The 57,671-nt window shown below is 41.8% G+C and carries 55 protein-coding genes (2 of these 55 only partly in view); 22 read left to right on the top strand and 33 right to left on the bottom strand.

Annotation, left to right across the window (positions count from 1 at the left end):
• The 3 genes from IGJ01_RS07795 to IGJ01_RS07785 form a co-directional block, all read right to left on the bottom strand.
• Window positions 1-1,114: the 5' portion of an ATP-dependent DNA helicase gene (locus tag IGJ01_RS07795; protein WP_430601596.1), read on the bottom strand. 1,376 nt of this gene lie to the left of the window's left edge; 1,114 of the gene's 2,490 nt are visible here — the first part of the coding sequence; it begins with the start codon at window positions 1,112-1,114; its stop codon lies off the left edge, out of view.
• A 259-nt stretch (window positions 1,115-1,373) separates the two neighbouring features.
• Entirely contained in the window at window positions 1,374-1,910 is a 537-nt protein-coding gene (locus IGJ01_RS07790) for a hypothetical protein (protein ID WP_016613385.1), read from the bottom strand.
• Between the two features lie 279 nt (window positions 1,911-2,189).
• A complete protein-coding gene (locus IGJ01_RS07785; protein WP_008381348.1) occupies window positions 2,190-2,603 on the bottom strand; it encodes a GNAT family N-acetyltransferase in 414 nt (137 codons plus the stop codon).
• 98 nt (window positions 2,604-2,701) lie between these two features.
• Between IGJ01_RS07785 and IGJ01_RS07780 the strand changes: the two genes are divergently transcribed.
• The 3 genes from IGJ01_RS07780 (at window position 2,702) to IGJ01_RS07770 (ending at window position 5,043) form a co-directional block, all read left to right on the top strand.
• Window positions 2,702-3,322: an MBL fold metallo-hydrolase gene (locus tag IGJ01_RS07780; RefSeq protein ID WP_430601595.1), complete on the top strand. Its 621-nt coding sequence runs from the start codon at window positions 2,702-2,704 to the stop codon at window positions 3,320-3,322.
• Between the two features lie 34 nt (window positions 3,323-3,356).
• A complete protein-coding gene (locus tag IGJ01_RS07775) occupies window positions 3,357-4,061 on the top strand; it encodes a histidine phosphatase family protein (protein ID WP_430601594.1) in 705 nt (234 codons plus the stop codon).
• 148 nt (window positions 4,062-4,209) lie between these two features.
• The gene (locus tag IGJ01_RS07770; RefSeq protein ID WP_005236259.1) at window positions 4,210-5,043 is read left to right on the top strand and encodes an undecaprenyl-diphosphate phosphatase; all 834 of its coding nucleotides are present in this window, start codon (window positions 4,210-4,212) and stop codon (window positions 5,041-5,043) included.
• A gap of 74 nt (window positions 5,044-5,117) precedes the next feature.
• On the opposite strand, the gene IGJ01_RS07765 is transcribed toward IGJ01_RS07770, so the two are convergent.
• Both IGJ01_RS07765 and IGJ01_RS07760 read right to left on the bottom strand, forming a co-directional pair.
• Window positions 5,118-5,741 carry a DUF47 domain-containing protein gene (locus IGJ01_RS07765; RefSeq protein WP_008381351.1) on the bottom strand — a complete coding sequence of 208 codons (624 nt, stop codon included), beginning with the start codon at window positions 5,739-5,741 and terminating at the stop codon, window positions 5,118-5,120.
• A gap of 12 nt (window positions 5,742-5,753) precedes the next feature.
• Entirely contained in the window at window positions 5,754-6,809 is a 1,056-nt protein-coding gene (locus tag IGJ01_RS07760; protein WP_430601593.1) for an inorganic phosphate transporter, read from the bottom strand.
• A gap of 236 nt (window positions 6,810-7,045) precedes the next feature.
• Between IGJ01_RS07760 and rpsT the strand changes: the two genes are divergently transcribed.
• Window positions 7,046-7,300, top strand: a complete 255-nt coding sequence (gene rpsT, locus IGJ01_RS07755) for a 30S ribosomal protein S20 (RefSeq protein WP_005230162.1) — start codon at window positions 7,046-7,048, stop codon at window positions 7,298-7,300.
• Between the two features lie 52 nt (window positions 7,301-7,352).
• Here rpsT and holA read toward each other — a convergent pair whose 3' ends face one another.
• The 4 genes from holA to IGJ01_RS07735 all read right to left on the bottom strand — a co-directional run bounded on the left by holA (window position 7,353) and on the right by IGJ01_RS07735 (window position 11,851).
• A complete protein-coding gene (gene holA, locus IGJ01_RS07750; RefSeq protein ID WP_301389368.1) occupies window positions 7,353-8,372 on the bottom strand; it encodes a DNA polymerase III subunit delta in 1,020 nt (339 codons plus the stop codon).
• A gap of 31 nt (window positions 8,373-8,403) precedes the next feature.
• Window positions 8,404-10,647, bottom strand: coding sequence for a DNA internalization-related competence protein ComEC/Rec2 (locus IGJ01_RS07745; RefSeq protein WP_086317355.1), 2,244 nt, complete (start codon window positions 10,645-10,647; stop codon window positions 8,404-8,406).
• Window positions 10,619-11,116, bottom strand: coding sequence for a ComE operon protein 2 (locus IGJ01_RS07740; protein ID WP_005236270.1), 498 nt, complete (start codon window positions 11,114-11,116; stop codon window positions 10,619-10,621). The genes IGJ01_RS07745 and IGJ01_RS07740 overlap by 29 nt, the downstream gene beginning before the upstream one ends.
• A gap of 93 nt (window positions 11,117-11,209) precedes the next feature.
• Window positions 11,210-11,851 carry a helix-hairpin-helix domain-containing protein gene (locus IGJ01_RS07735; protein WP_008381358.1) on the bottom strand — a complete coding sequence of 214 codons (642 nt, stop codon included), beginning with the start codon at window positions 11,849-11,851 and terminating at the stop codon, window positions 11,210-11,212.
• Window positions 11,852-12,222: 371 nt separating this feature from the next.
• Between IGJ01_RS07735 and IGJ01_RS07730 the strand changes: the two genes are divergently transcribed.
• The 6 genes from IGJ01_RS07730 to IGJ01_RS07705 all read left to right on the top strand — a co-directional run bounded on the left by IGJ01_RS07730 (window position 12,223) and on the right by IGJ01_RS07705 (window position 18,704).
• Complete coding sequence (locus tag IGJ01_RS07730) at window positions 12,223-13,995, top strand: sensor histidine kinase (protein WP_139843939.1); 1,773 nt, start codon at window positions 12,223-12,225, stop codon at window positions 13,993-13,995.
• Window positions 13,985-14,593, top strand: coding sequence for a response regulator transcription factor (locus IGJ01_RS07725; protein WP_005236276.1), 609 nt, complete (start codon window positions 13,985-13,987; stop codon window positions 14,591-14,593). The genes IGJ01_RS07730 and IGJ01_RS07725 overlap by 11 nt, the downstream gene beginning before the upstream one ends.
• 97 nt (window positions 14,594-14,690) lie before the next feature.
• Entirely contained in the window at window positions 14,691-15,383 is a 693-nt protein-coding gene (locus IGJ01_RS07720) for an ABC transporter ATP-binding protein (protein ID WP_142424611.1), read from the top strand.
• A gap of 1 nt (window position 15,384) precedes the next feature.
• Entirely contained in the window at window positions 15,385-17,664 is a 2,280-nt protein-coding gene (locus IGJ01_RS07715) for an ABC transporter permease (protein WP_005236281.1), read from the top strand.
• Window positions 17,665-18,110: 446 nt separating this feature from the next.
• On the top strand, window positions 18,111-18,275 hold the full coding sequence (locus IGJ01_RS07710; RefSeq protein WP_005236285.1) for a hypothetical protein: 165 nt from the start codon (window positions 18,111-18,113) through the stop codon (window positions 18,273-18,275).
• A 54-nt stretch (window positions 18,276-18,329) separates the two neighbouring features.
• Window positions 18,330-18,704, top strand: coding sequence for a hypothetical protein (locus IGJ01_RS07705; protein WP_430601592.1), 375 nt, complete (start codon window positions 18,330-18,332; stop codon window positions 18,702-18,704).
• A gap of 124 nt (window positions 18,705-18,828) precedes the next feature.
• On the opposite strand, the gene IGJ01_RS07700 is transcribed toward IGJ01_RS07705, so the two are convergent.
• Complete coding sequence (locus IGJ01_RS07700) at window positions 18,829-21,420, bottom strand: family 78 glycoside hydrolase catalytic domain (RefSeq protein ID WP_430601591.1); 2,592 nt, start codon at window positions 21,418-21,420, stop codon at window positions 18,829-18,831.
• Window positions 21,421-21,439: 19 nt separating this feature from the next.
• The gene (locus IGJ01_RS07695; protein WP_430601590.1) at window positions 21,440-22,729 is read right to left on the bottom strand and encodes a PTS sugar transporter subunit IIC; all 1,290 of its coding nucleotides are present in this window, start codon (window positions 22,727-22,729) and stop codon (window positions 21,440-21,442) included.
• A 167-nt stretch (window positions 22,730-22,896) separates the two neighbouring features.
• Between IGJ01_RS07695 and IGJ01_RS07690 the strand changes: the two genes are divergently transcribed.
• Complete coding sequence (locus tag IGJ01_RS07690; protein WP_155115770.1) at window positions 22,897-23,922, top strand: AraC family transcriptional regulator; 1,026 nt, start codon at window positions 22,897-22,899, stop codon at window positions 23,920-23,922.
• 118 nt (window positions 23,923-24,040) lie between these two features.
• On the opposite strand, the gene IGJ01_RS07685 is transcribed toward IGJ01_RS07690, so the two are convergent.
• Together IGJ01_RS07685 and IGJ01_RS07680 are read right to left on the bottom strand one after the other, a co-directional pair.
• On the bottom strand, window positions 24,041-25,081 hold the full coding sequence (locus IGJ01_RS07685; RefSeq protein WP_087664190.1) for a CAP domain-containing protein: 1,041 nt from the start codon (window positions 25,079-25,081) through the stop codon (window positions 24,041-24,043).
• A gap of 196 nt (window positions 25,082-25,277) precedes the next feature.
• Window positions 25,278-27,077, bottom strand: a complete 1,800-nt coding sequence (locus IGJ01_RS07680) for a penicillin-binding transpeptidase domain-containing protein (protein ID WP_144330386.1) — start codon at window positions 27,075-27,077, stop codon at window positions 25,278-25,280.
• Between the two features lie 170 nt (window positions 27,078-27,247).
• Here IGJ01_RS07680 and IGJ01_RS07675 point away from each other — a divergent pair, with 170 nt between their 5' ends.
• Together IGJ01_RS07675 and IGJ01_RS07670 are read left to right on the top strand one after the other, a co-directional pair.
• A complete protein-coding gene (locus IGJ01_RS07675) occupies window positions 27,248-27,916 on the top strand; it encodes a response regulator transcription factor (protein WP_005236299.1) in 669 nt (222 codons plus the stop codon).
• Complete coding sequence (locus tag IGJ01_RS07670) at window positions 27,906-29,348, top strand: sensor histidine kinase (RefSeq protein WP_086317345.1); 1,443 nt, start codon at window positions 27,906-27,908, stop codon at window positions 29,346-29,348. The genes IGJ01_RS07675 and IGJ01_RS07670 overlap by 11 nt, the downstream gene beginning before the upstream one ends.
• 72 nt (window positions 29,349-29,420) lie before the next feature.
• On the opposite strand, the gene IGJ01_RS07665 is transcribed toward IGJ01_RS07670, so the two are convergent.
• The 5 genes from IGJ01_RS07665 to IGJ01_RS07645 all read right to left on the bottom strand — a co-directional run bounded on the left by IGJ01_RS07665 (window position 29,421) and on the right by IGJ01_RS07645 (window position 34,379).
• Entirely contained in the window at window positions 29,421-30,038 is a 618-nt protein-coding gene (locus IGJ01_RS07665) for an HAD-IA family hydrolase (RefSeq protein WP_016613374.1), read from the bottom strand.
• Between the two features lie 217 nt (window positions 30,039-30,255).
• The gene (locus IGJ01_RS07660) at window positions 30,256-31,848 is read right to left on the bottom strand and encodes a TPM domain-containing protein (protein WP_005236304.1); all 1,593 of its coding nucleotides are present in this window, start codon (window positions 31,846-31,848) and stop codon (window positions 30,256-30,258) included.
• Window positions 31,849-31,988: 140 nt separating this feature from the next.
• Complete coding sequence (locus IGJ01_RS07655) at window positions 31,989-33,338, bottom strand: PFL family protein (protein WP_008381372.1); 1,350 nt, start codon at window positions 33,336-33,338, stop codon at window positions 31,989-31,991.
• An 8-nt stretch (window positions 33,339-33,346) separates the two neighbouring features.
• Window positions 33,347-33,613, bottom strand: coding sequence for an ACT domain-containing protein (locus IGJ01_RS07650; RefSeq protein WP_005236306.1), 267 nt, complete (start codon window positions 33,611-33,613; stop codon window positions 33,347-33,349).
• Between the two features lie 103 nt (window positions 33,614-33,716).
• On the bottom strand, window positions 33,717-34,379 hold the full coding sequence (locus tag IGJ01_RS07645) for a 2,3-bisphosphoglycerate-dependent phosphoglycerate mutase (RefSeq protein WP_008381373.1): 663 nt from the start codon (window positions 34,377-34,379) through the stop codon (window positions 33,717-33,719).
• A 393-nt stretch (window positions 34,380-34,772) separates the two neighbouring features.
• Between IGJ01_RS07645 and IGJ01_RS07640 the strand changes: the two genes are divergently transcribed.
• The 3 genes from IGJ01_RS07640 to IGJ01_RS07630 are packed head-to-tail and all read left to right on the top strand — an operon-like array spanning window position 34,773 to window position 38,141.
• On the top strand, window positions 34,773-36,254 hold the full coding sequence (locus tag IGJ01_RS07640) for an ABC transporter permease subunit (protein WP_005236308.1): 1,482 nt from the start codon (window positions 34,773-34,775) through the stop codon (window positions 36,252-36,254).
• Window positions 36,247-36,969: an amino acid ABC transporter ATP-binding protein gene (locus tag IGJ01_RS07635; RefSeq protein ID WP_005230134.1), complete on the top strand. Its 723-nt coding sequence runs from the start codon at window positions 36,247-36,249 to the stop codon at window positions 36,967-36,969. Before IGJ01_RS07640 ends, IGJ01_RS07635 begins: the two co-directional genes overlap by 8 nt.
• 17 nt (window positions 36,970-36,986) lie before the next feature.
• On the top strand, window positions 36,987-38,141 hold the full coding sequence (locus tag IGJ01_RS07630; protein WP_008381374.1) for a pyridoxal phosphate-dependent aminotransferase: 1,155 nt from the start codon (window positions 36,987-36,989) through the stop codon (window positions 38,139-38,141).
• Between the two features lie 154 nt (window positions 38,142-38,295).
• On the opposite strand, the gene IGJ01_RS07625 is transcribed toward IGJ01_RS07630, so the two are convergent.
• Both IGJ01_RS07625 and IGJ01_RS07620 read right to left on the bottom strand, forming a co-directional pair.
• Window positions 38,296-39,003, bottom strand: coding sequence for a DUF4811 domain-containing protein (locus tag IGJ01_RS07625; RefSeq protein ID WP_008381376.1), 708 nt, complete (start codon window positions 39,001-39,003; stop codon window positions 38,296-38,298).
• On the bottom strand, window positions 39,000-40,478 hold the full coding sequence (locus tag IGJ01_RS07620) for an MDR family MFS transporter (RefSeq protein WP_034872230.1): 1,479 nt from the start codon (window positions 40,476-40,478) through the stop codon (window positions 39,000-39,002). The genes IGJ01_RS07625 and IGJ01_RS07620 overlap by 4 nt, the downstream gene beginning before the upstream one ends.
• Window positions 40,479-40,615: 137 nt before the next feature.
• On the opposite strand from IGJ01_RS07620, the gene IGJ01_RS07615 reads away from it, so the two are divergent.
• The 3 genes from IGJ01_RS07615 to spxB all read left to right on the top strand — a co-directional run bounded on the left by IGJ01_RS07615 (window position 40,616) and on the right by spxB (window position 43,830).
• Complete coding sequence (locus IGJ01_RS07615) at window positions 40,616-41,101, top strand: MerR family transcriptional regulator (protein ID WP_005236312.1); 486 nt, start codon at window positions 40,616-40,618, stop codon at window positions 41,099-41,101.
• A 175-nt stretch (window positions 41,102-41,276) separates the two neighbouring features.
• Window positions 41,277-41,969, top strand: a complete 693-nt coding sequence (locus IGJ01_RS07610) for an N-acetylmannosamine-6-phosphate 2-epimerase (RefSeq protein WP_430601589.1) — start codon at window positions 41,277-41,279, stop codon at window positions 41,967-41,969.
• Between the two features lie 127 nt (window positions 41,970-42,096).
• Window positions 42,097-43,830 carry a pyruvate oxidase gene (gene spxB / locus IGJ01_RS07605; RefSeq protein ID WP_016620850.1) on the top strand — a complete coding sequence of 578 codons (1,734 nt, stop codon included), beginning with the start codon at window positions 42,097-42,099 and terminating at the stop codon, window positions 43,828-43,830.
• A gap of 77 nt (window positions 43,831-43,907) precedes the next feature.
• Here the strand turns inward: spxB and IGJ01_RS07600 are convergent, their stop codons facing one another.
• On the bottom strand, window positions 43,908-44,036 hold the full coding sequence (locus tag IGJ01_RS07600) for a hypothetical protein (protein WP_005236316.1): 129 nt from the start codon (window positions 44,034-44,036) through the stop codon (window positions 43,908-43,910).
• Between the two features lie 411 nt (window positions 44,037-44,447).
• Between IGJ01_RS07600 and IGJ01_RS07595 the strand changes: the two genes are divergently transcribed.
• Both IGJ01_RS07595 and IGJ01_RS07590 read left to right on the top strand, forming a co-directional pair.
• A complete protein-coding gene (locus IGJ01_RS07595) occupies window positions 44,448-44,993 on the top strand; it encodes an NfeD family protein (RefSeq protein WP_016620851.1) in 546 nt (181 codons plus the stop codon).
• Window positions 44,994-45,018: 25 nt separating this feature from the next.
• The gene (locus tag IGJ01_RS07590) at window positions 45,019-46,473 is read left to right on the top strand and encodes a flotillin family protein (RefSeq protein WP_008381386.1); all 1,455 of its coding nucleotides are present in this window, start codon (window positions 45,019-45,021) and stop codon (window positions 46,471-46,473) included.
• Between the two features lie 78 nt (window positions 46,474-46,551).
• On the opposite strand, the gene IGJ01_RS07585 is transcribed toward IGJ01_RS07590, so the two are convergent.
• The 3 genes from IGJ01_RS07585 to IGJ01_RS07575 all read right to left on the bottom strand — a co-directional run bounded on the left by IGJ01_RS07585 (window position 46,552) and on the right by IGJ01_RS07575 (window position 48,875).
• On the bottom strand, window positions 46,552-47,121 hold the full coding sequence (locus IGJ01_RS07585; RefSeq protein ID WP_005236324.1) for a sugar O-acetyltransferase: 570 nt from the start codon (window positions 47,119-47,121) through the stop codon (window positions 46,552-46,554).
• A 22-nt stretch (window positions 47,122-47,143) separates the two neighbouring features.
• On the bottom strand, window positions 47,144-47,653 hold the full coding sequence (locus tag IGJ01_RS07580; RefSeq protein ID WP_008381393.1) for a cyclophilin-like fold protein: 510 nt from the start codon (window positions 47,651-47,653) through the stop codon (window positions 47,144-47,146).
• A 124-nt stretch (window positions 47,654-47,777) separates the two neighbouring features.
• Window positions 47,778-48,875 carry an alpha/beta hydrolase gene (locus IGJ01_RS07575; protein ID WP_008381394.1) on the bottom strand — a complete coding sequence of 366 codons (1,098 nt, stop codon included), beginning with the start codon at window positions 48,873-48,875 and terminating at the stop codon, window positions 47,778-47,780.
• 215 nt (window positions 48,876-49,090) lie between these two features.
• Here IGJ01_RS07575 and IGJ01_RS07570 point away from each other — a divergent pair, with 215 nt between their 5' ends.
• Window positions 49,091-49,969, top strand: a complete 879-nt coding sequence (locus tag IGJ01_RS07570) for a LysR family transcriptional regulator (RefSeq protein ID WP_016613358.1) — start codon at window positions 49,091-49,093, stop codon at window positions 49,967-49,969.
• A gap of 309 nt (window positions 49,970-50,278) precedes the next feature.
• Here the strand turns inward: IGJ01_RS07570 and IGJ01_RS07565 are convergent, their stop codons facing one another.
• The 9 genes from IGJ01_RS07565 to IGJ01_RS07525 all read right to left on the bottom strand — a co-directional run.
• The gene (locus tag IGJ01_RS07565; protein ID WP_430601588.1) at window positions 50,279-50,740 is read right to left on the bottom strand and encodes a DUF3788 domain-containing protein; all 462 of its coding nucleotides are present in this window, start codon (window positions 50,738-50,740) and stop codon (window positions 50,279-50,281) included.
• A gap of 43 nt (window positions 50,741-50,783) precedes the next feature.
• The gene (locus IGJ01_RS07560; protein WP_275626143.1) at window positions 50,784-51,197 is read right to left on the bottom strand and encodes a hypothetical protein; all 414 of its coding nucleotides are present in this window, start codon (window positions 51,195-51,197) and stop codon (window positions 50,784-50,786) included.
• Between the two features lie 282 nt (window positions 51,198-51,479).
• Window positions 51,480-51,611, bottom strand: a complete 132-nt coding sequence (locus IGJ01_RS07555; protein ID WP_275626144.1) for a hypothetical protein — start codon at window positions 51,609-51,611, stop codon at window positions 51,480-51,482.
• Window positions 51,612-51,782: 171 nt separating this feature from the next.
• The gene (locus IGJ01_RS07550; protein WP_005236340.1) at window positions 51,783-52,148 is read right to left on the bottom strand and encodes a hypothetical protein; all 366 of its coding nucleotides are present in this window, start codon (window positions 52,146-52,148) and stop codon (window positions 51,783-51,785) included.
• Between the two features lie 268 nt (window positions 52,149-52,416).
• Window positions 52,417-53,400 carry a serine hydrolase domain-containing protein gene (locus IGJ01_RS07545; RefSeq protein WP_275626145.1) on the bottom strand — a complete coding sequence of 328 codons (984 nt, stop codon included), beginning with the start codon at window positions 53,398-53,400 and terminating at the stop codon, window positions 52,417-52,419.
• A 140-nt stretch (window positions 53,401-53,540) separates the two neighbouring features.
• The gene (locus IGJ01_RS07540) at window positions 53,541-54,077 is read right to left on the bottom strand and encodes a CDP-alcohol phosphatidyltransferase family protein (RefSeq protein ID WP_430601587.1); all 537 of its coding nucleotides are present in this window, start codon (window positions 54,075-54,077) and stop codon (window positions 53,541-53,543) included.
• Between the two features lie 142 nt (window positions 54,078-54,219).
• Window positions 54,220-54,903, bottom strand: a complete 684-nt coding sequence (locus IGJ01_RS07535) for a M23 family metallopeptidase (RefSeq protein ID WP_275626146.1) — start codon at window positions 54,901-54,903, stop codon at window positions 54,220-54,222.
• A gap of 251 nt (window positions 54,904-55,154) precedes the next feature.
• Entirely contained in the window at window positions 55,155-57,179 is a 2,025-nt protein-coding gene (locus IGJ01_RS07530; protein ID WP_430601586.1) for an FtsX-like permease family protein, read from the bottom strand.
• 3 nt (window positions 57,180-57,182) lie between these two features.
• Window positions 57,183-57,671 carry the 3' portion of an ABC transporter ATP-binding protein gene (locus IGJ01_RS07525; protein WP_005236354.1) on the bottom strand. The gene runs 270 nt beyond the window's last position, so only the last 489 of its 759 coding nucleotides appear in the window; the start codon falls outside the window, past its right edge; it ends in the stop codon at window positions 57,183-57,185.

Here is a 57,671-nt window from a genome sequence, read left to right as displayed (position 1 = left end):
AGACACTGACATCCAGTGAAAGCTCGAAGGGACAGACCGTATGTTTCTTTCCGTAGGTCTCGATCACTTCTCGGGTTATTTGGTTCTCGTGATGCAACAGATCCCATAATGCTTCGTTGATTCGATTGTAATAGCCTTGCGCATACGCACAGTGTTCTGGCGTACAGTTTCGTTCATCTAAAAAACAGATTTTGTCTTTGGCGGTAATCGTGACACTTTTGGTTTCACTACCGTTGTCTGCTAACTTGCTCAGTGCATCTTCGGCCACTTGTCTGGTGATCGTCTTCGCCGTCAGATAAAAGACCCGATCAGCCCCTTCTTCCCCTAGCACTTTTAATGCGGGAAACAGCGTTGACATGGTTTTTCCAGTTCCAGTTGGCGCTTCCGCAAAAAGTCGCTTGCCATTTTTTAGTGTTTTATACGCCGCTGCTGCTAACTCTCGCTGCCCTTTGCGAAAGGTTTCAAAGGGAAAAGACAGCAGCTGCAAAGACGTATTGCGGACACGGCGCCAATTCTCTTGAAAAACTAACCATTTATGATATTCCTGAAGTAATTCTTCATAAAAAACAGCTAATTCTGAAAACTGAAATGTTCTTCTCGTACGGGTAGTCAGCTTTTCAGTCGTTTGATAATAAGTCAATTGTACGGCGATTCGATCGATGGGTCTCTTCGGATCATTACCTTCAGCAGTAGGTTCTGCTTCTGGTTTCTCTTGATTTTCACTGTCACTAAGCGCTGCTTGTTCATTTTCTTGTAGTAAAAACAAATAAGCATAAACCATTCCCTGGGCAAAAAACAAATCGATTTGATCTTCAGGGATATCTTCGAACGCTGGTTCTGAAGTTTTGATCTCATCGATCACCCAAGAATTAACAGTTGCATCAAAAAAGAGACCATCGGCACGTCCTTCGACAGTGATCGAATCTTTCTCAATTTGGCTTTCTCGTTTGAAAAAGACTTCTTTTTGATACCCATCCCCAGCCTCTTTTTGTAGTTGGCGATGGATACGGGCGCCTTCTTGCGCGGTATGATTACTGACTTTGCGGCTATCAATATCGCCTCGGCGCAAAATAAATTCTACGATTTTTCTAACCGCAACTTTTCCTTTATACACGTGTTCACCTTCTCGTTTGCCATTATAGCGGATAGATTACTTTTGGAAAAGCGAACAGAAACAGCTTTTCATCCTCTGCGGAGAGTATCCTATCTAAACAGGTTTTATCACCATGAAAAAACCACTTGCAACAAAACACCTACTCATCAGATAATTGACTTCATTTTTTCTTCCAGAAAATGGGTTTGGCGAAGGATTTACAAAAAAGCCTACTCTACTCACCTAAGCAAGTAAAGCAGGGCTATTTTTTGAGAGATATTTATTGATCGACTTGAATATCATAACTGACACCATTTTGGTCAAAAGCTTGTTGATTGTCTAGATCTAACGTGAACTCAAAGGTCCGTCCATCTGCTTTGATTGTCAAATGCTTCCCTTCAACCGTGTATGATGCATCTTGATAGGTGATCTCATAAATTTGATAAGGGTCGTTGGACAACTGTACCTCTGAATGGGAAAAATGACGCTGAAAATCACTTTCGATTTGTCCTTCATACAAGGCAACATCACTAGAGCTGGCTGAACTATCTTCTAAATCTGCCATCGGCAAATACTGCTTAACGATCGTCAACTCATTCTCATGAAAATCATAAACCCCTTGGCTTTGCGGAAAGATAACACTCTCATCTTGGATCAGCATCAAATCAAGGTCGCCATTTTCAACCGTTTTTGAGGCGGAAGTAACAGTTTCAGAAACTTCTTTCGAATCGTTGATGGTTAGCTCCTCTTGGCCACAGCTCACTAAAGCGAGCGCGGCGAAGCATAAAGTGAAAAAAAATTGCAGGGATTTTTTCATAAAAAACACCTTCTTACAAAAAGTTGAGGTATACCAATCAAAACTAACGCAAGATACAGATCACACACTTTCCTCGAAGTTGGTCACGAAGAATGTTCATGCTTTTGTCAAAAACTAGACCCGTTTCAAACGAATCAACGCTTTCTTATTTCAATTAGTATAACAGCAGTTTTTTGCTAATGCGGTTTCTTAGAAAAATTTTCGAATTCCCACAATAATTCTAAGCTTTTCTCTCATCAAACTATTGGTTATCCTTATCACCTGCCTGCCAAAGGTTGATCACAGCATCTTCACGAAGTAAAGCCTATCCGTGCCAAGCACAGGTGTATCCGTAAGCACAGCAAACGGTTCGAAGCCGACTGCTTGGTAGAATTGCGGCGCTTGGTAGTCTTGGGTGGTAACCGTCACGGAACGACACCCCGCTTTTTTACCGTGATCAAAAAGTGCTTTTATCAATTGTTTCCCGATCCCCTGATTCTGATGGCTTGGATCAACTGCTAACAATTGAATATGGATCGTATTGCCTGTCCGTTTTCCAATCACCCCACCAAGTTGATCCTGATTGTCAAAAAAAGCAAATGAAAGCTGCTCTTGATCGGAAAAGGCACTCACTGCCTCTGTTTTTTTCGTTGAATGATTTAGCCATTGACAGACTGCCTGACGATTGTCTTCTGCGTTTATCGTTTTTATCATTAATTTTTCACTCCTAAAAACCTTTCTTTGTTTCCTCTTATACTTTAAGCTATACTTATAGTCAGACACAAGTATTTGTGATCCTAGGAGGTTTTAGCATGAAAATCATTGGTTTAGTGACAGGACCCGTTCAAGAAAATTGTTACCTAATTTGGAAAGAAGATGTTTTGTTGATTATTGATCCTGGAGCAGAAGCAGCGAGATTGATCGCTGAGATCGAAAAAACAGGCGCAAAACCAGCAGCGATTTTATTGACCCACACTCATTATGACCATATCGGCGCAGTTGACCATTTGCGGGATTATTATCAGATCCCCGTTTACGTGAGTCCACTTGAGCAAGGATGGCTAAGTGATCCTATGAAAAACCTTTCTGGCCGTCATCCTGAATTAGGAACCATCATCGCACGTCCAGCTGAATTCGAGCTAGAGTTGAAAGAGTACGAGATAGCTGGCATGTCCTTTAAGGTTGTTGCAACCCCGGGTCATTCCATTGGCAGCGTCAGTTTTATTTTTGACAATTTTGTCGTTTCCGGAGACGCCTTATTTAAAGGTAGCATTGGTCGGACAGACCTGCCAACCGGAAATTTGGAACAATTGCTGACCAGCATCCAAACGCAACTCTTTGTTTTACCGAATCAAATGGCGGTCTATCCTGGCCACGGAGAACCAACAACGATCGAAATTGAGAAACGGACCAATCCGTTTTTTAACGCATAAACGTATGACGAATCAAAAGGAGGAATAACTAGTTATGGCAAAGACGGAATTGTATGTCGTGCGTCACGGAAAAACAATGTTTAACACATTGCAGCGGGTGCAAGGCTGGTGTGACACCCCATTGACTCGAACCGGTGAACAAGGCATCCACTATTTAGGCCTTGGGTTACGCGATGTGGATTTTGTAGAAGCAGTATCCAGTGACAGCGGTCGAGCGATTGAAACCATGCGTCTGATACTGGGTGAACATGTCAGAGGACCGGAGATCCCTTATCACATCGACAAACGGATTCGTGAATGGTGCTTTGGCTCCCTCGAAGGGGCCTATGATGCAGAAATGTGGGGCGTTCTGCCGCGGATTCTTGATTTTCCTGATTATGATGAGATGATTGCTAATCATGTCACGTTTGAGGCGATCGCCAATGCGATCTACCACGCCGATACAGCCAATTGGGCGGAAACCTTTGATGTGTTGACCGAACGTGTCAAAACAGGGTTTGAAGATATCGCCTATCGCGTTGAGAAAAAAGGCGGCGGCAATGCGTTAGTTGTGTCTCACGGCTTAACGATCGCTTTTCTTTTGCATCTGATCAATGATGAGAACAATATTCGTATGGATATTGAAAATGGTTCGGTCACTCGACTGATCTACGAAGACGGCAGCTTTACCATCGCCGAAGTTGGTAACACAGAATACATCAAAAAAGGCTTAGCGCTCTCTCAAGAGCTTTTGTCCTAAGAGAAACCTCTGACGGCTAATCAATTTCTTCAAGAAAGGAGCAGTTTTTGTTTTAAAAACTGCCCTCTTTTTTTAGGAAAAAGATTGGTATTCGAATCAGGAAACGGTATACTAAGAGTTGTATTTTGTCATAGAAAGGACTGGACCAATGTTTTTTACAAATTTTATAAAAGCGATTTTATTTGGGATCATTGAAGGGATCACGGAATGGCTGCCAATTAGCAGCACTGGTCACTTGATTCTTGCCGACGAATTTATCGGTTTGAATGTTACCCCCGAATTTATGACGATGTTCAATGTTGTCATTCAATTGGGCGCGATACTAGCGGTCGTCTACTTATATTTCCATAAACTGAACCCTTTTTCCCCACAAAAAAATGAAATAGAGAAAAAAGATACGTGGACGTTATGGTTTAAAGTTATTGTTGCGGTCTTGCCATCGGTTATTATCGGATTGCCGTTAGATGATTGGTTAGATGCGCACTTCTACAACTTTTTCTCCGTTTCGATCGTCTTGATCGTTTATGGGATCGGCTTTATCGTAGTTGAAAAACGAAACAAGAATAAAGCACCGAAATGTACCGATTTGAACAAATTCACCTACAAAGCGGCCTTGATTGTCGGCATGTTCCAGGTATTGGCATTGATCCCAGGAACTTCTCGTTCTGGTGCTACTATCTTAGGTGCTATCATGATCGGCGCTTCTCGTTATGTTGCTGCTGAATTTTCATTTTTCTTAGGTATTCCAACCATGTTTGGTGCCAGTGCCTTGAAAATCTTCAAGTTTTTGAAAGATGGCAATGCCTTTGATTTCCAAGGAACCGTCATCTTATTAACAGGAACCATCGTCTCATTCATCGTTTCGATCATCGCGATCCGTTTCTTGATGAACTACATCAAGCGTAACGATTTTACCGTATTTGGATGGTATCGTATCGTTTTAGGAATCATTTTGATCGGCTATTGGCTGATCCAATTATAAGCAAAAAGAGCAACTCTTGTGGCACTTACCTGCCCAAGAGTTGCTCTTTTTTTGTTTGAAAGGTCTCTAGTTCCTCACGTGTTTTTGATTACCATACCGTCAATAATATCCACCGCACTTTCGGTGTCGTTGATAATTGATTCAAAACGATCATAAACATCTTTCCATTTAATGATTTCAAGAACGTCCGTTTCGTCTGTGAATAACGCTTTTTTCATTTTTGAATACAAACGGTCTGCTTCTGATTCAATCGTATTCACATCATTAATCATTTGACGCAATGTTTTTGAATTTTTGAACTTAGGAAATTCTTTTAAGGCCGTTTCAACGCCTTGTGTCGCTTGAACGATCATTCCAGCAAATAAGTTGGTTTCAGGGCGGATCTTCGTAATGACCAAATTCTCAAATAAATAAGTCAGTCCCATAATGCCATCCAAAATATCATCTAGACGCTCTGAAATGACTAGGATGTCCTCGCGATCGATAGGGGTGATAAATGAATCATATAACTCATTGGTTAGCTCAGCGATCACTTTATCCCCTTCTTTTTCCAAAGCATGAATCTCAGCTGCTGCTTCGGTCAATGCTCGTTCAGAATAATCGTTGATCAAAAGCGAAAAACGTTTGGCAGCTAAATGGCCGTTCGTCGCCAACTGCTCCATTGCTGCAAAATAATCGAATCCTTTTTTTCGTGCCATTACTTTCTCTCCTCACAAAATTAGCAATAAAAATTTGACCATTAGAAACGCAATCAATCCACAGCCAGGAAAGGTTAAAATCCAAGCATAGATCATTTCTTTTACAATGCGCCAATCAACGCTAGAAAAATGCCGAGACGCTCCAACGCCCATGATAGCGGTCGTTTTCGTGTGCGTTGTTGAAACTGGGATACCAAATACGGAAGACAAGAACAAACAGATTGCTGCAGTAACATCTGCAGAAAAGCCTTGGTATTTTTCCAGTTTTACCATATCCATCCCCACTGATTTAATGATCTTCATCCCACCGACCGATGTACCGATCCCCATGGTCAAGGAACAAAGAACCATCACCCACAGTGGGATGGCAAAGCCATTGCCGGTCTTTTCAGCAAGATTGTTGTAAAAAAGGCCTAACATGAACACACCCATGAATTTTTGTCCATCTTGGGCACCATGCAAGAAGGCATTGGCACCAGCCGCGATGGCTTGACCAACTGTAAAAATTTTGTTGGCTTTTCGCCGTTGGGTATCGCGAAAGAGCCATACGATCAGTTTCGTGATCAAAAATCCACCAATAAACCCCATTAACGTAGACACAACGAGACCGATTAAGACTTTCATCCATTCTTCACCGTTGACTGCATGTAAACCACCCAGAGCCATGGCAGCCCCTGTCAATCCCGCAATCAATGCGTGAGATTCACTGGTTGGGATCCCAAAATACCAAGCTGCGACCGTCCAAACAACAATTGAAAACAAGGCAGCGGCTAATGCGATCTGTGAGACCCGAAAACTCCCGCCTGAGTCAAAAGTCACAATATTACTGATGGTTTCTGCAACTTGCGCATTAAAATACGTCATCACTAGCACACCTAAGAAATTCATGACGACAGCCATGCCAATGGCGATATTCGGGCGTAAGACTCTCGTGGAGACAGCGGTTGCAATAGCATTCGGCGCATCCGTCCACCCGTTGACGAAAATCACCCCTAATGACAAGACAATCGTTAGAAACAAAGCGATATTCACATAGATTCCCCCATTTAAAAATTCCGAAGTAATCATAGCATAGAAAGCTCTTTCTGTGTAAACTTTTTATAACTATTCAGTAAAAAATGTGTAAAGAAGCATTTTTCAAAACCATAAAGCAAAAAATAGCACGGCCAAAAAACAAATTTTTGTGTTAAGTAAAATTTCTTTACAACTTTTATTGCAATCACTCTTGGCATTAGGTATAATGACTAGTGTTGATTTATACGTTTTCTAAACGTAATTGAACTTTTTTTTCGGAGGTGAAATACATGCCAAACATTGAATCTGCAATCAAACGTGTTCGCACAAGCGAAGCGGCTAATGCTAAGAATTCATCTCAAGTAAGCACAATGCGTACAGCAATCAAAAAATTTGATCAAGCTGTTGAAGCTGGTGCTGATAACGTAGATGCGTTATATAAAGATGCTGTTAAAGCAATCGATATGGCTGAGACTAAAGGATTGATCCACAAGAACAAAGCTAGTCGCGACAAATCTCGTTTAAGTAAAAAAATTGCAAAATAAGCAAATTAAGAAAGGCGCAGCAATCATCGATTGCTGCGCCTTTCTTTTTGACTTACTGTTTGCCATGTTTTAAAACAAATAGCTGGAACAAATACTCTTTGTCCATCTGGCCACTTTTTACTAAGTAATCATTTTCGATCAATTCGTTATAGAGTGCCGCTAATTGCTTTTCTCCAAAGCCTCGCGCTTGCTGCATCGCTAACTTCACTCGGTACGGATGAATCCCCAACGTTTCTGCGATATTGGCTTGCTGGTAGCCAATTTTCATCAAAATCGCTGCCTGTAACAGTAGACGGACTTGGCTGATCAAAATAGCATTGATCTTGATCGTCTCTTCCCCTTGCAATAATAGATCGTCATACAAGCGCAACGCATCCGATACGTTCCCCTTTAAGACATCACTGGTTAATTCAAAGACATTATGTTCCAACGTCTTAGGGATCAACTGCAAGACGATCTCTTTCGTGATTTTATTGCCGTTTCCTGCATACAATCGTAGTTTCTGTAACTCCTGCATCGCTTTTGATAGTTGCAGATCCGTTAACCGTAAAAACAAATCAAACGCCTCTCGGCTCATCTCGATGCCATCATTGGCCAACGACTGTTGGAGATACTGACGCACGTCGGCTTCTTTCATAGGTGCGACATCAATCACAACTGCGGCTTTCTTCAGCTGCTTAGTAATTTTTTTCCGTTCATCTAATTTATCGACATCTGCAAAAATCACCATTACCGATGATTCCAATGGGTCTTTGATGTAATTCAAAAAATCATCTAGGTCATGCTCAGGTGCATTGCTCTTTTTTTCAGCCGTTAAGAAAAATGGCCGCTCAACGAAAAGTAATCGCTGATCGCCAAAAAAAGGCAACGATTGGGCTTCTTGGATCACCATATCAAGGGGATCTTTCTCCATGTCAAAGGAAGCAAAATTCAGATCATCTTTCCCAACGGAAAAACGCTCCAAAAAGGCCGTGCGAACTTGCTCTTGTAAAAACATTTCACTGCCGATGACTAGATAAATCGATTGCAACTCCTTGGTTCGAATTGCTTGCAACGCTTTTTGTAATTCCATCGTTCCCCCCGCTTTCATTCTTATCCTACCATTAGTCAATCGGATAGTCTAGCAGCGTTTTTATCAAAAATGATTGTTGTTTTTCAGACCAAATAAATTGGATCATGCCTTGCTGATCGGTTCGCAAAACGGTCTGATTTACCAACGTTTCAAGCACCTCTTCATGAGGATGCCCGTACCGATTGTTCCGTCCACTTGAAACGATCCCGAATTGGGGATCGATTGCCGCAACAAACTCAGGTGCCGTCGAGGTTCGACTGCCATGATGCCCTAGTTTCAATACATCAACTTTAAGATTCGGATAATCATGAATCAACTTTTTTTCCCCTGCTTGTTCGAGATCGCCAGTAAATAAAAATGTTTTATCCCCTACCTTGGTTTTAATCACCAGCGAATCTTCGTTTTGCCCTGCACCTGATTCTGGTGCCAATACTTGCAACTGAAGGAAATCACCCACTACTTGGCCAACCGTCGTCCAAACAACGCTTGTCTGCTTAGGCAGTTCGTTTAAAAGCTTGGCGATGCGGTGATCTTGTTCACTTCCTGGTACGAGATATAACGTTTCAACGGGGATCGCCTTCATCAATGCTAGCGCATCTCCCATATGGTCCGTGTCCCCATGAGTTAGAAACAACCCGGTGATTTTCCTGACTCCCTCCCCTTTCAAAAAAGGAATCAATGTAGATTCCGCGGCAGCTTGTCGTTTGCGCTCTTGCCAGTTTTCTTTCGGAAAAGACAGAGAACCTCCAGTATCGATCACATAAACTTCGCGATTTTTTTCTGCCTGTAAAACGATACTATCGCCTTGACCAACGTCGACATAACTAATGGTGGGTAAAACGCGATTCTTCTGAAAGACGATTGGTACAACAAGCGAAAAACAGATCACCAGCAGCCACCGTTTCTTTTGGTAACAGAGCAAGCTGAGCAAACAACAACTAGCAGCCAATCCTGCAGGAACGGCACCCACCGTTATCGACACGCCTCCTACAGCGCCCACGACAACTTCCATAAGCAGCAAAAGCCCTTCAAAAAGGGCAATCAGCCCACTGATGGTTGGGAAAAGTGTCCCAGCAATGAACATTACGAAACAGGCTGGTAGCAAAACCAATTGAAAAAACGGTAAAAAGACAAACGTCAAAAAGCCCCCAAATAATGGGAATTCATAAAAGAGCGAGACAATGACAGGCGCAGCCAGCACCGTGAGGAACTGACAGCGCCAAAACCACGTCAATCCGATTGGTCGCTGCATTACTATCAAGAAGGTCATCAAAAGACTTAGTTGCCCCGATGTTTGAAGCAATACTTTGGGATCAACGAATAAAAGAGCCGTTAAGACGATCCCATAATGATCACTTGCCGATAGCCGTTGTTGATAAAGAGTGGTCACTTGAGTAACCGACAATGCCAAGACAGCACGCCAGACACTAATGCCGCCGCCACAAATCCCAATTACGACCAAGAAAAAGACCCCCATTGGCAACAGCATTTCTTTTTGCGTAAACCCCAATCGGCAGAAGCATCCGCGAAACCATTTGAAAAATAAGACAACATGCATTCCTGAGATCGTAAAAAAATGCAATAAGCCACTCGCACGATACATTTGACGTACTTCTTGAAAGTCATGGTCTTTAAAACCAAAGAGCAACGCATTGATATAGGCTGCTGAGCGTTCAGGAAAGATTCGTTGCACAGAAGAAATAACCTCTGCTCGAACTTTTGCAAGCGAAAAGCCTGAGTCTGCTTCTTCCATTCCTACAATTTTCTCAATATGGACTGTGCCAATAATCGATCGACTGGCCAAATAGGCAGAATAGTCAAAGCTATGGCGATTTCGTGGTTTTTCAGGAAGAGAAAAAAATCCTTTCACCAGCAGCTTTCTTCCCCAAACGGATCGATCCTGCCATTGCTGTTTTTCAGTCTCTGAATAAACCGTGTAACGGCCAATCACTTTACCTGCAGAGGATTTTGCTTCAAATGTAAGTAGATCGCCATTGACTTTGATCGTGTCTGGCAGCACATTGACTACCCCTTGATACTCACCTTCTTGTATGTTCCCAGTCCGAGAAAGAGAAACGCGGACACTTAACAGCAACAGTCCGACAAAACAAATCATGCACAAAAATGCTTGTCGTTTTAAGACAAGCATCCCGAAATAATAAAGTGCAATGAGTCCCAGTAAGATGGACTGCCGATAGTAAGCAGTCACCGAACAAGCAAAAATAATACTAAGAAATAAAAATGAATCAGTTCTTTTTTGTTGGTTGTGCATCATTCAGCACACCAAACGAAAGTTTTTCAAAATACACCGGATCGAGTTCTACTTGGTGGACGGAAGCACCTACTTGTTGAATCAGTTCCATTGCATACTGATTGTTGCGATAGTCATTCAAATAATGGATCTTTTTGACCCCTGCTTGCAAAATTGCTTTCGTACAGGGAAGACAGGGAAAATGCGTCACATAGATTTCCGCATTGTCTGTTGACACCCCTAATTTTGCACATTGCAATAAGGCATTCATTTCTGCATGAATCGTCCGAATACAATGGTCATCGACAACATAACAGCCATCGTCAATGCAGTGTACATCGCCACTGACGGACCCGTTGTAGCCTCCAGCGATGATTCGGCGATCTTTGACTAATGTAGCGCCGACTTCAAGTCGGGAACACGTACTGCGTAAAGACAGTAATACAGCTTGTGCCATAAAATACTGGTCCCATGGGATTCTCGTATTGCTCATTCGTTTGCTCCTTTGTCATTGATTAGTTCTATTCTAATCGAATTTCTTGAATTTTCAACCGTCATTTCTTAGTATTTCTTACATTTATTTGGTTCAGTCCGCCACTGTAATCATCTCTTTCAAGGACTCAAAGGTCTTCTCTCCGATGCCTGTGATCTTTTTTAGGTCATCAATCTGTTTAAAAAAGCCATATTCTTCTCGGTAAGCGATGATTGCTTCTGCTTTTTTGGCACCCACACCTGGCAGTTCTTGCAGTTGCTGTGCATTGGCTTGATTCAGATTGATTTGTGTCACTGCTGTTTGGCTGCCACCTACTCCTGAAGCATTCATCTCCATAAACGCTTGATCCTCTTTATGAGGGACGATCACCATCTGTTGATCTTGTAGCACTTGTGCTAAGTTTATGGCTGTTTCTAACGCCTCTTCTGTCAGACCACCTGCTTGTTCGATCAATTCATACATCCGCGCACCTGATTTCAAGCGATAAATTCCCGGTTGGTGCACTTCCCCTTTGACATCGATAACGATCTCATACTCTTCATCGTGAAGACTATCTTCTTGAAGGGCTCCACCTTCCCCCATTTCAGACGATTGACCTGCTGCATCTGCCATTGAATGCCAGTTTGTTTCTTTTTTTTGCGAGAACGGTACAAACCAGATGATCAGCAACACCATCAAAACAGCACCACCAACTGCAAATCGCCAATAGTCTTTGAACAGCTTCCATCGATCCATTTTCACCACCTCATAGATGAAATACGCAGATAATTCAGTATTATTTGGAAAACGGAAAAATAAAGACGATCTTTTTGCAGCAAAAAAATGACGGAACCAATCATAGTGCCATTTTCATAGAATGCAAATTCTTAGACAAAATGACAATGTATTGCAGAATTAGGGTGCTGTTAAGGCAAATCTTCAAAAAGCGCTTGAATCAGATTGAAACTATTGATACACTATTTGATAAAAAATCACAGGGAAATGTTGGATGTCTAAAGTAACCCAGCGTCTCAAAGTCCATGGATAAGAATGCTGCCAATGATAATCACCCTTGTGATAAATTGAACATTTCATTTGAAATTTTTCACAAAAAAAAGGAGGCCGACTTGATTAAATCGTATAGATGGCAAATGATGCATATCTTACTGGGGAGTTTCTACCTAATCTTGATGATTTATTTCACTCACACTATTTATCAAACTACATATTTAGGCATTCGGGCTTACCAAATAAATGACGAATGGTTTATAAAACGTATTTATGATGGTGGTCTGGGAGCGGATACTTCGCTGCAAATCAATGATCAGCTAGTAGAGCTCGATGGAAATTTGCCAAAAGAGAATAAACAATTAACAAATTGGCTAGTTGTCGAGCAAATCAATTCACTCACGATCCAAAGAGAGCAGCAACGAATCACTTATCGCTTTGATTCGCCCAAAACATTTCTGCCGATATTTTTTACACTTTTAGCTTTTAGTGGATCGTTAGTTTTATTCTTGCTCTTTTTTTATCGAAAACAGCTTCTTTCAAAAAGATCACGGCTTTTTTATTTATGGCTCTTTGTATTTGCGTTTATTTTTTTAGCGGCGTTTCCTTCAAGTATTGGGAATACGTTAGGTAGAGTGATTTTGATTATCTCCTTATCCACTTTTCCATTTTTCTTGAATTCATTTTTGAAGATCAACAGCTCATATAAAATAAGCAATATAGGAATCTTTCCAGCACTGCTCCTCCTATTAAATCTAGCAGCAACCTGTTATGCCGCTTTTTTTCAGATTGGCTATGTACTCGCTGAATATTTAGCAGTCGGTTTTGTTTACAGCTTGATGCTACTGATGCTTGGCGAATATTGCTTCTCTTTTTTTAATAAAAGTCACAAAAAACATAGAACAGCTACCAAAGTCAACCTTCCAGTAATTCTATTTGTAAGTATTGCCCCTTTTCTTTATTTATATGCATTCCCTATTGGATGGAGTGCACCTTACTATATGCTGGTATTTTTTATCTTTCTGCCTTTTATAGGAATTTTCCATCGCTTAGCAATTGATCGCGTCTTGAAATTTCGGTACCGTATCACAACCAGATCGATCTATCTGATACTCTCACTATTTTTAACGGTAATCGTCATTTTTATCAGCCAACTTAACGCTTACGTTCCTAATCTACTAATTATTCTTTATCTCTTCCTTTTAATATATACTCTTTTGCCGCTTCTACAAGAATTATTCTATTTAGCAAGTCGCCATAATGAACCAATGAATTCACTAGATGTATTTTTAGCAGTTGAAAAAGAACGAGAGACAATTTCAAGCTATATTCACGATGGGATCATTCAAGAGATCATCCACTTGTTACGTCAAATTGAAAATGATAGACAAACAGTGCCAAAAGAAAAAATCATCCAGCAGCTTGATGAATTGATTTATGATTTAAGAGAACTTTGCTCAGATATATATCCTCTGCTTCTGCAAGAAATAGGATTAGAAAAAACATTGGCTTCTCTTTTCGTTCAAATACAGCAAAACCACCCTGTGCTCATACATTTTGCCTATGACCGAACCATCCATTCAGATTCACCTGAAATCAACAACTTCATCTTGCGCTCAGTCAAAGAATTGCTCAATAACAGTATTTTGCATGGACATGCAACAGAACTGATAATCACAAATGCAGTTGAGGATGATACAGTAGTATTCGAAATTAGTGATAACGGAACTTTTGGACAAGACTCTCTTAGTAAAGGTCCTCATTTCGGATTAAATGTAATTAAAGAAAAGCTTTCGTTATTGTCGGGTAGATTTGTCATTCACTACTCACCTACAACCATTCAGCTTAGAATTCCAAAAAATATTTTCGAAGGAGCAAACTATGCCGATTAAACTTGCATTGTTAGACGACCACGAACTCGTCCTTGAAGGAATCAAAAATACGCTGCAAAAAGAGCCCTCATTTTCGATTATAGGCGCATTTACAAAACCAACAGATTTTTTTCAAGCTATGGCAAACCAGTCAATTGATATTGTCCTCCTCGATATGATGCTAAAGGGCACGCATGCCTTTGAGCTGATTCCTCGTATTCATACCTTAACTGATGATACTTTGCCAAAAATAATTATGCTGTCGGGTTTTTATGAACCACTTCTTCATAAGCGTGCCTTTGAACTTGGTATATGGGCTTTTTTGAGAAAAGAAGCTTCGTATGATGAATTGATCACAACGATAAAAACGGTCTACCATGGCAATAAAGTTTCCCCTGAACACCTTTTTCTTGAAAAAGACATGCGTCTCTTAAGTGAGATAGAACGGCAAGTATTAGAATTGATTTCGCAGGAACAAACCAATGAAAAAATCGCAAAAAAACTATTTATCAGTCGCAGAACCGTCGAAAACCACGTTTCATCTATCTGCAATAAGTTGAACGTACAAACAAGGATCGGTGCTGTTCGAGAAGGAATCAAACTGAATTTAATCAAATGATGAACTCCGCAAAAAAACATTCGGATAATACGGATGTTTTTTTGTTTTTGCTTTATTAAGATAACAGTACATACAAGAAAACTTTAGGAGGATCAAAATGATCGAATTGAAACATATCAATAAATTTTATGGTGAAAATAATCGTAAAATCATTGCATTAAATGATGTGAGCCTCACGATCAATAAGGGTGAATTCACCATCATTTTAGGGCCATCAGGCTCAGGAAAAAGCACTCTTTTAAACCTATTAGGCGGTATGGATCGTCCAAGCCAAGGAGAGTTTCGCATGGGAGAAAAAGAAATCTCTCATCTTTCTGATGAACAGCTTTCAGATTATCGGCGTGACGTCGTCGGTTTTGTCTTCCAGTTCTACAACTTGATTCCTAGCTTAACCGCTTTAGAAAATGTCGGCATTGCACAACAACTGAGTACAAATAATGAACCAGCCTCTCACTACCTTGAATCTGTAGGGTTATCCCATAGAAAAAATAACTTCCCTAACCAATTATCTGGCGGAGAAATGCAGCGAGTATCGATTGCACGTGCTTTGGCAAAAGCCCCAAAACTCTTACTTTGCGACGAACCAACTGGCGCTTTAGATTCACATACAGGGAAAAAAATATTATTTTTATTAAAAAAAGCTGCGGTGAATGTGGATACTGCTGTGGTGATGGTCACACATAATGCAGAGTTCGCTCAATATGCGGATAAAATTATTCATTTGCATGACGGAAAAATCAAGTCGATTGAACAAAATAAGCCTCTGAAGGTAAAAACAAAGGAGTCTTGATATGAAATTTCTGTCTATAAAACTGGTTAGAGATCTTAAAAGAAATTGGACGCAATTCTTCTCCGTCTTCTTAATGGCGTTTCTAAGTGTCCTTGTATTTGTTGGGTTACAAGGTGTTTGGGGCGGTTTGGAAAAAAGCCTGGACAACTTTATTGATGCAAATGGTCTGGCAGATGCTTGGGTTTATGGTACTGGCTTTACTGAAAACGATATCCAATCAATCCAAGCACTAGATGGGATAGAAAAGACATTCTCTCAGTACGAATTTACAGTTTCTGATTTGACTAATCAAGCGCCTTCCTCATCATCAGAACGCACTTTGACTCTTAGTGCACCACTTGGAAAACCTATCGCAGAGCCTTATTTCGTTCAAGGTACTACATTCCATGAATCCCCTGGCTTTGTTTGGATCAATCACGACTACGCACAGGCGAATGATCTTACCTTAAATCAATCACTGAGGATTATGGTTGACGGTCGCGAAATTGAATTGACCATAGCAGGGATGATTTTAACAACTGATAAGCTTTTCTTCACTGGTACACAAGAGTATATTGCCCCCGACCCGAAACGCTATGGCTACGGGATTTTATCAGAAGCGACTTTAGAAATGATGCTGGAGACATCCGTTTTACCTAACGTCGTCGAAGTCTCTGGGACTAACTCTCGCTTAAGAACCGAAATTGAATCGATTATGGGGGAACGCCATATTGCGTACTATGATCAAGCAACCTTGACGGAAGTTTCTGAAGCCTTGGGCCGCGTCACTCAAATTCGAAATCTATCCTTTATGTTTTCGTTCTTGTTTATCTTACTAGCAATTCTTGCAATGTATACAACGATCAAACGGTTGATTGATACCCAAACAAAAGAAATCGCAGTCCTTCAAGCGTTGGGGTTTTCAAATAGAACAATCGGGTTTCATTTCACTAGCTTCGGCTTGATCATCGGCAGCTTTGGCATCGCCGCTGGCTTGGCAGCAGCGCCCTTGCTTTCGCATTTTGTTTTAGAAACGCAAAAGAATATTCTATCTCTCCCACACTGGACAGTTTCCTACAATTCCCTTTCATTAATCGTTTGTCTGCTCGTGTTAATCATTTGTATGGCTTCTGCTTATTTTGCTTCTGATCAAGCATGTACTGGCCTGCCAGCGGACTTCCTTAGAGGGAATACAAAAGGCAAGAGTGCCCATTTGTTACTAGAAAAGCTTTCGTTCTTCTGGAACCCGTTAAGTTATGAAGCCAAATGGGGGTTTCGCGATGCTGCTTCTAACAAAATGAGAGTTTTAATGGGGATCATCGGAGTTGCTGGTGGTATGATGCTGATCACAGCCGGACTAGGCATGCCCCAATCCATCAACCACTTAGTTAACAAAGCTTATACAGAGGATTTTACTTATCATCAACGAATAAATACTAGTGATTCAGCATTTTTGGAAGAATCCTTTGGACAAGAGGTGCAAATTTTGCCTACCCGTTTTGCACCTGATGACGGCTACAATCGCTTACTGATGATCATTGATCAAGGGGATTTTGTTCATATGAAAACAACTGACAATGAGTTGATCACTCCTGGCGGTATTTATCTAACAGAAGGTTTTGCTAACAGAGCGGGCATTCAAAAAGGCGATCAAATAGAAGTCTTTCCTGCATTTCATGAAAGCTCATTTCGCTTTGAAGTATCTGGGATCATAACTAGTGAAACGAACCAAGGTGCTTATTTGTTAAAAAAAACTTGGCTGGAAGCTGGTGGGACTTTTCTGCCTCAGACGCTTTTAGTAGACGAGGAAACTGCTGAAGCATTGTCCGGCAATCCTGCAATCACATCAACGATTGCGCGACAAGATCAAATGGACAATGCGTATGAATTTGTTGATAGTCTAGGAGGGATCTTTACAATGATCATTGCTTTTGCAGTTTTGTTAGTCATCGTTGTCCTATACAATTTAGGGACGCTAAATTTTGTTGAACGAACTCGTGACTATACGACATTAAGCGTCCTTGGCTTTAGAAAAAAAGAACTTCGCCGAATCACCATGATTGAAAATGCTGCAACAACGATGGTTGGCTGGCTGATTGGAATTCCTGCAGGAAGTTGGTTCCTTTCACAGTATGTAAGCACCTTTTCAACCATTACGATTGAATACACCGCCCACTTCACCTGGATTAATGTCGCAATCGCCTCTATGATTGTTTGGCTTAGTTCGTTAAGTACAACATTTCTTGTCAGCCAACGGCTTAAAAAACTAGACTTGGTTTCTGCATTGAAAAATGTTGATTGATTCTCTGCAAAAGGAGGCACATCTATGATTGGTTTCTACGATTACACCGTCTTTCTAACCTATTTAAAGTTTTTTTGGAGGTATCGGTATTTATAGCACTTCAGTTTTCTGCATCTCTTTTTTCTTCTCTGTTCATTGACCACGATTGCTGCTTTTTTAATCGAAAAAGTGAATTGGGGTCTCTTTGGTACTTTCGGTATGTACTGGCTCGGACTAATTTGTGACTCATCACTAATTTTTTTCGTCATTGACAGTCTCATTCGGATATCTGGGAATATAGGAACGATCAACATTTCTGAAAAAGGAAAGCTGCTGATTGGTATAGGGTCGATCGTTTTAATCATAAGCTACTTGATTTATGGGATTGTGTCAGCAAATCGTATTGTCCATACGACGTATGAAGTAAAGATTGACAAAAAAGTCCTCTAGAATCACTAAAGATCGTGATGTTTAGCGATTTACACTTAGGATATGTGAATGGTCAAGAAAGAGTTGCTCGAATCAACCAGCTTCATCCCGATATCGTATTAGTTGTTGGTGACTTTTCCGATGGCAATCTTCAGGCAATTTCAAACCCAAATCAACTCATCGAATCACTTCAACAATTATGATCAACTTATGGCAATTGCTTGACTTTGGGGAATCATGATGCTGGAGCCACTTTCTTGCAAATGCTATCGTTTATCCAGGAAGCAGGAATCGAAATACTCTCTGATGAAGCAATTTTGCTCGACGAAGCCTTCTATCTTATTGGTCGCAAAGATCTTTCACCTATTGGTTATCAAGGAACGATGCTAAGAGCAGACTTGTCAGCTTTAGTCGCACCAGAGATGACTTCCTATCCTGGGATCCTCACGGATCATCAACTTTCGCCTCTGTCTGACTATCAAGATGTGGATCTCATCTTATCTAGACATACACATCATGGACAGCTATTCCCTTTTAATTTAGTGACCAAGGCTTTTTACGAGATCGATTATGGTCACTTACAAGCAGCATCCGGTGAACAAATCATCGTCTCTTCTGGTGTTGGTACCTAGGGACCGCTTCTAAGACTAGGTACAACCAGTGAGATCGTCACAATCAACGTCACTTTTGATTAAAAAAAGTGTATAAAACAACCAGACAAACTTTCATAAAGATTGTCTGGTTGCTTTTAGTTGTCTATTCTTTTTCAAACAAACAGCAGATCCGCTGATGCCCCCCCTCATCCTCTATTTTCTCACTGACTATTCTAAAACCTTTCATCTGACTGATTTCATAGCCACATGTTCGTGGCAACTCCACCGTTAAGCGAACGGTACGATCAGTCTTTTCCCAGCTTAAAGCTACTAATCCAAACGTACTTTGTAAGGAGCCTTTGACATGGGCTATAGGTACATCGAATGCTGGTTGTATCAGTATCCCAGCGCTTGTCACCTGAATGCCTAATAAATGACGGACAAACCAATACCCATAAGAAGCAAACATGGCATGATTCAACGAACCCTCGTAAGTGGCTGAATGTTGCGGCGTTGGAAAATGTTCCATCAAAGTGCCATTTCCGCTTGCCAGCATTGCTGCATAACTAGGCGCAGATTTCCTCGTTAACCAATCAAAAATAATATCATTATAGCCAGCTTCAGCCAGCAACTGATAACTCCATGCCATCCCGAAGATGCCGAAAGAGAAAATACCCTCTTGCTGCTTGATCCGTTGTACTAGTTTTGGCAATATTCGTTTTTTCTCACTGAGTCCTGTCTTCATTGCAAAGATCATGCTAGACAAGGTGCCCGCACCGTATTGCTCATTTTCTTTAGAAAACTTCTGTTTGATTTGCAGTGTCGTGTACTGGATCGCTGCTGTCACTCGCTGACAATAGTCCTCTTTACCAATGATCCTCAAGTCGATCAATTCTTGGTAACGCTGTAGTAAAAGCAGATACATGCAGGCAGAGCAAAAGGACTGATCTGGCGAAGTAATAACCCCGTTTTGCTGAGTTTCATCAATTGCTCCCCAATCGCCGAGACAGCACTGGGCGATATAATCAAAATCAAAAGCGAGTAAATAGTTGAGATGCCTTTCCAACTGTGGACGCAGCTTGGCAACCGCTGCTTGTTTTCCATAGGTCTTCACCAAGGCCAAAGCAAGCTCTGAAACTACCAATTGCCACCCTAACGCACCACCACCATTTGATGGACCATTTGTCATGATTCCTACAAATGGCGCAGTTGCAGTCATTGCACCATCCGATCGTTGGTCGTTGGCAAAATCCCACAACACTTTTTCCAACAACGGCTCAATCGCCAGATCTGCCATCTGCGTTGGTAGTAACGCAACGATGTCCCCACCATAACCAAAGCGCTCACGAGTGCAGTCCTCAAAATAAGAGTGGATGTTGTTCAACCGCGTGGCTTGTCCAACCGCCCATAACTGATCCAAGAAAGGATCGGAGGTTTCAAGTGTCACCAACGATTTCACATCCGTATGCAAGCGATAGGCTTTGATTGCTCCTACAATCGCTTGAAGGTTGTCAGCAGGTTTCCTCTCGATCAACGCATAGCGAAAGGAATGATACGTGTAGCGGTTTTCAAAAACGAACGTCTTCGCTGCCGTTTTCTCAATGATGTCTCGTTGAACGATAGGATCATCTGGCTGCTTCCCTTCATAGGGATCGTAGACGCCATAAGTTCCACTGATCGTAGACGTATAATCAGGGTTGCCTTGCTCGTCTAATGTTTCTGCATAGCTGATTCTGATCTGACCAATGAAATCTTCCTCAAGAGTACAAGCAAATTGACCGCTGATGATTTGACCGAAGTCAATGAGCAGTCCCGCTGCAGTTTCGGTCATTTTTTGGGGAACGATCGATTGTGTGCGCTTGATTTTTGGAATAAAGCTTGGCTTAAAACGTCCCGCGGGTCCAGCAATTTGTACCGTTTTTCCTTCTGGACGAGGATCAGGTACATCGGTAACGATTTCTCCTATATAAAGATTGTTTTGCAAATAAGGCCCAAAACTACTTTGCCACTGATTGTCTGAGTAAATGTAACGATTCTCTCCTCCATCATTTAACTGAAGCTCCCCCCAGAAACAGGGTTTGCCGATCGCTAGTTGTTTGCGGATGTTATACCGACCTAAAATCTCAATCGGAGCAGGGTTGTACCAGCCATTCGCAAGTTCAACTTCGATCCGATTGTCTCCCTCCTGTAAAAAATCAGTTAACTCATAAGTATCATAGTAGACGACTCGATCATAGTTCGTTACATCACTGTTTAAATAAACATCTGATACCGTTTTTCCATTAACTGACAAGCGATAAAAACCAAGCCCGCAGCAATCAATCACTGCATAGGAAGGACACTTTTCCAGTGTGAAAGAGCGAGACAAGCAGCTATTTTTCTCTTCTGAAAAGTAAAATCGTTCTTTTTTAATGGGATCATCTAAGCGAGTGATCCACTTGCCCATGGTTTCTTTAGGTTTCTCACGCTTTGCTATCGTGAAAAACACACTACTGTAACTGGTGACATCGTTTCCTGCTCCGGCGGTCAATTTGACTTGATATTTTTTTCGCTGCGGATGCTGTGGCAAGTGGACCGCCATTTTATTCTCAGAAGCGGCTATGTTGGAAACGTCATACACTGCTTGCTGCTGTTCATTGAAAATTTGCAATCGGTAGCCTTGGTGATTGGTCATCGGCCATTCAATAAGGATCGGATCATTTAAATCCACTGTTAATGGCTTTGTCATTCCGTTGATGGTTATCGTTTCTTTCATAAGCTGCTCCTTTCGTGGGTTATTGTGCTTCTTCAACACAGATCTGCTTATCAGCAACTTTGATAAATGGCAACCAAATCATCGTTGCGATCACGATCAAGACGATTTGTAACAATGCGCCCATGATACTACCAGTGACAAAATAGCCGCTAATGATCGGCGGAGTCGTCCACGGAATTTGCGCAAGCCCAGTTGGGATCGGGACTAGCCCGAAATAAAAAGCAAAGTAAGCGACGATCGTTGTGACGGCATTTGCAAAAACAAAAGGAATGATAAAACTGAAATTCAGCATCAACGGTATCCCGAACAACGCTGGTTCACCGATATTGAAAATATAAGGAACACTAGCAATTTTTCCAACCTCTTTGTACTGTTTACTTTTTGCTACGATCAAAATAGCAATGATCGCACCAACGACGCCAATCGAAGCAAAATGATTCCGAAAACTCATACTGATAATATTCGTTGGAATCTCTCCCGCCACTGATGCCACACGATTTTGGTCTTCAAGGACTTGATGGATTGGGTCCATCACTGCTTGAATGATCGAGGTTCCATGAAGGCCAAAAAACCACAGGAATTGCTCGAAAATTTTCACAACGACCATTCCTGCTAGGGAGCCACCTAACATAGTTAATGGAATCCCGAGGGTCCCATTGATCAACGTCATGGCATCACTATTAAATAAGGCTTCGATGATGAGCCGGATGACCCAAATCGTCGTGATGACAAGAAAAGATGGAATCACCGATTCGAATGGTCCAGAAACAGCTGGTGGAACTGCTGCAGGCATTTTGATTTTGATTCCTTTACCTTCAATCTTTTTATACAGAACAGTACTAAAAATACCGACAATGATCGCTAAAAACATTGATTGGGCACTAACACGGGTGATATCTAAAAAGGTCCCTGCTTCCATTGCATCCAACGGTGTTAATAGTAAAAAGGAAACAAAAGCAGTTAAGACACATTGTAAAACATTTGTTTCAAGTTTTTCTGCAAGTGATTTTGCGAGGGAAATGACAACTAGCAAACCACCGATTGCGAGTGTGGCATTGTTGACATAGAGCAATTTCTCTTGCCAGACACTAGCATCTTCTGTTCGCAACACCATAGTAATAAAATCGGTCACTTGTTGGATCGGAAAAAAAGCAATAATTAAAAAGATCGACGCAATAAAGGTGAATGGCATGTAAGCTAACATTGCATCCCTAACTGAAGTAATATAAATATTCCCATTAACTTTACTTGCAAATGGACCAAGGGTACTTTGGATCTTATCCCCTAATGATGGTTTGTCGTGGTTCATGGTGATTCCCCATTTCTTTCGAATTTGCTGGTACTATTGACTATTATTATCATCCGGATTATGATAATTGATAACGCTATCATACAAGTATTATATACTATCTCTACCTGTCTTCAATGACGATACTCTACTATTTCATTGACTATTTTTTACCTAAGGAGAAAGCGATGGATAAACAGAACATTCTGCAGCAGTTACAACAATTGACGACTACCGAAGAAATAGCCCTTAAAAAGACGCAATCTCTTCCATACAATTATGAGGATTTTAAGAAAGTCTACACTGAAAAAAATGAGCCAATCTACCAATATACATTCGAAAAACACCTTTCTCGTCTCATACGGAAACGGCCGCAAGATAGCGGATTTCTTAAGACAAGCCAGCTCTTGATTTTAAAACATGCACGCTTTTCTTCTACGCCACTACATCAGCATGATTTTATCGAAATGAATTATGTTTTTTCTGGAACAGTCACGATTATGATCAATGAGAGAAAAGTGATCCTAAAAGCAGGTGACTTTTGCTTACTAGATACAGGGGTGATCCACCAAATTATCGAAACAAATCAAGACGACATTGTTATTAACTTTTTAATCAGCAAAGAGTACTTTTCCACCCAGATGCTCAGTCGGTTGGCATCCAATAGCATGATCGCCGATTTTGCCATCAATGCGTTATCTGAAAGCCAAAAGCACAATCAATACCTAGTGTTTGAAACGAGTAACAACGACTATTTGATTGATGCGATTTTTGGGGTCTTGGCCCAGTTCTTCAATCCCTCCTTCGGTTCTCATGAGGTCATCCATTCCTATATGATCATTATTTTTTCCGAACTCGTTCGTAACTTCCAGGAAAAACAACGGATCGAGTCGCAAAAAAGTGACCAACTGTACCTCGGAGAAGTGTTGGACTATCTGGAGAAACATTTCGCTACTTGCACACTAGCTTCGGTTGCGGAGGCATTTGGCTACAACCCGAGCTATTTGAGTCGCCGTATCAGTCAGCAGCTTGGTCGATCCTTTGTGACGATCCTTCAAGAATTAAAACTCAATCAAGCCAGTTTATTGTTGAGAAGCTCTTCTCTGCCTGTGGAACAAATCGCACACCAAGTCGGCTATAAAAATGTCTCATTCTTCTATAAGCTGTTTCAAAAGAAGTATCAGTGCTCTCCTCATGCCTACCGTCAAAACTAAACAATACTGCTGCACACCATTTTATCGACAAAAAAACACTACTCACTTGATGCTGCTAACGCAGCAATCTCAAATGAGCAGTGTTTTTTAACTAATCAGTTTCAAGCAATTCAGGAATTTACGACGCCGATCCTCGGTGATACAACGTTGTATAATATGGCTGTTCGCTGGTATCGATCGCAATACCGATCCCGAGAAATTGATACTCATCGTTTAGAATCGTTGCCCGATGTCCCTCTGAATTCATTAAACCTTGATGGGCGTAAATACTGCTGGCTTGGCCAAATGCCAAATTCTCCCCTGCAGCAGTGAAGCTGATCCCGTCTTCTTGCATCCGATCAAATGGAGTCGATCCATCTAACCCAATATGGTCAAAATATCGATGTTCTGCCATGTCTTGGCTATGCTTCACGGCAGTCTCACTGGTTGCTTCACTGAATCCAAGGGGCGACAAACCAAATTTCACTCGGGTGGCATTCGTTAATTCAAATAACTGTGTTCGTAAGCCGCTTAAAATGGCGGCTTGATTTTGGCGAAAATCATTCGCATGGCGTGTTTCTAACGAGCGATTGATGATTTGAATCGCAGTCACTGTATCTTCGGCATGAACATCATAGAAAAAAGTAATCAATTGATCGTCTTGTAGGAACAGATCATAGTCGGCATCGGAATCGATGCGATACCGTCTTGATCCTCGTTGTAGACTTTCTTGGCGCGTACCCATCTGATTACGAACGCTGGCTTTTGAAGACCCGATACCTAGCGTGTCATCGATAAGAATCGTGTCTTGATTCGTATAGATCCCTTGCGCAATATCATGTTCATCGTACATCACCATCATGAAGTTACGAAAATCATCGTGATAGGAAGTCCAGTTCAGTCCATATCGATTCGCTGATTCATTGATCGCTTCTCCAAAGGTTTCTTCGATCACTTGTCGTGATTCATTATATAAATATGTCTGGGCAGGTGTTTCTGCCGATGGCCTGGCTGAAGTGTCTTGTGAAGGAGAAAATTGGGACGAGAGAGATTGAGTGATCTCGTTGAGTCGAGCATCCCAAAATGCCAAGCGCCCGTCTTGCCATGTAATCATCTGGCTTACAAAATAAAGAAGCCCGATGAGAAAAATGCTTTTGATTAAGAATTTTATTTTTTTCATATGACACCTCCGTCAATGAATCATTATGTGTTAGCTGTAGCGCGATCGTTTATCCACTCATTCATCCCTAGATTGGATCGCTGATAAACCGTCCTGCCTTTTCTAAAGACTATCATTCCTGTGGAATATTGACCAGCTGCAGCATGAAACTTCTTAGATGGTCTATGTCTTTTTAAGCTCCTGTTAAGAAACTTTTTTACTCACGAAAACTTTGCAGCGCCATCGAACGCTCCATCAATGGATTGGCAATTTTAGCTAAGGTATGACGATCGTATTCCTCTGGTCGCTTGATAGTGAGGTAAAGAATAAACTGTGGATCATCCGTTGGATAGATCGAGACCGCCGAATAAATATAATCAAACTCTCCTGTCATGTAACCTTGACCATTCTCATTGGCGATCTGAGCAGTCCCAGTTTTGACAGAAATCTCATGGTTCGTCAGTTGGTATACATCATAAGCGGTGCCATAGCGTTCATCCGTCACTACATCGGTCATGTATTCCAATACAGCATCAGCCGCTGTTTGTGAAATAGGCTGAGAAACGACTTCTGGAAAAACTTGGGTCTCTTCTCCCACTTGCCGAATCAATTGCGGACGAATCATCTCGCCACCATTGGCAAATGCGCTAAATAACTGCATCATCTGCATCTGATTGACCCCAATCGCATGGCCATAAGAACTCATGGCATAATCCACCCGATTTCTTGAAGGTAAGATACCAGGCACCTCACCGGGAAGCTCACTTCCTGTAACTTTCCCTAGTCCAAAATCAGTTAAATACTGCGCCCATGCATCAAAACCGATCCGTTGCTGAAGTCGAACCATCCCAGTGTTGCTTGACCAAGCTAACGCTTGCCGCATCGTCAACTCACCATTTGCTCCTGAGTCGTGGTCGTTGATGACTCGATCTTCAATCTGCATACTCACAGGATTGTAGCGTTCCGTCGGATCAAAAACACCTTCATCAATCGCTGCCGCAACGGTTGCCAGCTTCAAGGTCGAACCTGGTTCATACATCTCTTCCGTAAAAAGATTACGCCAAATAAAGTGCTCATCCGCAATTCCTTCTTGGGTCTCTGGATGAAAACTAGGTCTTTGAGCCATCGTTAAAATCTCTCCAGTTTTCGCATCCATTAATAAAGCCGTCAGATTCTCTGGTCGTGTTTGTTCCATAACCTCATCCATCACTGATTCAGTGAATAACTGCAGATGAGCATCTAATGTCGTCCAAACATCGTTCCCATCTACGCCTTCTTCTACCATTTGATTGGTTGCAGGAACAGGATTCCCTGAAGCATTGACTTGAAAAGACTCTCGCCCATTTTGATTCTTCAAAAAGTCGTTCAGTACATATTCTAATCCAGAAACTCCGACTCGAATTTCATCATCATCTGACGTTGTCCCTATCAAATGTGAAGAAAAGATGCCATTCGGATAGCTGCGACTTGAACGAGCATCGAAATAGATACCATTGATTCCAGCTGCATCAAACGCCGCTTCGATTTGATTTCGAGTGGTCACACTTAGACCACTGCCAACATTGCCAAATTCCACTTGAAAGACAGGCGGGTCTATTTGATTCGCACCGTCTGTCAAGATAGACAAAACTTGCTCGTTAGAAATAGGTAAATACTCCGAAAGAATCGTTGCGGTCTCCTCAAAGCGCGCTCTGTCTAAATACATGGGTCGGCCATTGTCAATGTAATCTTCAGAAAGAACCGCTCGAACAGTATAGGAAAGAATATCTTGTGCGATCACTGTCCCCTGCCGATCAAAAATCGCCCCTCGACTTGTTTCGATGGATCGTGAACTATAATACAAACTTTCTATTCTTTCAGACAAAGAGACGCCAGCAATCACGCCGACTTGAACAATGTAAATCAAACGTGCAGAAAACCCCATAAAAAGCGCAAGACTGATTATGTATAACCAATGACCGACTAGCTTACGATTTTTCTTCGCTTTCTTCTTTTTGACTATATGATAGTCATACATCGCCAAAGCGCCCCTTTCGATCGAATATACCTCTATAGTATTGGGTATTTGTGATGATCTTGTGAGGGAAAGAACAATTATTTTTCAAAGAGTCATTTTCTTATTAATTCAGCGATTATGCTGTGATATACTTTAAAAAATATAAATTATTTTTAAGGATGTGAATAAAATTGCAAAAAATATTAATTGTCGATGATGACACTCATATGCGTGCCCTAGTGAAAACTTATGCGGAGATCGAAGGGTATCTATGTTTTGAAGCATCAGATGGAAAAGAAACTTTGGAAAAATTAACCAATCATTCATTCGATTTGATTCTCCTAGATGTCATGATGCCGGGAAAAGATGGCTTTCAGACGCTTTCGGAAATCAGAGGTAGCTGTAACACGCCAGTCATCATGATTACCGCTCGAAAGGAAGAGTATGACAAACTCTTTGGCTTCAATCTTGGTGCCGATGATTACATCGCCAAGCCATTTAGCCCTAAAGAGCTGATGGCTCGCATCAAAGCTGTGTTGAAACGAAGTAGTCAATTTCAGTTCGAAAAGATCGTTTATGGCGATCTCGAAGTCAATGTTTTTTCTCATACTGTAACGATCAAAGGGAATCCTCTGCCGCTTACGCCAAAAGAATTCGATCTGCTGGTCTATTTGACAAAAAATAATCATATTGCTTTGAGCCGAGAATCAATTTTAGAAGGTGTCTGGGGCTTCGATTATTTCGGTGATACCAGAACAGTGGATACACACATCAAGTCCTTGCGAGAGCGTCTAGGGGATTACCGAGAGTTGATCCAAACGGTTTGGGGCGTTGGGTATAAATTTGATTATGAAGACTAGTCGGTTAGGTTTTACTTACATCAAAAGTAAATTACTCGTGCGGCTTTGGTCCGCCAATATGCTGCTGGTCGTCATTGGCATTGCTTTTTTATGGACTGTTCAAATTTTGCTCTTTGAACCAAATTATATCAATGTAACAAAAGAATCACTTTTAGAAACAGTTCAAGAAACAGCTGCCGCTGTTGAAGAAATGGCAGTAGATCCAGATGATTTACCAGAAGATCCATTGCTTTTCCTCAGTAAAACGATCGTTGGGACTCTTTTTTTAGTCGACGAGTATGGCGAAATTCTGGCGGCATTTAACAATGGACAACAATTAAACATAGATGGGTTGAGCAACGAATACAGCTGGTTGTTATCTCATGCACCCACTGTCCTTAACGGTGAGAGCCTTAGTGCTGTAGAAGACTTTGAAAAGTCTTCTGCCATTCTTATTGGCGTTCCTACGACTCTTTTCCAACGCCCAGCTGCCCTTTTGCTCTCCAATACGATCACTCAAATCGAAGCGCTTCAAAGCATGAATCGACAGCAACTCTTTCTATTCACCATCATATTAACAATTTTTGCATCAACGATCTCCTTTTTTTTAGCACAGCATTTTATTCGCCCGATCAAAACCATCAAAGAAGCCATCATCCGCTTAACCAACGGAGAGCTTTATTCCGTACCCAAACTAAACCGTGGCGATGAATTAGGTACACTTTCTGAATCTGTTGCGGACTTAAGCACAGAACTTCAGCGAGTAGACGTGTTGCGAAAAGAAGTGATTGCCAATGTTTCACATGAACTACGATCCCCCCTCGCGTTGATCACGGGTTATGGGGAGATGGTACGTGATGTTTCTGGTAGTGACGAACGCCTTCGAAAAGAACATATGGAACTAATTATCAGCGAAGCCCACCGTATGAGTGCCATGGTTGATGACATCATGGATTTCTCTATCATGCAAGCAGGCTACACACAACTTAAAAATGAAATCTGGAATACATACGAGGTGGTTTCCTCCGTCGTTGCCTACGCAAGAGGGATCGCCAATCAATATGACATCACTGTCGATTTTGAAGCAGATAGTAAGAATGGAATTGCTCTTTTTGATCGCATCAAAATGGAACAGGTTTTGCGTAATTTAATAAACAATGGCATCAACCATACACCTAAAAACGAGCGTCTTTTGATCAAATTAACGAATACATCTACAAGAACAAAAGTTGCTGTCATCAATCCCGGAAAAGATATCCCTCCAGAACAACTCGAACTCATTTGGGAAAGATACCAACGCGTCCAACATCAAGCAGGACATAAAGAAGGAACCGGCATCGGCTTAGCGATCGTGAAAACCATTTTGACTTCTCACGCCTTCGATTATGGCGCTGAGTCGAAAAATGGCGTGACTTCTTTTTGGTTTGTTGTGCCGAGACTAGAAGACCAATGAGAACCACGTTTATACCGTTCATCATAAGTAATGAATGTCTTACTTTCTTTGCACAAAAAAAGCCTTGATTTCTCAAGACTTAATGATTTCTTGTATTTCAGCCATGGATTGGACGGTATGGTCGGCGGATACATCTTTTAAGAGACCTTCTATATCATAAAATATCGTCTTGACACCTGCTCCTTGTCCTGCAAAAACATCCATCGTACGATCGCCGATCATGACGGTCTGATCTTTGTCTAAATGATATTTTTCGACAAGATAAATCAATGAAGTTGGATCAGGTTTACGGGGAAAGTTGTTTTCCGGTCCTACGATCTCAACGATCAGGTCTGCCATCTGTTCTTTTTCTAACAGCTCTTTTGTTGAAACGACATCGCGGTGGGTCAAAATGTAGTTCTTGCCACCAGCAGCAACCACGGCTTCTAATGTTTCTTTGGTTCCTACAAAGGAAAGCGGCAAACGATCATCCAGCGCTTCATTTGCTTTGAATGCTTTAGTGAACTCTTGAAAATCTAAGTTGTATTTTTCAGCAACTTTTTTGGAAGATGAATCTTTCAATATATAATAAATCTCCGCTGGATCTGGATCGAAGCCATACTCCTTCAATGTCTTAATAAAAGCTTTTAACATGATTGGGTAGCTGTCGTAAAGTGTTCCGTCAAAATCCCATATGTAAGATTGGTACATGATATCCCTCGTTTTCTCCCTTTTTCAAATGAATGAAAGTTCCATTCATTTTCTGTAACTCTAAAAAGTTTACCACACTTTGTTTGGTTTGTCTTATTTATCAAGGGATTTCCTCCACAAGAAAAAACGCCATTGACTATACAATCCTTCCGCTTGCACAAACCTACATGCAAGCGAATGTATTGCAGAACAATGAACGTTCCTCCTTACGAAAAAATTACCAGCTACCAGAAACACCGCCACCGCTGCTACTTCCTCCGCTAAAACCGCCAAAATCATTCGAAGAACTTTGTGTATCGGCAATGACTTGTTCTTGATGGGACACGTGATTATTCATCATCACAAAGAACAACGCCATATTCATCCCATGCGGGTCATACTCTTGGCGAGCATTATTTAAAACTGCTGCTCGATCAGAAGCATCAAATGAGGATAATTTGTTTGCTAAATCTGGGTGATTTTGATAAACCTGTTTCAAGTCAACTTGGAACAAGGCATCTGTTTTCACTTCCGCTAGAACATTAGAAACTTCTTTCGGAATGGCTTGTACCATCTCAGCATAGGTCGCTTTTTCCGTCACAAGTTGCGCTAAATAACGCCCCTGCTCATTGCGTCTTCTGATCTCTTCTTTGGCTTGCTTAGCTATTTCTGCTCGATACGCATCTGCTAAAGGCAAATTCTCAGGTAACACCGCATCAGATAAATCATAGTCTGCCATCCGTTCAGACACTTCCCTGCCTAATTGGGCTTCATAGGTTTTTAAGGTGTCATGTTGTGTAAGGATCACCTGACCGAAATGTTTGACCGTGGTTTTTTTCTTCATCAGCAAGTTTGAAAAATAAGAGCCAATTGCTGGATTCGTCAAGGCATGTTGGATAACTCGTTTATCCGCAGTCGACAATCCGGTGATCGAACTCAATTTCGCTGGCACGTAAGTACTAGTCACATACTGCGTAAATGCTTGTTGACAATCTTTTGCTGTCTGATACTGATGGTAACGCTGATAGTTCTTTCTATTGCTAGCCCATTTCAAGAAATCTTTCTGTTGGAAGTGACTATCTTCTAACAGATGTTTCGGCAACGGCAGGTGCTCTTCAAATCGCCGTTTGGTTTTAAGATGGCGAAAACTGATGAACCCGACAAGGCCTGCAGCTGCTGCCGCTACGACACCACTGACGATTTTTCCAATAGTGAACCACATTTGCTTAGTGGCTTCTGCTTCTTGTGCCTGTTTTTCTGCTAACATTTGATTGCCATCTTGATAAATCGTCCCTAATCCAATCGTTTCATCCGCTTCTTTCATTCGCTGATAGACTTCATTAGAAGCTGCCAATATCGCTGTATCATAATCTTCATCTCGTAATGCGTCTTTGGCATCTTCATCCACTAAATCATCTTCCGATAGCTCACTGAAGACATAGGATAGTCCATCGCCATAACCCAGACGAAATTCACGATCATCAATGGCAAAGAGAAACAATAGTCCATTATTGTCCTCTGGATTTCCTAAACCATATTCATTGAACAGTTCCAAATTACGCTCTTCAATCGATTGCCCATCTAAGGAAGGGATCGTGATCACAGCATATTCTGGCGCGCCAGTCAATGATTGGAACCCCTCTTTATTCAAGGCATCGATCTGTTCGATCGTCTCTTGTGAAAGGACCCCGGCATCATCGCGAACAAATGTCTGTCCAAAGGCAATTGATGGTTGAAGGACAAAAAATCCCATCAAACCAACAAAAACCAACATCCCAAGTTGGAAGATTTTCTTCATTTTACCACCCCTTTTTATCGTGTTATCTTTCATTGTATTCGATTCCAAACAAAAAAACATCCGCCTTAGGAATGAAAAAAATAGTAACAGGACCAAAAAACCTTTAAAAGACAGCATTCTGATTAGTCTTTTAAAGGTCACTTTATCATATTTTCTTACAAAATGAACACGAGCTAGTTTTTAAATGAATGGATCGGTGCGGGAATACGGCCGCCACGCAAAATGAAATCAGTAGACTTCGCAGGATTGGTTTTCATCACTGGCGCTGTCCCTAATAACCCACCAAACTCGATGCGATCGCCGATTTCTTTGCCTTTCGCTGGAATGATTCGGACAGCTGTCGTCTTGTGGTTGATGACACCGATCGCTGCTTCATCCGCGATCATTGCGGCGATCGTCTCAGCCGAAGTATCTCCCGGAATCGCAATCATATCTAAGCCGACAGAGCAGATCGCCGTCATGGCTTCAAGTTTTTCTAAATTCAATAAACCAGCTTCTACTGCTTTGATCATTCCTGCATCTTCAGAAACGGGGATAAAAGCACCCGACAGACCACCAACATGGTTGCAGGCCATTACGCCGCCTTTTTTGACTGCATCATTTAACAATGCCAAAGCAGCTGTCGTTCCGTGGGTACCGACAGATTCTAAGCCCATTTCTTCTAAAATCAATGCCACACTATCGCCGACTGCAGGAGTTGGCGCCAGCGAAAGATCGACGATCCCGAATGGAACGCCCAAGCGCTCTGAAGCCACGCGCCCGACCAATTGCCCCATCCGCGTGATCTTGAAAGCTGTTTTTTTGACTGTTTCCGCCACGACATCAAAGGACTCGCCTTTGACTTTTTCCAAGGCACGTTTGACGACACCAGGTCCGCTGACACCGACGTTGATTTCCACATCAGCTTCACCGACCCCATGAAAAGCCCCCGCCATAAAGGGATTGTCTTCCACTGCATTCGCAAAGACGACGAGCTTCGCACAGCCCATATCTGATGCCTCAGCCGTCTTCTTGACTGTTTCTCCCATCAGACGTACTGCATCCATGTTGATCCCAGCTTTCGTTGATCCAATATTGACCGACGAACAGACAAAATTGGTTTGAGCCAAGGCTTCTGGAATCGATTCGATCAATGCAAGGTCGCCGCCTTGATAGCCTTTTTCTACTAGTGCGCTATAGCCGCCGATGAAATTTACTCCGACTTCTTGCGCCGCTCGATCCAAGGTCTTCGCAACTTTGATACAGTCTGCGGGTGTCGGCTGGCAAGCTGCCACTACGATCGCTACAGGGGTAACCGAAATCCGCTTGTTAATAATCGGAATGCCATATTCACTTTCGATCTCTTCGCCGACTTTGACAAGATCTTTCGCTTTTGTTGTAATTTTTTGAAAAATTTTCTCACAGGTACGATCAATATCGGCGTCGATACAATCCAATAATGAAATCCCCATCGTGATCGTACGAATATCTAAGTTTTCTTCTTCCACCATGCGAATGGTTTCAAGTATTTGATTTGTCTCCATAGTGCCTCCTATAATTTATGCATGGTATCAAAAATCTCTTGATTTTGAATGCTGATTTTCACACCTAATGCCTGACCTATTTGGTGAAGCTCCTCACGAACACCGTCAAAATCCTGATTGGCATCCATGTTTAAAAGCATCATCATCGTGAAGTAATCTTCCATGATCGTTTGGGACACATCTAAAATATTGATTTCTAATTCTGCTAATTTCTGGCTGACACCGGCGATGATCCCAACCTTGTCTTTTCCAATAACGGTTAATACGGCTTTCATATTCTCCCGCCTTTCATTAAATTTTTCTTATTATAGCACAACAAAACCACATTTTCGATGTAACATCAAACGAAAATGTGGTTTATTCTTTAAATGTTCGTTATTACGCCCGTTCAATCAAGTTTGCTTGGCTATCAAACTCATAAATGATCGGCTGTGCGTTAGGAATATCGATCGTATCCATGTCATCTTTGGGCACGTCCTCCAAGTATTTGACTAACGCCCGCAAACTGTTCCCATGACCAGTAATGAGAATATTCTTATGATCTTTAAGTAACGGAACCACCTGATCTTGCCAAAATGGAACCACTCGGGCCACGACCATTCCCAGATTTTCTCCCTTAGGAATCAAGCGAGGATCCAAAGAATCGTAGCGTCGATCGAAATCATTTTCCTCCACATATAAAGGCGGTTCATCATATCCTCGACGCCATTTTTGCACCTGTTCTTTTCCATATTGTGCCACCATCACATCTTTATTGACCCCAACCAGTTGCCCATAATGACGCTCGTTTAAGCGCCATGTTTTGTGTACAGGGACCCAAAGCTGATTGCTAGCTTCCAAAACGGCATCACACGTGATGATCGTTCGTTGAAGCACAGATGCAAAGGCAAAATCAAAAGTAATCCCCATTGCTTTGATCTGTTCCCCTGCTACCCATGCTTGTTGCCGGCCTTTCTCGGTCAGCGAAACATCCAGCCATCCTGTCCAATAATTTTCGAAATTTGCTTCACTTTCTCCGTGTCGAATCAATACGACCTTCATCCTACCGCCTCCTCTTCACTTTTATTATCGCAAGAAATCAAAAAAATGTCTTATGTTTCGTTTTTTTTGGCTTCTTCTGAGACCATTTTCCATTTGTTCATTCAGTGTGGTCACATTTCTTTATTATCGGTTTTTTTCAAAGTGAAAGATCGAATATATATGTTTAGAAAAAAGACGCTGTGCCTTCTTCACATTGCTCTTGGTTGGATTGCAAAAAAATTGAATAAATGGTTTTACGCTCTACAACATTTTTTGACTTTTTTTCTCTGACTTATTGACTTCAACTGATGTTATGCTATGATAGTTTCTATCACTTATATGTATTTTTATACATTTATTAGTTATTATTTGCATTTTTAATAGATGCGCAGAAAAAGTTAAAGGGGCGTTTACATGAAAAGGTTTAGTAAGGGTACTGTTTTATTAGGGATCATCACAGCATTGCTGCCGTTTTTCTTTGTCGGACAAGCACATGCAGAAGAAACTGATCCAATCTATGAAAAAGTCAAAGAAAATGGTGTATTAGTCGTGGGTTTATCTGCCGATTATGCACCTTATGAATTCCGTGCCAATGTTGACGGAAAAAATGAAATCGTGGGAATCGATATTTCCATTGCCCAAAAGATTGCAGATGACTTAGGGGTCGATCTGAAAATCGAGGAACTTGGATTTGATGCGTTGTTAGGGGCGTTAAAAACAGGCAAAATTGATGTCGTCATCTCTGGGATGGCTGCTACGGATGAGCGCCGCAAAGAAGTCAATTTCACTGACACCTATATGGAAGTCCAACAAACTGTTCTGGTTCGAGCGGAAGACGCGGATCGTTTCCAATCGACGGCTGATTTTGATGGTGTGGCTGTCGGTGCACAACGACAAACCACCCAAGAAGAGCTGGCAAATACAGAATTGACTGGCGCGACTGTCACCTCTTTGCAAAGGGTGCCTGATTTGATCACCAATCTAAAATCACGCAAGATCGATGCGATCGTGATGGAAGGTCCCGTTGCCGAAGCATATGTGACGGCGAATGATACATTGGCATTAGCCGAAAATGTCACGTTTGAAAACGGTGTGAAGGAGACCGCCATCGCCATCTCGAAAGAAGCGCCAGTTTTACTGGAAAAACTCAACTCCTCCATTGAAACCATCATTAGTAATGATCTTTTAAGCCAATACAAAGAAGATGCCTATCGATTGATGTTTACCGAAGATGGCACGATCGATGAAGAGCAAAGCTTTTGGGAAAAATATCTGCCTTTTTATATCACCGGAACTGGCTATACCATCTTCCTAGCCTTGGTTGGGGTATTATTCGGCTCTATCGGTGGCAGTTTGTTAGCCTTTATGAAGCTTTCTAAATCAAAAGCACTGAAAGTCATTGCCGCTGTCTATATTGAATATGTTCGAGGAACACCTTTGTTAGTACAAATATTTATTGTATACTTTGGAACAGGCGTGTTAGGCTTAGAGCTTTCGAAATTAGCTGCCGGCTGTATTGCCTTAGCACTAAACAGTGCCGCCTATGTGGCAGAAATCATTCGTGCCGGGATCAATGCCGTCAACAAAGGACAGCTGGAAGCCGCTCGTTCATTAGGAATGAATCAGATCCAAGCGATGCGCTTCATCATTTTCCCGCAAGCCATCAAAAACATCTTGCCTGCTCTAGGAAATGAATTTGTCACGGTCATTAAAGAGTCTTCGGTCGTATCGGTGATCGGTGTGTCTGAACTGATTTTCCAAACAGGCGTCGTTCAAGGGGCCAGCTTCAAACCGTTTTTACCATACGTTATCGTATCATTGATCTACTTTGTATTGACCTTCGCCCTCTCACGTCTCTTGGGTGTTGCTGAAAGGAGAATGAAAACTAGTGATTAAAGTTGAAAAATTAGTGAAAACATTTGGCGAGAATACCGTCTTAAAAGAAATCGATCTTGAAGTGACACCTGGTGAAGTCGTTGTGATCATCGGACCATCAGGAAGTGGAAAAAGTACTTTCTTACGCTGCTTGAACCTTCTTGAACAGCCGACCGGCGGGAAAATCACCTTCGAAGGCAATGATTTATTGGCAAAAGGTGTGAAAATCGATCAGATTCGTCAAAAAATGGGAATGGTTTTTCAAAGCTTCAATCTATTCCCTCATAAAACGGTGTTAGAAAATCTGACTATCAGCCCGATCAAAGTCAAACAGCAAGAGCAAGCCGCTGCCGAAGAGACAGCGAAAGGATTGCTGGAGCAAGTTGGCTTAGCTGAAAAAGCGGATAGTTACCCCTCTAGCCTTTCTGGCGGGCAGCAGCAACGGGTCGCTATTGCTAGAGCGTTGGCAATGGATCCTGATGTAATGCTCTTTGACGAACCAACATCGGCTTTGGACCCAGAAATGGTCGGAGAAGTGTTGACGGTCATGCAAGCTTTAGCAGAAAAAGGCATGACGATGGTGGTCGTTACCCACGAAATGGGCTTCGCTAAAGAAGTTGCCGATCGTGTCATCTTTATGGCTGACGGTATCATTCAAGAACAAGGAACACCCGAACAAATCTTTGAGCATCCGCAAAATGCGCGGACACAGGATTTTTTAAGCAAAGTTTTATAGAAATTGGAGATGACAAAATGAACCGTCCGTTGATTGCAGAACGTTTTTTACAACCAGAAGAAAATCTTTTAATGGAGATCGCCACTCTTGCGAAGAAAACCCCAAATTTGATTGATTTGTCGATTGGTGATCCTGATTTGATTACAGATGCGACGATCATTGAAGCAGCTTTTGCTGACGTCAAAGCGGGTCATACAAAATACACCGCTTCAGACGGTAGTGCTGATTTTATCCAAACTGTCGTTGATTTTTATCAAAAGCAATACCAGCTTACTTTTTCTCCTAGCCAAGTACGAGGAACTGTCGGTGCATTGCATGGCATGTACTTAGCTTTGGCTGCCATCATTGATCCTGGTGATGAAGTGATTATTCATGAACCATACTTTTCACCTTATAAACAACAAGTCGAACTAGTCGGTGGTGTGCCGGTCTTTATCCCGACCTTTGAAAAAGATGGCTTTCAAATCGATGTCGAGGTCTTAAAATCCGCCATCACTGAGAAAACTCGGGCGATCATCATCAATTCACCAAACAATCCTACCGGTGCTGTTTTTTCTCCAGAAACTTTTGAAAAAATCGCAGCAGTTGCCATTGACCATGACTTGCTGGTCCTCTCGGATGAAGTCTATGAAGCCTTTTGCTTTGATGATACCTTTGTACCGATGGCAGCCTTCGCACCTGAGAACACCATCACATTCAGCAGTTTCTCAAAAGCCTTTGCCATGACTGGCTGGCGGATCGGCTACATGATCGCACCTGAATCGATCAATCTTACGGCAAAACTGATCAATGAGGCGATCGCCTATTCGGCACCAACCCCTTCACAACGGGCAGGTATTTACGCATTGAATCACTATGATACCCTCGTGCCGCAAGTGGTTGCTGTCTTTAAGGAACGACTGACTTACATTGAACAACGGGTTGCTGAGATCCCATTCCTTTCCTTATCCCCTGTCAAAGGAAGCATGTATGCCTTCATCAACATTGAACAAACAGGGTTGGACTCTGTCAGCTTTGTAGAGAAATTATTAAAAGAAACCAGTGTGCTGATGATCCCTGGGAAAGCCTTTGGAGAAACGACCGGCGATGGCTATGTTCGCTTAGCTGCCACCCAATCGTTGGACTTGTTAAAAGAAGCTTTCGACCGGATTGCCGCGTGCTCATTTGAATAAAGAAAATCCCACTCACTACTAGTGTGTGGGATTTTTATTGTTGATGGACACGACCAACATTTAGCAGCTGTTTCGCTAAGTCACAAGTTTCATGTAGAAAAAGGGACAGAAGAATCCGATTTGATTCTTCTGTCCCATGACTATCTACTCGTTTTTACTTTTTTGCTTCTTCAAGCAGTTTTGCCATCGCTTCTTTTTGATAAGCTTCTGTCAATTCAGCGATTTTTGCTTTTTGGGCTGCCTCGTCCATAGTTGGATCAGCCATTAATGCAGCTTGCATTTTTTCTTGGACATACGCTTGTCCTTGTGTTTTCATGGTGTCCGCTTGTTCTTTCGCTAAAGAAGCCAGTTTTTTTGCTTGATCCACACTCAAGACTTCCCATGAATCTGGTAATGAGAACGTATTGGTACGGCTGACATATTGGCCATCGTTATCAGCGATTCCGAACAAGAAGCGTGATAGGTCACTTTTATAAACCCAGCGCGTCGTTTTTGTTTCTAATTGAGCTGAATCAGCCCCTGTTTCCACGACATTGGTCACTTTATCAGTACCGGTTTGTTTTGGTTCCTCTTGATCAGCATCCGTTTTATACAGGTAGATTTTTTCCGTACCATCTCCTAATGGCTGATACAATAGCAAATCAAAATTCTCGTTATCGGCACTAGAAACCAGTGCTGTTGTTTTAGCAGTCGTTTCTTTTTCCATTCCAAAATGGTAAGTCAAATTGGCCATCAATGCGACGACACTAGCTACGAAGACTAGACCTAAGACCAATGATAAACCTGTTTGCCGCTTGTTTTTGGCAAAGACATTCAATACCGCAAATCCTAACACGCTAAGAACGATCAAAAGCAAGATCATTTGTCCGCACCTCCTTCAAGAACCGTCAATCGTGGTTCTTTTTTCTTTAAGGAGAAGGCGATCAAGAAACCTAAGAAACTAAACACCGCTGCCACATAAAAGGCGGCATGGTAGCCGGATAAAGTCGCTTCGATTGCTTGGTCTTTGTAGGCCAAAGGCGTTTTATCCAACAAAGAATCACTTGGCAAATTGCCTTTAGTCACGTTTGTTAAGACACTGATCAAGATAGCTGTACCAATCGAGCTGGCTACTTGACGGAAGGTATTGTTTACTGCGGTACCGTGACTGATCAAGTTTCCAGGCAAGGCATTCATTCCTGAAGTCGTTACTGGCATCATCACCATTGAGATCCCGAACATCCGAATCCCATAAAGAATAATGATATGCAAAATCGGTGTATCTTTTGTTAGGAAAGCAAATGGTAAGGTTGCGGCGGTCAAGATAAACATCCCGGTGATGGCTAAACGTTTTGCACCATACTTATCAAAGATCGCACCAGTAATCGGCATCATGATCCCCATGATCAGCGCACCTGGTAATAACATCAATCCTGAATGGAACGCTGATTCACCACGAATGTTTTGGATATACAATGGGAGAACCATTTCAGCACCGATCATCGCCATATTCGTGACCCCTGAAAGGATCGATGCCAAGGTAAATGTCGTTGACTTGAACACGCGCAACTCTAAGAACGGATGCTCAATGTGCAATTGACGCCATGCAAAGAAAGCAATGAAAAAGACACCGGCTGCAAGAAAACCGATTACTTCAATACTGCCCCACCCTTTGTCACCGACGCTTGAAAAGCCATAGAGCAATGTACCAAAACCAAGCGTTGATAAAATCGCTGAGAACAGATCGATTTTCGGATGCGACAATTCAATCACACTCTTCATTAGAAAGAGCGCTAAGACTAAGACTAAAACGACGATCGGAATGACCATTCCGAACAAATAACGCCAGTCATAATGATCAATGATCCAACCAGATAACGTTGGGCCTAAGGCTGGTGCCAACCCGATAACGATTCCGGACATACCCATGGCTGAACCGCGTTTTTCTGGTGGGAAGATCGACAACATGATATTTTGCAAAAGCGGCATGGAGATCCCTACACCAGCAGCTTGCACTAAGCGGCCAATCAATAATGTAGAAAAGTTCGGTGCAGCAAAGCAAGCGATCGTTCCAGCCAGGAAGATGCTCATTGCGGTTAAGTAAAGATTTCTTGAGCTGAACTTGTTGATCAGCCATGCGGTGATCGGGATCATGATCCCATTGACCAGCAAGAAACCGGTGGTTAGCCATTGGACATCAGATGCAGAGATGTCAAAGGCATCCATCAAGGTTGGAAAAGCCGTTGTTAACAATGTCTGGTTCAAAACAGTACAAAACGTACCGATCAGCAAAACCATAACCAGTAAGGAACGATTGTAAGGTTTGCCGTAGATATCTAAAGGACGACTCGTTGACATATTTCACACTCTTTTCAGTATATTTTTCATAAAACCTTCTTTACTTTAAATCTTTCCCTAACATTTGTCAACCTACTTGACATAAAAGTAAAACAAGTTACAATGTTAACAAATACCTTTACAAGAATGGAGTCCGTATGTCTCATCTTTTTCGAAAACTCGTTGATAATGAAAACTTGTTGGTCGGCATCAGCGAACTTAGCCAAATGTGTGATATCTCCCCTCGCCAATTGCGTTATTGGGAACAAAAAGGATTTATTCAATCGGTCCCACAAGAAGAAAATGCCCCACGAAAATACCGACTGCCCACGGTCGTCAAAGTGGAAATGATCAAAACGTTTTTAGATGAAGGCTTTACGTTAGCCAAGGCTGTTGAAAAAGCAGACAAAAAAATCAAGACCGCCCATCATATTCGCAAAGTGTTTTCTGGGGTTTTACAGAATTTAGAAGTCATCAATGAACGGTTTACGATCATCAGTCTGGGACCAGTAGACGAAGACGGAAAAATCCTCCATATCATTCACGATGAAGAAACAGAACGATTGCAATACGAAGTGCTGTCTGCTAATCAAACGATCGATTTTGAGAAGTTCAAGCAATGCACGTCAAAACAAGCGGAATAAAGGATTCCCTATCCTCACCTCCTAATGAAGCAAGCACCCTTGATGACGGTGCTTGCTTCTTTTTTGGTGTTCGCTTTCCTTTTAAAGAAGGTGTCGTTTCATTTACAAGGAAAAAGCCTCATGATATAGTCGAAGGGAGAAACGAACCTTTACAAGAATGGGAAGTGTCATATACATGGAAAAAGAAGTTTTTATCCAACAAATCAAGGACGGAGTGATCGTTTCTTGTCAAGCATTGCCTGGAGAACCCCTATATACCGAAAACGGCGGTGTCATGCCCCTATTGGCAAAAGCAGCTCAAGAAGCTGGTGCTGTTGGCATCCGTGCCAATTCCGTTCGCGATATTCGCGAGATCCAAGCAGCTGTTGATTTGCCGATCATCGGAATCATCAAAAAAGACTATCCACCGGAAGAACCATTTATCACAGCAACCATCAAAGAGGTACACGAATTAGCAGCTTTACATATTGCGGTGATCGCCTTGGACTGCACCTTGCGCAAACGTCATGATGGCTTGACCATTAATGCCTTTATTAAGCAAATCAAAACTCTTTATCCCCATCAACTACTCATGGCAGATATCGCCACCTATGAGGAAGGCATCAATGCCTTTGAAGCGGGCATCGATTTTGTTGGTACAACTTTGTCCGGCTACACGGCGAACAGTCCTACCAATGACGAACCGGACTATCAGTTGATCCAGCAATTGGTTGCGGCGAAGGTTCCGGTAATAGCCGAAGGCAAGATCCACACACCGGAACAAGCAAAAAAAATTCAGGATATGGGTGTGACCGGTATCGTGGTTGGTGGTGCCATCACCCGACCAAAAGAGATCGCCAGTCGATTCGTGCAAGAGCTTCGCAACTGAGTCGTTCATTTCCTAAAATAAGTCTTTCTATGCGCCTTGTGACAGAAGGCGCATTCTTTGTTGTCTTTTTGAGAAACGTTTATACTTAAAAGAGAACGAATGACAACAGAGAAAGCGAGTGAAGAAAATGACAAAAATCAATGCTGGTACAGCAATGATCAAGATTTTTGAAGCGTGGGGCATCGACCATATCTATGGAATCCCCGGTGGATCTTTCAACTCAACGATGGATGCTTTGTACCATGAACGGCAATCGGTCAAATATGTTCAAGTACGTCATGAAGAAGCGGGTGCGCTGGCAGCGGCGGCTGATGCCAAGCTAACGGGAAAAGTCGGTGCGGTTTTTGGTTCTGCTGGTCCGGGTGCCACCCATTTGATCAATGGCTTATACGATGCTCAAATGGATAATGTGCCCGTCGTTGCCTTGTTAGGACAAGTAGCTTCGAGCTCGATGAACTACAATGATTTTCAAGAAATGAATGAAAATCCGATGTTCGCTGATGTCAGTATCTACAATCGCACGGTCATGTCCCCTGAAAGTTTGCCCCACGTGGTGGACGAAGCCATTAAAGCAGCCTACAAATTTAAAGGAGTCGCTGTGGTAACGATCCCGGTCGATTACGGGTTTGCAGAAATCGACGAACAGGAGATTGCAACCGCAAAAAATCATAAGACAGGTGTTCTCCAGCCTGATGAAGAGGGTTTACAGGCTGCCCTTCCTTATTTTGAACAAGCAAAAAAACCCGTCCTTTATATCGGACAAGGTCTCTTTGGTCATTTTGATGCCATCGATGCTTTTTCTAAGCATTTCTCGATGCCTATCGCAGCTTCTGTCTTAGCCAAAGGCATCGTGCCTGATCTTTATGAAAACTTTCTTGGATTTGCTGGACGGGTTGCGACAAAACCTGCCAATGAAGCTTTGGCAGAAGCCGATCTCATCGTTTTTGTCGGCAGTGACTTCCCTTTTGGCCGCCGCTTTTTCAATCCTGGTGCCAACTTTGTCCAAGTTGATATCGACGCCTCGAAATTTGGTCGTCGTCATCAGACGGATGTCTCCGTTTTAGGAGATGGTGCGACCGCTCTTAGAAAATGGACAGAGATGGCAGCCCCTCGTCCTGCAGATGCTTGGTTAAAAGCCAATCAAGAAAACTGTCGCAATTGGCATGCATGGCGCCATCATTTTTACCATGATTCGCAAGTTCCTTTGCGTCCTGAACCTGTCTATCGAGAAATCAACCGGATTGCAGCTCCTGATGCCCTGTTTGTCACGGATGTCGGTAATGTGACGATCCACAGTATCCGTCATTTAGAAATGACGGGTGAACAGCGTTTTATAACGTCTGGCTGGTTTGCGACAATGGGTAATGGTGTACCTGGTGGGATCGCAGCTCAATTGAGCTATCCGAATCGCCAAGTATTTACCTTTAGTGGGGATGGCGGTTTTGCGATGCAAATGCAAGACATCATCACCCAAGTGAAATATGATTTACCAATCATCAACGTGGTCTTTTCCAATGACTCATTCGGCTTCATCGAAGCGGAGCAAGAAGATACCGAGCAAACCAAGTTCGGTGTCCAACTAGCCGGTGCTGATTTTGGTAAAGTTGGGGAAGCATTAGGTGCGAAAGGCTTCACGGTAACGAAGGAAGATGAATTAGCATCCGTCTTTACACAAGCTAAAGAAATCAACGGACCTGTGGTGATCGATGTCAAGATCGCTAACGAACGACCTCTTCCTGTCGAAGAACTGAAACTTGATCCGAACCGCTTCAGCGCTGAAGAAATCGCAGCGTTTAAAGCAAAATACCAAGTCCATGATCTGCCAGCTTTGAGTGAGTTGTACGTGAATTCTGAGGAATAAAAAAGAAGAGAGAAAGACAGCAACCCTGTCCTTCTCTCTTTTTTTAATCGCTCATTTCGTATTAATAATCCATCGCCTTACTTATTATAAATTTTCGGGCCTTTACGCATGTTTTTCCGATCATTTTTTGGGGATTCCATCTTTTTTGAACGGCCGCCGCCTTGTTTTTTCTTGATTAGTTCTAACATTTTTTCTTTTTGATCCATCGATTCCACCTCTATTTCTTAGCAATACGATCTGTCGGTTGAAAAGAAGTGTTCCTGACTTCTTTTATGTTTGCGAACAACTACTTTATTTCGATTGGGTTAAAAAACAAACGCTGCCTATTGACGTGTCTAGAGTCAGCAGTTCCTTTTGACATTTTTACTACCCTGATTTAATCTACTTTGATTTTGATTGTTTGTCAATGGCTCTTGAAAAAATCATGTGCTTTTGTTGCCTTCTCCCAAATAACAAACCACCATTTATTATATTATTTTATCATTTTATCTAATTATATCGAATATTTTTATTATTTATTGGTATAATTATAACAGAATCTCTGTTCCTTTCTTTTGCTTCCTTCGTTCTTCTTACGATTGTCTCCTAACTTTCGTCGTTCTCACAAATCACGCTATTTGAAAGGAGGTGGATATGTGCTGCACACTTATGCACCTGAGCAAATTTATTTGTATGTTTTGATTGGCTGTGCTGTTTTAGCCTTTTTGCTGCTTCTGTTTGGGGATATCTTCGATTTCGACGGACCAGTCGATCCGATGTTAATTATTCCATGGTTTGCCTTTACAAGTCTCTTCGGTTACTTAGGAGAAACTTTTCTGTCTGGCTATTCGCTCCTACTTTTCGTCATTAGCGGCTGCCTTGCTACAGGGCTCGTTTTTCTCTTGAATTTTTACGTGCTGATTCCCATGCGAAATGCGGAAGCGACACTGTCAAGTTCTGAGAAAGATTTTGAAGGTCGCATCGCAACGGTGCTGACGCCGATTCCTTGTGAAGGAATGGGCGAAATTCAACTCACAAGTGTCACTGGTTCAAGCAATCGACCAGCTACGGCTTTCCAACCAATCGATGAACCATTAGCAGCTGGATCGAAGGTTTTGATTATTGAAGTCAAAGAACGAGTTTGCTACGTCGTTCCTTACACAAAAAAATTTTTGGATAACTAAACTAAATCACTAAAGAGGTGTATCTATGGATATTCTATTATCACCAATCGTTTTCCCGATCGCCATCGTGGCATTCATTTTATTAATGCTTTTGATCGTCTTTGTCACGAAATATCAAACAGCCAAGCCCGATGAAGCATTGATCATCAGCGGAAGCTATCTAGGTAGCAAAAATGTACACGCCGATGAAAGCAACAACAAAATCAAAATCGTGCGTGGTGGCGGAGCCTTTGTTTTGCCAGTGTTTCAACGATCGAATCGAATCAGTTTGCTCTCCAGCAAGCTGGATGTCTCAACGCCGGAAGTCTACACTGAACAAGGGGTTCCCGTGATGTGTGACGGAACTTCCATTATTAAGATCGGCTCATCCGTGGAAGAAATTGCAACGGCAGCGGAACAATTTCTAGGAAAAACCCGTGAAGAATTAGAAAATGAAGCGCGGGAAGTGCTAGAAGGCCATTTGCGTTCGATCCTTGGTTCGATGACTGTGGAAGAAATTTATCAAAATCGCGACAAATTCAGCCAAAGTGTGCAAGAAGTAGCCTCTGTCGATCTAGCGAAAATGGGCTTGATCATTGTCTCCTTTACGATCAAAGAAGTACGAGACAAAAACGGCTATTTGGATTCTCTTGGAAAGCCTAGAATCGCCCAAGTCAAACGGGATGCTGAAATTGCGGAAGCTGAAGCACTGAAAGAAACCCGCATCAAAAAAGCCCAATCGGAACAAGAATCGCAAACAGCGGAATCAAAACGCATGACCGAAATCGCTGAAGCATTGAAGGAAAAAGAATTGAAGCTGGCGCTTTATAAGAAAGAACAAGACATCGCCAAAGCCGATGCCGATCAAGCCTATCATCTACAAAGTGCCATCATGAAACAAAAAGTCCGAGAACAAGAGATTGAAGTCGAAGTCGTTGAACGACAAAAACAAATCGAATTGGAAGAAAAAGAAATCTTGCGTCGTGAGAAGCAATTTGATTCAGAGATCAAGAAAAAAGCCGATGCGGATCGTTATGCGCTTGAACAAGAAGCGCTAGCCAAAAAAGCATCTGCCTTAGCTACCACTGAAGCCGAGCAATTTCGAACAGAGTCCTTGGCAAAAGCCGAAGCCGATAAGATTCGTTTGATCGGTTTGGCAGAAGCCGAAACCACTTTGGCGAAAGGAACGGCAGAAGCCGAAACGAAAGAAAAAGTCGCTGAAGCCTTCAAGAAATACGATGAAGCAGCCATTCTGAGCATGATCGTCGAGATCCTGCCACAATTAGTCAAAGAAGCAGCCGCACCATTAGGCAATATCGATAAAATTTCAGTCGTTGATACAGGATCAGGTGAAGGTGGCGGTGCCAATCGTGTCACCAATTACGCCACCAATCTCTTATCGACCACACAAGAAACGTTGAAAGAAACCCTCGGTCTTGATGTGAAATCGTTGATTGAAAACTTCGCCGGTTCCACTACGAGCGAGCCGCCTCAAGAATAAGAAAACTGCTGTTAGTCTTCATCGCTTTACAAGCGACAAGGCGAACAGCAGTTTTTTTCTTACTCATTGCTATTATGCTTACTCAGTAACCTCTTTGACATATTTTGCAGGTACACCAGCCACGATCGTGCGCTCAGCGACATCTTTGGTCACCACCGACCCAGCAGCAATGATCGCATGGTCACCGATGGTCACACCGGCAACGATCGTTGCATTTGAGCCAATCCAGACATTCTTCCCAATCGTAATGGGGGCTGGATAAAGCGTGCTACGATCTTCAGGGTGAAGGCCATGATTCAAGGTAGCTAGAACAACGTTATGCCCAATTAGGGTATCATCACCGATCGTGATCCCTCCTTGGTCTTGAAAATGACAACCCGCATTGATAAAGACATCTTTGCCAATGCTGATATTCTTGCCATAATCTGTATAAAAGGGTGGAAACAGCGAAAAAGTCGGCTCAACTGGTTTTCCTGTTAATTGGGCAAAAAGTTCTTGTAACTCATCAGACTCATGGTAGACTGTATTGATTTTCATCGTGATTTTTCTCGCCTTAGCACTCAGAGCTACCATTTGTTTGGAAGCTTGCGAACCGGCAAGTAAGGGTTCGCCACTTGCCATGAGTTTGTTTAATTGATCGATCGTCATGTGTTTTTCTCCTATTCATTTGTTATTCACGAGGATTTCTTAACGAAAAAATAACCTCTACGTCTTCCGCCCCAAGTACTTCTTTTAACCCCGTCGGATCTTCAATGACACCGATACGATTATAACCACCATAAGAATTGGTAAAGGTCTGATAAAACAGCACCAACGTATGACTATTCCAGCTCATGATTTCTCCTTCGTGAATGATCTCCGGCCGTTCTGTAGTCATTTCTGGCAAATTCTCAGAAAAACGATAATATTTCTCGTTGTTGTTCAAATCACTCATTGTCACCGTAAAGGGCATTTGATTCATTAGGTGCTCAGACACCTCATTTTCATAAAACTTCGCTAGAAAATCCTGTTGACCAACCGTAATGACGACAGCTGTTGCTGCTGAAAACTGCTGGACATTCTCTTGGCTAGCTTCCGATGAAGTTTCGTTAGCGGATTGCATATTGGTTCTCTCTGTTTCGCTTGTCCCACAGGCACTTAATAAGAACAGCAAAATAGCGGATATCAATTTTATAAGCATCTCTTCGCTCCTTTCTGGTGATGATTCTATGTAGAAGCGGGCAACTGAATACGTATTTTCAAAAAAACACGACTGCTCAGCAGAGGCAGAGTGACCGAACAGTCGTGAAGATCGTTGTGGCTATTTAGTTCAAATGTTCTTGGAAGAATTGGGTCATTTGATCAAAAGGAATTACGTCTGTTTGATCATATAGATCAACGTGCGAAGCATTAGGAATGACCGTCAACTCTTTGTTATCGCCTTGTAATTGTTCAAAGGCGTCTTGACTGAAGTAAAGAGAGTGGGCTTCTTCCCCATGTAGTAATAAAACGGCGCTTTGGATCTCATCGATATACGACAAGAGCGGCATATTTAAGAACGACAGCGATGATGTCACGTTCCAACCGTCATTAGAATTTAACGAACGTTCATGATAGCCGCGTTCCGTTTTGTAGTAATCGAAATAATCTTGCATAAAGACCGGTGCATCCTCCGGTAGTGTATCTGGCACTCCACCTGCTCTTTCGTAGCTACCGTTAGCAAAATCGACTGTCCGCTGGGCGTTCAGCTGTTGGCGCAATTCATGACGTCCTTCAGCCCCCATCTCATCAAAATACCCCTGAGCATTGACTCTCGACATGTCATACATCGTGGCGGAAACCGTCGCTCTCACACGGGTATCAATGGCTGCGGCATTCAATGCCATCCCGCCCCAACCGCAAATTCCGATCAAGCCGATTCTTTCTTCATCTACATTTTCTTGGACTGACAAAAAATCGACTGCTGCCTGAAAGTCTTCTGTATTGATATCTGGTGATGCCACATAGCGTGGTTCCCCACCGCTTTCGCCTGTGTATGAAGGATCAAAAGCGATCGTAACAAAACCTCGTTCAGCCATCGTTTGGGCATATAGACCAGATGTCTGTTCTTTGACTGCCCCAAAGGGTCCGCTAACCGCGATTGCTGGAAGTGGTCCTTGCGCATCAATTGGTTCATAAAGATCAGCAACTAAAGTGATGCCGTAGCGATTTTCAAAAGTTACTTTTCGGTGATTCACCGTGTCACTTTCTGGGAAAACTTTGTCCCATTCATCTGTAAATGAAACATTTTCTGTCATCGTTTCTCCTCCTGAACTGGCTTGTGTTGCTTCGTTTGCCGCCTCGTTATTGCTGCTGCAAGCACCTAAAATAAGTGGTGCTAGCATCAATAGTGATACAAGTGCCTTTTTTTGCCAATTTTTCATTTCATTCGCCTTCTTTCATGGTCAATCATCCTGTACCTTAGGGCGACATATACAACTCCTTTTCTCTTTTGATCTTTTGTTTGTTACCAGCAACTCATAGATCAAAAGAGTGATTCTCGGATTAAATCTATTGTACTTCGCGGTCTTTTCCATGTAAAATATCAATATCAAATACCTAACTATTCATTATACGAATAACAAGAGGAGCATTTTAAATGGAATTAAAAAATCTGACCACCTTTTTAGCAGTTGCAGAAAAAGAGACAATTTCGGCTGCCGCAAAACATCTGCATCTTTCTCAACCTTCCTTGTCCCGACAATTGATGGAGCTAGAAAAAGAATTAGGCGTGACGTTGTTCACCCGAGGCAATCGCAAAATCACACTAACAGAAGACGGACTGTTGTTTCGTAAACGGGCGGAAGAAATCGTAGAATTATTAGAAAAGACCCGCTCAGAATTTTTGTCGCCTCGAGATACGATCGCCGGCAATGTATCGATCGGAGCTGGAGAAACTTATGTGATTCAGTTGCTAGGAGCAATCATCAAAGAAATCCAAGCTGAATACCCTAACATAAAATTTCACTTTTATAGCGGCAACGCCGATGAGGTCAAAGAACGATTGGATAAAGGATTGTTGGATTTCGGTGTCGTAATCAGTCCAGCAGACGTCAAAAAGTACCATTCCTTACGCTTACCTGCCAAAGATACCTGGGGCGTGTTGATGCGAAAAGACAGTCCTCTAGCTGTCAACGAAGTCATTACCCCAAAAGATCTCTGGGACGTTCCCTTGATTACTTCGCGACAAAGTTTGGTCAGCAGTGAACTTTCTAAATGGTTGAAAAAAGACCTGAAAAAATTGACGGTCGTCGCCACATATAACCTAGTTTACAATGCATCAAAGCTGGTAGAAGAAGGTGTCGGTTACGGATTGACTCTAGATAAATTAGTCAACTTCGCCCCAGATAGCCAATTGTGTTTTAGAAAATTGAGCCCAGCACTGGAATCAAACCTTGACGTCATTTGGAAAAACACTCAAGTTTTTTCAAAAGCTTCTGGACTTTTCTTGGAGCGGATGAAGGAACAGTTTTCGTAGGATAGGTATTGAAAAACAAAAAACGAAGTGTTTCATCTTTCACATGAAACACCTCGTTTTTCTTTATTAAATGAGATGATTTATTGGCTAAAATCAGTTAAGGCATTCCCGTTCTTTAACTTGGACGTCTTTTTCCATCCACTGAAATAGATGAAAAAATAGCCTATCTCCTTTAAATCACGACTCTTTATTACGAGACTTCCTAAAAAGCCATTGCGCATTCCGATAGCTATGGGTAAAAATATACAAATTTCCTTAGCTTTTAAGAACGACAAATATAAGAATTTTATTTTTTCGAAAGAAAATTGCTTAAATAGAATGCTTTCGAAACTCAGCGATTTGGTAAATATCACTCAAAGGAACGTCACTCGCTACATCAAAAATCACAGAAAAAAACTTCATTTTCGTGCCATTGGTCGGCGCCTTATGAATCATTTCTTTTGTGTCATCACTGATTGGTAGAGACAATAACTGTGTTCGGACTTTCTCGCTAAAGTGAAAGGAGACTTTGAAGAAGCCCTCCCACATCGAAAGCCAAAAAATTGGTTTCACTTTATTCGTCCCACGAGTCGTTGTCCATTTGTATTCACCTTTGGACAACCACGCTTTTCCATCTTGGTAATAGCGCCAATCCATAAGAGAGATGCCCTCGTTTTCAAGCGTTTCGACAAAACGTTGATAAATGGCATATCCCTCACCCAGTGATTCCGCAATCAGTTGCTCTGTTGGTTTCACGTTTTTGTCTCGAAACAATTGCTCTTTGCCTTCCATCCTTTCGCTCAACTCCTTGCGCTTTTTTTAGGTTTTTGCTACGTTACAATTTAATTTTGTTGATATCATCAGTGATGACCCAATCGTCCATATTTTTTTTACGATTGTACTGAAATGGCGTTATTTCTTCTAATTCAGCGATTTCATAGACCGCTAGATACTTTTTCCCTGCCCAACGATCGACTTGCTTTTTCGATAGATTCAACTCTTTTTCATAGCGTTCTACAAAATCTATGGATTCTTCTTTCGTCATCTTTTCAGATTCAGTCACATTGGCAATGATGCCCCGATGAGTGATGGTCAAATCGCCGCCGGTCTCCACAAAATAAACAAGATCGTTGATTTTGGCTCTTCCTCCTAAGGGTGATTTTCTGCCGGCTGCCCCCCGAATGATCATTGTTTTGTCGCCATGAATCAGTTTCTCAAGCTCTTTGGCTTCCTTATTTAAATAGACCAAATGTTCTGCCCGACCGGCTTTTCCTTGATACCATTCTGCTGTTTATGTCATAAGAAGTTCCTCTTTTCATATAAATTGTTTTTTAGCGTTGTCCATTCCATGCTGAATGGTTATTGGAACATTTTTTCAATCGTGTATAGGTGAGAGCTGCAACTGTTTCGATTGATGAATGAATAAAAACATTTGTGCAAAGGCATCTGGGGTACCGCATTGGGCAAATGTTTCCGCATCTTCTTTCGTTTCGAACTTGGTGATGTCAGCCCAAATTTCTCAATCTACTAATCATTCAAAAGAAAGGTATCCTCTTTGTTTGAAAATGTATTCACGGTTGAATTGTTCAACGACTGGAACAAATTCTGCTGTTGAAGTACCTTTTATTAATTTGTATAAGTTATGAAATGCAACCTGTCCCATCGTGTGTTCCTCCTTTCCGATTCCCTCAAGAAATAGAGCATTTAAACAACTAATAGTCGTCGATTCAACATTCGAATGACTTTTTAACATCCCGTTGTATTTTTCCCTATAATTTCTAAACAGTTGCAACAAAAAGTCCGTTCATCTGAAGAGCATCCGATACTAAAACGATCACTCAATCACTTCCCCTAAAAGCTTGTCGTGGGGAACGATCAAACATTTCTCGATTGCTTTCCAATAGCTTTCATACAGCCTTTTTTGGGCTTTGCCATAGTTTTCTTCGGTATCAAACTCCCAATAGTGGGCATATTTCACACATTTTATGACTCTTGTCAATGGATCAGGCAGGCGTCCTTCCTTGATGGTGCTCATTTCTTTAATGTAATGGGTTCGTTTCATTAATCGAAAGAACAAAGCCCCCTCCATGGCCTTCATTGCCTCTGTTGCTTCCTGCATGATTGCTTCAAAGGTATCGACTTCACTTGGTTTTACTTGATAAATACTGATTTCTGAAAACACTCCGACCGCTCCTTTCACTTGTGATTTTTTTCTCAATTATAGTATACCAAGTTTACGCCGTTGATAGTTTGGTCATTTTATTCATTTCTCATTTATCTTCCGTTTATTATTGATTTGGCCTCCTATATGCGGGATCAAATTGCTAGATTTTAAATTCATAAAAGACTAGCAGCCAAGCTTTATCCGTAGTCACCTGCTTGCCATAGTCATTAAAAGGATCATAAAGCTTTCGCCTACAAAAAAAGCAATCAACTTTTGACAGTAGACTGCTTTTTCTTAACGCTCATTATTGCAAAAAGAACGGTTTTAGCTCTGTCTCGATAAAGTCGATTCGATCAAAGACAGTTGGCTTAAAATAAGCCGTAATAGCAATGACGCAATCTGATTCGGGATCAATATAAAGGACATTTCCGCTATTACCGATGGCGGCATAGGTGCTTTTCTCAGTATCCAAAATCCACCACAAATATCCATAACTCATGTTTTGAAATTTCTCTATGTTTGTCTCTAGCGGATTGACCATTTCAGTGAGCCATTGTGAGGAAATCACTTGTTTCCCTTGATGGATGCCTTGGTTCAAGCATAGCTCACCGATTTTGGCTAAATCTTTTGCTGAAAGGCATAGCCCGTAACCTGCCGCCCCAATATTTAAAGGATCGCAAAACCAAACTGGTTTTTTTGGTGCCTTGCTCATTGTAAAGTGCTTATGTTCTTGTGCCGTTTTCGCATAATAATTGGTTATTTCGGCTACACCAAGAGGGCGAAATAAATAATGGTTCGCATAATCAACGGTCGTCATTCCAGAAGCTTTCTCTAACAAACCAGTGAGGATCTGCAGACAAACGGTTTGATAATTGAATTCATTTGTCACTCCTTTTCTTCCTCCCAATAAATCAAGGGAGGCGCTGGTCCAGTCGTCACTCGAACAAACTTTTGTCCATGGATCACCTTTGCATTTATACGGGGCTCGCATCGTTAATAGGTGTTTGATGGTAATATCGTGAATCGTTTTTTCGCCCCGTTTTACGGAATAGTCTGGAAAATAATCGAGTACTTTGTCATTGACACTCCTGATGAGGCCTTGATCTATCGCTATTCCGATTAGTAGAGAAACGATACTTTTCGTAGCGGACATAAGGTGGCAAGTATCGTCTGGCTTATACTCATGCCATTCATCCGAGTAAACTTCCTTTCCATTTTGGTAGGCAGAAATTTGGCAAATATTGGGCTGGTTTTTACTGATACATGCATGCAGTTCTTGTCTGTTCATTTGTGAAGCCTCCCTTCAAAGATAAGCATAGTACCATTAAAAATTGTTTTCAATGTTATTTTTAAAATTGTTTTTGAAAGGACTTTTAAAAGACTACTTCAGAGGAACAAACAAAAAAGGCCCTCAATGATAGAGGTACCTTACATAAAACTTTCGAATATCGATTTTTGATTTCTATCCAGTTTTTTTGCGAGTATCGTTATCAGCAATTCTTCTAATGCTGAAATAGTGCCGATGACTCCCAAAATCAAGACAACAATTCTTTCATGGAATATTATGAGCAGCAATGGAAAAATACATAAAAGAAATCCGACTGCTTTGTTGAGCCATGTATGCAGACTGCTAAAAGACTGAAATTTTACATAGCCAATCAGATAACTGACGAAGCGGATGATAGCGATCACCAAGATCCAAACCATGATCGTTTGGGTTTCCAAAAGCTGCGGTAGAAAAGAAAGAAAGACAGCGAGAAAAAAGCTTACATCTGCGAAACTATCTAGTAAGGCACCGACCTCACTCGTGAGGTTTATCCTTCTTGCTAGTAGCCCATCGACAAGGTCACTTAAAAAACAATAGGAATAAAGCAGCCAAAACCAGCCAGACATTGGCTGAAGGAATAGTAAAAGTGGTGCTAGAATCAGTCGAGAAGTAGTAATGATATTGGGTAATTGCTTCATTTGTTCCCCCTCAAATACATTTTCTGAATACCTAAGATTGTTGCAAGTTTTTTAAAGAAGCTCAGAAACGTTAAAATGTTCTTTCTTCTAAGCATTTCGGCGATGCCCCCTATCAAAGTCTCACAGCTAGTCCCTAATGCTCCTATAAAAATCGTATCCGTTCTGTACTATCTGGTATCTGATTCCGAACTTTTATCCATCGTCCTGCTCGGTAAACCTCGTATTCTTCAAAGCGACAAGGCAGCCCTTTTGCATAGGCGATATCGTTACTGTCCATCACTTGAAAATGCAAATGAGGTGAAGTCGAATTGCCGGAATGCCCGACATTGCCAATCACCATCCCTTTGGTGATTTTTTGTCCTACGGAAACTTTGATGGATCCTTTTTGCAAATGGACGAATGCCATATATACGCCCTCAGAAGCTTTTATCACAATGTAGTTGCCAGCTATTTGTTGATACTCATCTTTTTGTTCATTAAAAAACAAGCCATTTTTTAAAGCGATCGAAAAATCGACAACCCAATGAACGACTTTGCGTTCCTGATAGCCCTCTCTTACAACAATCACTTCACCATCACAGGGCGCATAGATTTCTTTGCCCCAACAATAACAGTTCTCAAGGGGAACTCCTAAGAAGAAATAGCGCAGAAAGCTTCGGTCGTGAAAAGCTTTTGTTTTCCCCTCAAAATCGACTTGTAAAAAATCAAACGCATAACGTAACCCCATTCGATCGGTGCCATGACTAGGAATCTTCTTGGCTGGTGTAGTCGGCGCAAGCCACTCACCTCTTAAGGGAAATTCAATGGTTATCGACTGCTCTTTCATAGGACTTTCTCCTTTTTGGATCACATGATCTCTTTTATTTGGAAATGACTATCAGCCTCGCGGCAATCTATACCTGTGCTTTACTCCTTTTCACTATAGGTCACCTAAGCCTTTTTTTCAACTCTAAAAAAGTGGGCTAATAGGAGTAGCTAAAAAAAAACACCTCAATCATATAGTGATTCCAAAAAGTTAGATCAAAAATTCTAACTTCTAGAAGTCGCTTCATGGATGAGGCGTTCTCACATTCTATTTTACTGTAGGTCCTGTCGGTGACGACTCGTTCGACTAACTTTTTTTAACGGCTTTTGTTTTCGCTCCACAAGTCGGTAGTAGACTCTTGCAGTGATGAAATACACCATTAAATAGATCATTGTAAACAGCAGAACAGAGATAATCGATACCGTGATCAATAAGTTGCGATCTGTCAGACCAAAAAGAAGCAACAACTTCCGAATCATCGGCAAAGCAAATGCGAGATGGATGATCGCTGCCGCCAATGGAAATGAGAAAATCATCAAGACTTGCTGCTGGATCACTTGTTTGACTTCCTTATGGCTTAACCCAACTTTTTGCAAGATCTCGAAGCGTTCTTTGTCCTCCATCCCTTCGGAAACTTGTTTATAATAAATGATCAATGCGGCAGCTAAAATAAAGACCACACCAAAAATCAAGCCTAAGAAGAAGAAGCCGCCGGTAAAGGTTTTGGTCTCACCTTCAAAAAGATCTTTTGACTGAACGCTCGCATGAGCATCTGCTGCCAGAAGTTCGCTGCGAATCTCTTTTGCGATCGCTTCGCGATCGCTTGCTTCTGCTGCTTGAAAATTAAAGACTGTTGTTGTCATTGGTTGCTGGTAAAGTTGAAAATCTTCTTTTTGATACCAAGAGCTTAGCTTTTCAGTAAGCCATTGATCATCCACCACGAGAACAAGATGCTGAACCGGGTTTTCTGTTTTCGTGAATGTTGGCAGTTCTTTCAATTCCCGCAAGCGAAATTGACGATCATCGATCGTCGTCTTTTCTGGTAATGCTTGTTGGGTCCAAGTTGCGGGAAAAACGAATAGTTCATCGTCAGCGGGTCCTGTTTTCCCGGTGATTTCATGGTATTCAGAACTGGTAAGAAAAATAAGATACACGGCTTTATCTAAACTACCGCTATTTTCTTCAAAAGTGGTTGAGGGAACAAAATTTGGTTCCTCAAAGGTAAAAAGCAACGGTCTTGTTGTAGTGACTTGCTGGCGCTCTTTGATCGTTAGCTTCTCTTCAAGTCCATCAATCACTGTGTTGATTTGCTGGGAATCAGCCGCTGACTCAATTTGAACATCGTAAGGAAAACGGGTTTCGATCACATTCTTTTGTCCAAAATAAAGACTGGCGGTCGTAGCAACTGTCACTAACACCATCGTTGATAAAATACAAATACTTGCTAAACCAGCCGCATTTTGCTTCATCCGATATAACATGGTAGAGACATTGATAAAATGGTTCGTTTGATAATAATAGGTCGTTCGTTTTCTTAAAAACTGCAACGCTTTGATACTGCCAGAAATAAACAACAGATAGGTGGCTAAAATCACGAGGATCACTGCGACAAAGAACAGGCCTAAGGCACTGATGGGAGACTTGATCGTCACAGAGATCGTATAGCCGGCTACTAAACAAAGGACACCTAATAGTGCTAAAATGCCTTTCGCACGAGGCTCTTTTTCATTACGCTTGCTTCCCTGTAGCAGTTGAAGTGGGTTGGTTTTTCGTACTTGCAACAGGTCAATTAAAAATAGACAACCAAACACGCACATAAAATAGAGGATCACAAATCCGATACTTTCAAATGAAAGTTTAAAAACAAAGAATTCGCCTACGGCTAAGATTTTCTTCAGGATCAAAAATCCTAATCGTGCAAACAATAAGCCACTGATCAGTCCGGCCGCAAGACTAATAAGAAAACTGTAAAAGAGTTCCCAAAAGACCACGAAGGCTATCTCGCGTTTTCCTAGTCCCAAAACATTGTAGAGACCAAATTCTTTTTTTCGCTGCTTGATCAAAAAGTTATTGGTGTAAAAGGAAAAGATCGCCGCAAAGATCATCAGGATGATATTTCCTAAATGAAACATGAAAATGGCGCTTTGACTACTAGGAAGTTCCTTCATCCCCGGATTGTTCACGATGATTTGCGTCATCATCAAAACAGCTACCAAGAAACTCATGGATACTAAAAAGGGTGTGTAGGCTTTGGCATTTTTACGTAAATTGGAGAAGGCGATTTTTTGAAAGAACATTCGTTACTCCTCCTTCGCAAAAACAGCAGTCATTGTTTCGGCGATTGCTTCTAGAAAAGCGGTATCACTCCGTTCTCCTCGATACAACTGGTGAAATACATACCCGTCTTTGATAAACAAGACGCGTTGTGCGCGACTGGCTGCGATCGAACTGTGGGTGACCATCACGATCGTCTGTCCGTTTTGATTGATCTGCTGAAATAATGTCAGTAGTTGATCAGAGGTTTTCGAATCCAGCGCTCCGGTTGGCTCATCTGCTAATAGCAGTTCTGGTTTTGTGATGATCGCTCGTGCGACGGCAACTCGTTGCTTTTGTCCGCCAGACAATTCATACGGGTAATGCTGCAATAAATCAGCGATCCCTAAAGTTTGTACAATAGGCTGAAGCTGCAATTCCATTTGTTTGACGGAAACTTTCGATAAAACTAATGGCAATAAAATATTGTCCTTTACCGTAAAAGTGTCCAATAAATTAAAGTCTTGAAAGACAAA

It is taken from the genome of Enterococcus sp. AZ089 (genome assembly GCF_050547225.1).
Lineage (GTDB): Bacteria > Bacillota > Bacilli > Lactobacillales > Enterococcaceae > Enterococcus_D > Enterococcus_D entomosocium.
The sequence above is the reverse complement of the archived record's forward strand: the minus strand, read 5'-3'. Positions and strand labels throughout refer to the sequence as shown.

Coding starts and splice junctions, on each gene's coding strand:
- IGJ01_RS07735 (WP_008381358.1), bottom strand. CDS start 11,851: ATGGATCGATGGAAGCTGTTCAAAGACTATTGGCGATTTGCAGTTGGT.
- holA (WP_301389368.1), bottom strand. CDS start 8,372: ATGGAATTACAAAAAGCGTTGCAAGCAATTCGAACCAAGGAGTTGCAA.
- IGJ01_RS07580 (WP_008381393.1), bottom strand. CDS start 47,653: ATGCTTATAAAATTGATATCCGCTATTTTGCTGTTCTTATTAAGTGCC.
- IGJ01_RS07660 (WP_005236304.1), bottom strand. CDS start 31,848: ATGAAAGATAACACGATAAAAAGGGGTGGTAAAATGAAGAAAATCTTC.
- IGJ01_RS07620 (WP_034872230.1), bottom strand. CDS start 40,478: ATGTCAACGAGTCGTCCTTTAGATATCTACGGCAAACCTTACAATCGT.
- IGJ01_RS07540 (WP_430601587.1), bottom strand. CDS start 54,077: ATGAAGCAATTACCCAATATCATTACTACTTCTCGACTGATTCTAGCA.
- rpsT (WP_005230162.1), top strand. CDS start 7,046: ATGCCAAACATTGAATCTGCAATCAAACGTGTTCGCACAAGCGAAGCG.
- IGJ01_RS07585 (WP_005236324.1), bottom strand. CDS start 47,121: ATGACGATCGATCAATTAAACAAACTCATGGCAAGTGGCGAACCCTTA.
- IGJ01_RS07695 (WP_430601590.1), bottom strand. CDS start 22,729: ATGAACCACGACAAACCATCATTAGGGGATAAGATCCAAAGTACCCTT.
- IGJ01_RS07640 (WP_005236308.1), top strand. CDS start 34,773: ATGAAAAGGTTTAGTAAGGGTACTGTTTTATTAGGGATCATCACAGCA.
- IGJ01_RS07690 (WP_155115770.1), top strand. CDS start 22,897: ATGGATAAACAGAACATTCTGCAGCAGTTACAACAATTGACGACTACC.
- IGJ01_RS07720 (WP_142424611.1), top strand. CDS start 14,691: ATGATCGAATTGAAACATATCAATAAATTTTATGGTGAAAATAATCGT.
- IGJ01_RS07685 (WP_087664190.1), bottom strand. CDS start 25,081: ATGAAAAAAATAAAATTCTTAATCAAAAGCATTTTTCTCATCGGGCTT.
- IGJ01_RS07785 (WP_008381348.1), bottom strand. CDS start 2,603: ATGATAAAAACGATAAACGCAGAAGACAATCGTCAGGCAGTCTGTCAA.
- IGJ01_RS07715 (WP_005236281.1), top strand. CDS start 15,385: ATGAAATTTCTGTCTATAAAACTGGTTAGAGATCTTAAAAGAAATTGG.
- IGJ01_RS07570 (WP_016613358.1), top strand. CDS start 49,091: ATGGAATTAAAAAATCTGACCACCTTTTTAGCAGTTGCAGAAAAAGAG.
- IGJ01_RS07790 (WP_016613385.1), bottom strand. CDS start 1,910: ATGAAAAAATCCCTGCAATTTTTTTTCACTTTATGCTTCGCCGCGCTC.
- IGJ01_RS07650 (WP_005236306.1), bottom strand. CDS start 33,613: ATGAAAGCCGTATTAACCGTTATTGGAAAAGACAAGGTTGGGATCATC.
- IGJ01_RS07670 (WP_086317345.1), top strand. CDS start 27,906: ATGAAGACTAGTCGGTTAGGTTTTACTTACATCAAAAGTAAATTACTC.
- IGJ01_RS07700 (WP_430601591.1), bottom strand. CDS start 21,420: ATGAAAGAAACGATAACCATCAACGGAATGACAAAGCCATTAACAGTG.
- IGJ01_RS07645 (WP_008381373.1), bottom strand. CDS start 34,379: ATGAAGGTCGTATTGATTCGACACGGAGAAAGTGAAGCAAATTTCGAA.
- IGJ01_RS07770 (WP_005236259.1), top strand. CDS start 4,210: ATGTTTTTTACAAATTTTATAAAAGCGATTTTATTTGGGATCATTGAA.
- IGJ01_RS07765 (WP_008381351.1), bottom strand. CDS start 5,741: ATGGCACGAAAAAAAGGATTCGATTATTTTGCAGCAATGGAGCAGTTG.
- IGJ01_RS07725 (WP_005236276.1), top strand. CDS start 13,985: ATGCCGATTAAACTTGCATTGTTAGACGACCACGAACTCGTCCTTGAA.
- IGJ01_RS07530 (WP_430601586.1), bottom strand. CDS start 57,179: ATGTTCTTTCAAAAAATCGCCTTCTCCAATTTACGTAAAAATGCCAAA.
- IGJ01_RS07565 (WP_430601588.1), bottom strand. CDS start 50,740: ATGGAAGGCAAAGAGCAATTGTTTCGAGACAAAAACGTGAAACCAACA.
- IGJ01_RS07610 (WP_430601589.1), top strand. CDS start 41,277: ATGGAAAAAGAAGTTTTTATCCAACAAATCAAGGACGGAGTGATCGTT.
- IGJ01_RS07600 (WP_005236316.1), bottom strand. CDS start 44,036: ATGGATCAAAAAGAAAAAATGTTAGAACTAATCAAGAAAAAACAAGGC.
- IGJ01_RS07625 (WP_008381376.1), bottom strand. CDS start 39,003: ATGATCTTGCTTTTGATCGTTCTTAGCGTGTTAGGATTTGCGGTATTG.
- IGJ01_RS07575 (WP_008381394.1), bottom strand. CDS start 48,875: ATGAAAAATTGGCAAAAAAAGGCACTTGTATCACTATTGATGCTAGCA.
- IGJ01_RS07615 (WP_005236312.1), top strand. CDS start 40,616: ATGTCTCATCTTTTTCGAAAACTCGTTGATAATGAAAACTTGTTGGTC.
- IGJ01_RS07760 (WP_430601593.1), bottom strand. CDS start 6,809: ATGATTACTTCGGAATTTTTAAATGGGGGAATCTATGTGAATATCGCT.
- spxB (WP_016620850.1), top strand. CDS start 42,097: ATGACAAAAATCAATGCTGGTACAGCAATGATCAAGATTTTTGAAGCG.
- IGJ01_RS07775 (WP_430601594.1), top strand. CDS start 3,357: ATGGCAAAGACGGAATTGTATGTCGTGCGTCACGGAAAAACAATGTTT.
- IGJ01_RS07630 (WP_008381374.1), top strand. CDS start 36,987: ATGAACCGTCCGTTGATTGCAGAACGTTTTTTACAACCAGAAGAAAAT.
- IGJ01_RS07545 (WP_275626145.1), bottom strand. CDS start 53,400: ATGAACAGACAAGAACTGCATGCATGTATCAGTAAAAACCAGCCCAAT.
- IGJ01_RS07780 (WP_430601595.1), top strand. CDS start 2,702: ATGAAAATCATTGGTTTAGTGACAGGACCCGTTCAAGAAAATTGTTAC.
- IGJ01_RS07680 (WP_144330386.1), bottom strand. CDS start 27,077: ATGTATGACTATCATATAGTCAAAAAGAAGAAAGCGAAGAAAAATCGT.
- IGJ01_RS07535 (WP_275626146.1), bottom strand. CDS start 54,903: ATGAAAGAGCAGTCGATAACCATTGAATTTCCCTTAAGAGGTGAGTGG.
- IGJ01_RS07740 (WP_005236270.1), bottom strand. CDS start 11,116: ATGAGCAATACGAGAATCCCATGGGACCAGTATTTTATGGCACAAGCT.
- IGJ01_RS07745 (WP_086317355.1), bottom strand. CDS start 10,647: ATGATGCACAACCAACAAAAAAGAACTGATTCATTTTTATTTCTTAGT.
- IGJ01_RS07655 (WP_008381372.1), bottom strand. CDS start 33,338: ATGGAGACAAATCAAATACTTGAAACCATTCGCATGGTGGAAGAAGAA.
- IGJ01_RS07590 (WP_008381386.1), top strand. CDS start 45,019: ATGGATATTCTATTATCACCAATCGTTTTCCCGATCGCCATCGTGGCA.
- IGJ01_RS07665 (WP_016613374.1), bottom strand. CDS start 30,038: ATGTACCAATCTTACATATGGGATTTTGACGGAACACTTTACGACAGC.
- IGJ01_RS07710 (WP_005236285.1), top strand. CDS start 18,111: ATGTTTAGCGATTTACACTTAGGATATGTGAATGGTCAAGAAAGAGTT.
- IGJ01_RS07555 (WP_275626144.1), bottom strand. CDS start 51,611: ATGGGACAGGTTGCATTTCATAACTTATACAAATTAATAAAAGGTACT.